Source organism: Empedobacter sp. GD03865 (assembly GCF_029840775.1).
GTDB lineage: Bacteria > Bacteroidota > Bacteroidia > Flavobacteriales > Weeksellaceae > Empedobacter > Empedobacter falsenii_B.
Window position 1 is genome coordinate 1 of the sequence record NZ_JAOCDF010000032.1, and the last position, 43,386, is coordinate 43,386.

At 30.9% G+C, this 43,386-nt stretch carries 31 protein-coding genes and 1 pseudogene; 10 read left to right on the top strand and 22 right to left on the bottom strand.

The window, feature by feature from the left end:
* Nucleotide 1: 1 nt before the first annotated feature.
* From N5D46_RS11660 to N5D46_RS11670, 3 genes and pseudogenes are all read right to left on the bottom strand, one after another.
* Nucleotides 2-880 (bottom strand): annotated as a pseudogene (locus tag N5D46_RS11660) (IS982 family transposase).
* A gap of 525 nt (nucleotides 881-1,405) precedes the next feature.
* Entirely contained in the window at nucleotides 1,406-2,794 is a 1,389-nt protein-coding gene (locus N5D46_RS11665; protein WP_280050038.1) for a DUF5689 domain-containing protein, read from the bottom strand.
* A gap of 30 nt (nucleotides 2,795-2,824) precedes the next feature.
* Entirely contained in the window at nucleotides 2,825-5,560 is a 2,736-nt protein-coding gene (locus N5D46_RS11670; protein WP_280050039.1) for a carboxypeptidase regulatory-like domain-containing protein, read from the bottom strand.
* Nucleotides 5,561-5,651: 91 nt separating this feature from the next.
* Between N5D46_RS11670 and N5D46_RS11675 the strand changes: the two genes are divergently transcribed.
* Both N5D46_RS11675 and trpA read left to right on the top strand, forming a co-directional pair.
* Complete coding sequence (locus N5D46_RS11675) at nucleotides 5,652-6,857, top strand: endonuclease (protein ID WP_280050040.1); 1,206 nt, start codon at nucleotides 5,652-5,654, stop codon at nucleotides 6,855-6,857.
* Between the two features lie 2 nt (nucleotides 6,858-6,859).
* Nucleotides 6,860-7,627 carry a tryptophan synthase subunit alpha gene (gene trpA, locus N5D46_RS11680; protein WP_280037094.1) on the top strand — a complete coding sequence of 256 codons (768 nt, stop codon included), beginning with the start codon at nucleotides 6,860-6,862 and terminating at the stop codon, nucleotides 7,625-7,627.
* 74 nt (nucleotides 7,628-7,701) lie between these two features.
* Here the strand turns inward: trpA and tyrS are convergent, their stop codons facing one another.
* The gene (tyrS, locus tag N5D46_RS11685) at nucleotides 7,702-8,997 is read right to left on the bottom strand and encodes a tyrosine--tRNA ligase (protein ID WP_280050042.1); all 1,296 of its coding nucleotides are present in this window, start codon (nucleotides 8,995-8,997) and stop codon (nucleotides 7,702-7,704) included.
* 129 nt (nucleotides 8,998-9,126) lie between these two features.
* Here tyrS and N5D46_RS11690 point away from each other — a divergent pair, with 129 nt between their 5' ends.
* The 3 genes from N5D46_RS11690 to N5D46_RS11700 are packed head-to-tail and all read left to right on the top strand — an operon-like array spanning nucleotide 9,127 to nucleotide 12,119.
* Nucleotides 9,127-10,029: a CorA family divalent cation transporter gene (locus tag N5D46_RS11690; RefSeq protein WP_280050043.1), complete on the top strand. Its 903-nt coding sequence runs from the start codon at nucleotides 9,127-9,129 to the stop codon at nucleotides 10,027-10,029.
* 6 nt (nucleotides 10,030-10,035) lie between these two features.
* Nucleotides 10,036-11,037, top strand: coding sequence for an NAD-dependent epimerase/dehydratase family protein (locus N5D46_RS11695; RefSeq protein ID WP_280050044.1), 1,002 nt, complete (start codon nucleotides 10,036-10,038; stop codon nucleotides 11,035-11,037).
* 14 nt (nucleotides 11,038-11,051) lie between these two features.
* A complete protein-coding gene (locus N5D46_RS11700) occupies nucleotides 11,052-12,119 on the top strand; it encodes a diphosphomevalonate decarboxylase (protein ID WP_125350010.1) in 1,068 nt (355 codons plus the stop codon).
* 41 nt (nucleotides 12,120-12,160) lie between these two features.
* Here the strand turns inward: N5D46_RS11700 and N5D46_RS11705 are convergent, their stop codons facing one another.
* The 9 genes from N5D46_RS11705 to N5D46_RS11745 form a co-directional block, all read right to left on the bottom strand.
* A complete protein-coding gene (locus tag N5D46_RS11705; RefSeq protein WP_280050045.1) occupies nucleotides 12,161-12,901 on the bottom strand; it encodes a DUF4184 family protein in 741 nt (246 codons plus the stop codon).
* A 39-nt stretch (nucleotides 12,902-12,940) separates the two neighbouring features.
* The gene (locus N5D46_RS11710) at nucleotides 12,941-15,658 is read right to left on the bottom strand and encodes a hypothetical protein (RefSeq protein WP_280050046.1); all 2,718 of its coding nucleotides are present in this window, start codon (nucleotides 15,656-15,658) and stop codon (nucleotides 12,941-12,943) included.
* A 102-nt stretch (nucleotides 15,659-15,760) separates the two neighbouring features.
* Nucleotides 15,761-16,786 (bottom strand): hypothetical protein, encoded by a 1,026-nt coding sequence (locus N5D46_RS11715; protein WP_280050047.1) that lies wholly within the window; start codon nucleotides 16,784-16,786, stop codon nucleotides 15,761-15,763.
* Complete coding sequence (locus N5D46_RS11720; RefSeq protein WP_280050050.1) at nucleotides 16,776-17,582, bottom strand: molecular chaperone; 807 nt, start codon at nucleotides 17,580-17,582, stop codon at nucleotides 16,776-16,778. The genes N5D46_RS11715 and N5D46_RS11720 overlap by 11 nt, the downstream gene beginning before the upstream one ends.
* A gap of 49 nt (nucleotides 17,583-17,631) precedes the next feature.
* Nucleotides 17,632-18,177: a hypothetical protein gene (locus N5D46_RS11725; protein WP_280050052.1), complete on the bottom strand. Its 546-nt coding sequence runs from the start codon at nucleotides 18,175-18,177 to the stop codon at nucleotides 17,632-17,634.
* A gap of 166 nt (nucleotides 18,178-18,343) precedes the next feature.
* Nucleotides 18,344-19,210: an AraC family transcriptional regulator gene (locus N5D46_RS11730; protein ID WP_280050055.1), complete on the bottom strand. Its 867-nt coding sequence runs from the start codon at nucleotides 19,208-19,210 to the stop codon at nucleotides 18,344-18,346.
* Between the two features lie 228 nt (nucleotides 19,211-19,438).
* A complete protein-coding gene (gene deoC / locus N5D46_RS11735; RefSeq protein ID WP_114998760.1) occupies nucleotides 19,439-20,182 on the bottom strand; it encodes a deoxyribose-phosphate aldolase in 744 nt (247 codons plus the stop codon).
* Between the two features lie 9 nt (nucleotides 20,183-20,191).
* A complete protein-coding gene (locus tag N5D46_RS11740; protein ID WP_171623291.1) occupies nucleotides 20,192-20,665 on the bottom strand; it encodes an Lrp/AsnC ligand binding domain-containing protein in 474 nt (157 codons plus the stop codon).
* A 27-nt stretch (nucleotides 20,666-20,692) separates the two neighbouring features.
* Nucleotides 20,693-21,640, bottom strand: a complete 948-nt coding sequence (locus N5D46_RS11745; protein ID WP_280050056.1) for an endonuclease — start codon at nucleotides 21,638-21,640, stop codon at nucleotides 20,693-20,695.
* 352 nt (nucleotides 21,641-21,992) lie between these two features.
* Here N5D46_RS11745 and N5D46_RS11750 point away from each other — a divergent pair, with 352 nt between their 5' ends.
* The 3 genes from N5D46_RS11750 to N5D46_RS11760 all read left to right on the top strand — a co-directional run bounded on the left by N5D46_RS11750 (nucleotide 21,993) and on the right by N5D46_RS11760 (nucleotide 29,279).
* Nucleotides 21,993-24,203, top strand: coding sequence for an NADP-dependent isocitrate dehydrogenase (locus N5D46_RS11750; protein WP_280050058.1), 2,211 nt, complete (start codon nucleotides 21,993-21,995; stop codon nucleotides 24,201-24,203).
* A gap of 228 nt (nucleotides 24,204-24,431) precedes the next feature.
* Nucleotides 24,432-26,786: a hypothetical protein gene (locus N5D46_RS11755; RefSeq protein ID WP_280050060.1), complete on the top strand. Its 2,355-nt coding sequence runs from the start codon at nucleotides 24,432-24,434 to the stop codon at nucleotides 26,784-26,786.
* Nucleotides 26,787-26,915: 129 nt separating this feature from the next.
* Nucleotides 26,916-29,279, top strand: coding sequence for a TonB-dependent receptor (locus N5D46_RS11760; protein ID WP_280050061.1), 2,364 nt, complete (start codon nucleotides 26,916-26,918; stop codon nucleotides 29,277-29,279).
* A 43-nt stretch (nucleotides 29,280-29,322) separates the two neighbouring features.
* Here N5D46_RS11760 and N5D46_RS11765 read toward each other — a convergent pair whose 3' ends face one another.
* The 8 genes from N5D46_RS11765 to N5D46_RS11800 all read right to left on the bottom strand — a co-directional run bounded on the left by N5D46_RS11765 (nucleotide 29,323) and on the right by N5D46_RS11800 (nucleotide 40,052).
* Complete coding sequence (locus tag N5D46_RS11765; RefSeq protein ID WP_280050062.1) at nucleotides 29,323-32,706, bottom strand: hypothetical protein; 3,384 nt, start codon at nucleotides 32,704-32,706, stop codon at nucleotides 29,323-29,325.
* Between the two features lie 93 nt (nucleotides 32,707-32,799).
* Nucleotides 32,800-34,431, bottom strand: a complete 1,632-nt coding sequence (locus N5D46_RS11770; RefSeq protein ID WP_280050063.1) for a glycosyltransferase family 39 protein — start codon at nucleotides 34,429-34,431, stop codon at nucleotides 32,800-32,802.
* Nucleotides 34,415-35,050 carry a lipid-A-disaccharide synthase N-terminal domain-containing protein gene (locus tag N5D46_RS11775; RefSeq protein ID WP_280050064.1) on the bottom strand — a complete coding sequence of 212 codons (636 nt, stop codon included), beginning with the start codon at nucleotides 35,048-35,050 and terminating at the stop codon, nucleotides 34,415-34,417. The genes N5D46_RS11770 and N5D46_RS11775 overlap by 17 nt, the downstream gene beginning before the upstream one ends.
* Nucleotides 35,050-35,763, bottom strand: a complete 714-nt coding sequence (locus tag N5D46_RS11780) for a glycosyltransferase family 2 protein (protein WP_180905753.1) — start codon at nucleotides 35,761-35,763, stop codon at nucleotides 35,050-35,052. Before N5D46_RS11780 ends, N5D46_RS11775 begins: the two co-directional genes overlap by 1 nt.
* Nucleotides 35,764-35,889: 126 nt before the next feature.
* Nucleotides 35,890-36,939, bottom strand: a complete 1,050-nt coding sequence (locus tag N5D46_RS11785) for a glycosyltransferase family 9 protein (protein WP_280050066.1) — start codon at nucleotides 36,937-36,939, stop codon at nucleotides 35,890-35,892.
* 123 nt (nucleotides 36,940-37,062) lie between these two features.
* Nucleotides 37,063-37,767, bottom strand: a complete 705-nt coding sequence (locus tag N5D46_RS11790) for an SDR family oxidoreductase (protein ID WP_038330800.1) — start codon at nucleotides 37,765-37,767, stop codon at nucleotides 37,063-37,065.
* Between the two features lie 13 nt (nucleotides 37,768-37,780).
* The gene (locus N5D46_RS11795) at nucleotides 37,781-38,557 is read right to left on the bottom strand and encodes a hypothetical protein (protein ID WP_125349992.1); all 777 of its coding nucleotides are present in this window, start codon (nucleotides 38,555-38,557) and stop codon (nucleotides 37,781-37,783) included.
* A gap of 67 nt (nucleotides 38,558-38,624) precedes the next feature.
* A complete protein-coding gene (locus N5D46_RS11800; RefSeq protein ID WP_280037151.1) occupies nucleotides 38,625-40,052 on the bottom strand; it encodes an amino acid permease in 1,428 nt (475 codons plus the stop codon).
* Nucleotides 40,053-40,242: 190 nt separating this feature from the next.
* Here N5D46_RS11800 and N5D46_RS11805 point away from each other — a divergent pair, with 190 nt between their 5' ends.
* Together N5D46_RS11805 and N5D46_RS11810 are read left to right on the top strand one after the other, a co-directional pair.
* A complete protein-coding gene (locus N5D46_RS11805; RefSeq protein WP_280050067.1) occupies nucleotides 40,243-41,397 on the top strand; it encodes a hypothetical protein in 1,155 nt (384 codons plus the stop codon).
* A gap of 89 nt (nucleotides 41,398-41,486) precedes the next feature.
* Complete coding sequence (locus N5D46_RS11810; protein ID WP_125349990.1) at nucleotides 41,487-42,389, top strand: ketopantoate reductase family protein; 903 nt, start codon at nucleotides 41,487-41,489, stop codon at nucleotides 42,387-42,389.
* Nucleotides 42,390-42,425: 36 nt separating this feature from the next.
* Here the strand turns inward: N5D46_RS11810 and N5D46_RS11815 are convergent.
* Nucleotides 42,426-43,386: hypothetical protein (locus tag N5D46_RS11815; RefSeq protein ID WP_280050070.1), on the bottom strand; the 961-nt coding region annotated here is incomplete at its 5' end.

Below are 43,386 nucleotides of genomic sequence, written 5' to 3' on the forward strand. Positions count from 1 at the left end.
TTTAAATAATTTGAGTTTTTAGCTTGTTAATATTTCGATTTAAGTGTATTTTAATAATGTACTGATTCAATGTTAGTGCAGTAATTTTAGCTAGAATTCTGGTTTTAAACCCCTCAAAAGTCTTTGCATAATTGCGTCTAATCATAAACTGATCACATAGTTGAGAAAATAAAGTTTCAATTCTTTTTCTATACTTTTTAAATGGATAAAACTGAGGTTTGTAATCTTTTTGATTGGATCTTTTCGGTGTTTCTAATCGAATATGAACTTCATTAAATAAGTCAATTTGAATTGTTTGTGACAAATAACCTTTATCCCCAAGTAGCACTCAATCTGATAGTTGAGATTTTATATCTTTCAAAAAATGAATATCATGAACAGATGCGGGACTGATATCAATACTCTGGAAAACACCATTTAAAGAACAAATAGCATGAAGTTTATAGCTATAAAAAGACATTTGCTGAGAAGCACAAAAACCTCTATTTGGTGCACTATACTGATGTTCTTTGCAAATTTTCGAGCGATTAATTCTTGCTATTTTACACACCTCCAAGGGCATACTATCAACGATAAAACAATTTTCAAATTCATTAAATTCTTTCGCTAATTTAAGTCGAATACTATTAATTTACTCTGATAATCTTCGTTTTCTACGATTGTAAATACTTCGCTGAATTTTACAACTTAGCGCTTTAGGAAGATTTCGAAATAAATGATTTTCACTATCAATACCCATAAATTCAGCTGTTAAAACAAGACTTATGAGTTCTAAATCAAAAAGTTTAGGTTTTCTACGTTGATAAATTAAAAGTGTATCTGTGGATATTTTTCGTAGAACTTCCAATATTCTTTCATAATTAGCAACTAAGTTGTTCATTGTAAATGTTTTGTGGTTAAAGCAATTTACTGATTTTCAATCAAATGAACAACTATATTATTTATTAATCAAAATGCACAACGGGTGTCTTATATCTTTTCTTACTACGGAAGTTTTGTTAGGATATCCAATTCTCCTCATAGTCTTATTTTTATAAAATAGGGTAACAAATCTGAACATTATTTTTTAGAGAAAAAAACGAAATGATATATAATTAACATTTTATCTAAATAAGACATTGTTTACTTTTTTTTATCAATTATCCATTTTTAAATACTTATTAAATGATTAATAAATCTTTTTTTAACTTTTTTTAATAAAATTAAAATTGATTTTATGTTAATTTTTTTTGAATTAAATAAAGTCAATATATATTAATAGTTAATTTTTATTTGAATTTTATACATTTCAGAATGTGAAATCACGTTAAAAAATGAAGAATATTTAGGAATTTATTAACCTAATAAAAACAAAAAAAGGCAACCAATTGGTTGCCTTAATTATTATAGTATTGAAACTGATTAATTAGTCAATTTTGATATTATCGATAACTAAATCATAAGCTTCATCTTTTCCTACTTTTAGTGCAAAAATATTTTCACCAGCAGTTTTTTGAATATCTACTCCTTCAATATTTAGAGTAACTAGAACCCATTCACCTTTTGTATCAATTTTACCTGTATATTGATTTGCATCAATTGGAGATAAAGATACATTTGCATTAGATAAATCTCCTACATTATATACTACGTATTTTTTATCAGATTTATACACATTTAGTGACAATGATTTCCCAGATGTTCCTTTTACATAAAATGTAATTTTCTTTGGTGTTGCAGGAATTGTATTATTTACAATAGTTGTAAATACGTAATCATTTGCTTTTGGTGTTCCTTTTAAAAGTAATGCATTTGTGTTATCTCTACCAACACCAACTCCGCTAGTTGCATAGGTATCTTTCACTAAGCCAAAAGAGTTAATAGAAGATAAAAAGTCAGCCCAAACATTGAAATCAGAACCTTTGAACAATAAATTTGCAGCTTCAGAATTATTTCCTTCACCTGGATTTTGTCCTCCTCCAACGTCAAAACGAGGCTGATCAAATTTCACATCTTTTGTATCGCGGATATAAACTTGGTAAGTTGAATTGTAAATACTAACAACTACAGTAATCTCTCCACTACCTTTAGGTAATTCTTCATTGTACCATTTAGCATATCCAGAATTACGTAAGTCAACTGTTTTACCTGTTTTATCTACTAATACACGATTAACAGTTGTAGCTTCTACTCCATAAGTTTTATCTGTATCTGGATCTTGAAACTGAACATTTTTGATTGTAACTAAGGTATTCAAATTTCCTGCTTTCAAAGCATCTGATAAGCTATTGTATACTTTTGGAGTGATCGTTTTTATTGGATCACATGTTTTAAAAATATATTTTTTCATGTTTGCAGATGGTATACGACCTACAGCATAAGTAGGATCTACAGAACCGATTTTCATAATTCCTCTATCCTTTGCTACAACAAGTCCTTTTAAACTAATTTGAATTCTAGCACCTAAAGGATAATTAGCATATAAATTAGCTCCATCAATTTCAATTTGGATACCTGTTGTTGGATCTTCAATTTTGTCTTGTAAAGAAATTGTTTTATAAAAATTTCCTGTTTCATCACTTGAAATTACATAAGCATCCATTACAAGATCTTCTGCTACTGCTCCATTTGAGTCAAGTTTTAATTGCCCAGAAGTTACTTTAGTTGTTAAATCTGCTATTGTAATATTTGCTGTTAATTTATCAGCACACTCAATTGGAGGTGTTGCATAATCATCATCCTGTACACACGATTGAGTTACAAATAAGCCTAAACTCAAAAGACTTGCTATTGTTAATTTTGATATTGTATTCATTTTTAATTGTATTCGTTGTTAATATTTTATTTAGAATCTGAAATAAACATTTGCAAAATATGTTGTACCCATTCCGTAGAACATTTTTGGCCCAAATAATGTACGATAATTAGGATCAATAGCATTCTCGTAGTTACCAACTCTTAATTGTTCGAAACCTCCAGTAACGTAGTTTTTATTATTCAATACATTATTAATTGTTCCAGAAATTCCTGCAGAATATTTACCTATACGAAATGTTTTACCCATATTAATATTTAACATGAATTCGTTACTCAACTTCTCTTGCTTTAAAGCAGCTTTTAAATCTTGATCATTAATATCATATAACTCTCCATATTCATTCGTAAAGAAATTTACAGTTCTACGAAAAGCTGCAGGATCTATGTAATTATTTGCTAATAAATTTCCAGATACACCAATCCACCAGAATTTAGGATCACGGTACTCTGCACTTAAAGAGAAACCAGATTGTGGTCCGCTTCCTACTTTATAATTATGAAGATAAGCAGTTCCGAAGTTTTGGTAAGGAACTCCAATGTTTCCAGGTTTCACATAATCATCAGAATATAAATTATAACTAGGGTTGTCTTTGTAAACATATTGACCAATAGAAGCTACTGCAGAAACTGTAAGTACTGGTAATACTTGTGCTTCTACCGCCAATTCTGTTCCCAAATATTCTTTTCCAACACCTGTCATAACTTCTGAAACAAAGACTTGGTCATTTGCTCCATCGATATAACCAAATGCTTTCTCGATTTCGTCTTTTGTTCTTGTGTAAAAAGCCGTTGCACGAGCTTTAATACGTGGAGCTCTTAAAATATATGATAAGTCACTTGAGAATATTTTTGCACTTTCTACTCCATCTACGGTTACGTTAGTTACACGAGCATTTGGAAAAATCTCATCAGAAGTTGGTGCTTCTGTTTGATACATTACATTTGCTTGAATAAAGTTACGTCCATCTAATTTTACTAAGAAATTAGATTTCACTCCAAAATCTAAGAAATCGTAAGTTTTACTTTTTCCATAAGAAGTAGTCTGATAAGATTCGTGCATCCATTTACCATCACGATAAAATTTCGTCAAAGCAGCTTTCATTCCAATTGTTACATCTAAAAATTTTCCTTTTATTTTAGATTGAGCGAATAAATCTGCATAATCACGATTAATTTCATAATTATATCCTTGACGCTGCCCTTTTGTTGGCTGATAGTCAGGGTCTAAAATGTTAAATCTAGCATGAGTAAAGTTATCTTTATTCTCAACATATTGTCCACCTAATAAATCTTGTATTTCACGATATAATTGAGATTTCGTATTTTGATAAGAAGCTGCAATTGTCAAATCTATATTAGGCGCTAACTCTGTCTGAAAATTCGTATAAGCAGTTGCTGTTTTATCTTCGTTAACATCTGCAGTCAACCAATAAACAGATCTCCCTGCATTGTTAATATTAGCTTCATATAAACTTGTCCAATCTATTTGAGAAATTTGGCCACTTCTCCATAATTCAGTTTGATTGTTTATAGCACTTTGACTTGCTCCACTATATGCAAAATAAGATGGTAAATTACGATAGTAAACTGGAGAAGGATTATTTCCTGCAAACCAATCTAAACGAGAACTACTTTCTTTACCAAATTGATAAGAAACTGTTGTTGTTAATTTTGATTTATTGTTAATATTCCAATGATGCGTCAACATATTAATAGGCTCGAATGTTTTCTTTACACGCTCATTACGTTTTTCACCATCTTGCCATCCCCAATAAGAATTGTAATAAATCCCCATCATATCCACAACTTCTTGTGTATTAGGTGAACCTGTAGAACGACGAGTTGGCGCACCAAAACTTGTAAAGTTTAAAGTATGTTTTTCATTAAACTTTTTCTCAACTCCTAAGTAGTAAGCGTATGCATCATAAAAAGTACCTTCTATAATACCTTCTTCTGCCCAACGTCTACTTCCAGAAACCATAAACGCCCAACCATTATCCATCAATCCCGTATTATATGTAGCCATTACACGGTTTCTGTATGAACGATTTGTACTAGAATAAGCCAAACTTACTCCCTTACGCATTGTTGAAGGTCGAGTATCAAAATTTGTAACTCCACCTAAATCACCAAAAGCATAATTAGAAGGTTCAATTCCGTATGTTAACTCATCTGGACGACGAGTTACATCATTCAAACCTCCCCAGTTGTTAAAAGTTGCACGACCATTATCCATTTTGTTCATACGAACTCCATTGAATAATACATCATTATATTTGTTGTCTAAACCTCTTGGTTTAAACCAATACGAACCTAATTCGTACGCAGAAACGCGAGCAAAAACATCGCGAGAAGATTGTAAAAGTCCTGAATTTGAAGCTGTCGAACTTTCATCATCAGATAATTCATCATCTGTTAATGTAATAATTCCAACTTCTGCTGTATTTGGATTAAATGTTAATTTAATATCACCTAAGTCAAGCTCTTTTTGCCCTGCTACTGTGATTTCTTTTTCATATGGGTCATAGCCCACGCCATAAACTTGTAATTTGTACGTTCCATCCGGAATATCTACAAACTGAAAATACCCTATACGATCGGTGATAGCAGCATCGCTTACTGCTCCTCCGTCCAAACGTACAGTGAGGTTATAAACCTCCTCACCTGTAGCAGCATTTTTCGCCACCCCAGTAACCTTTGTTTGCGCCTGTGCCATAGCGACAGTTGCAGCAAAGACTGAAAGACTTAACAATAATTTGTTCATTCAAACGAATTTTTATTTATAAATTAGCTATCTATTTCCTTCATCAGAAAAAATAGGACAACAAATTTAATAAATTCATAATTAATAACATATGTTTAAAATTAACAAATCTTTAACTTTATTAATAATTTTTAATTTATTCTTAACGTTAAATGTTAAAGCTCAAAGCAAATATTCAAGTGCAACTGTAGCTTTTTATAATATCGAGAATCTTTTTGACACCATAAAATCAGTTGGATATGTAAATGGAACTTTACCTTTTAATGACAAAAATTACCACATTCAGATTGCTGAATCTGACATTTCGAAGTACGAAACAGAAGAATTCAAACAAAGTTATACGTACGAAAATATAAAAGGAAAGAAAATTATCCGTCCATTAATTCTTCAAGAAGAATTTTTACCAAACGGAAATAAAAGATGGAATACAGAAAAATATTTCCAAAAAGTCAATAATATTTCAAAAGTTATTAGCGAATTAGGCGCAGATGTTACAGGTTCTGCTCCTGTAATCGTTGGTATTTGTGAGATCGAGACAAGAGAAACTTTAGAAGATTTAGCAAAAAGCTCTGCTTTGAAAAAATACGATTATGGTGTTGTTCATTTCAATTCGTTTGATGCTCGTGGAGTTGATACAGGTTTATTGTATCAAAAATCTCGTTTCAAGGTAATTGATGCAAGACCTCATCCAATTTTCAATTATGATGCTGAAGGTAAACGAAAATATACGCGTGATATTCTACAAGTTACAGGTTTATTAGACGGTGAAGAAATCACTTTTTTAGTAAATCACTGGCCTTCTCGTAGTGGAGGAGAAAAAGTTTCGATGCCAGCTCGTATGGAAGCAGCAAAGGTGATGAAAGGAATTTTTGATGAATTAAAATCTAAAAATCCAAATGCAAAAGTAATTGCAATGGGTGATTTTAATGATGATCCTATTTCTCCAAGTATTAAAAATACATTTGATCCAGCTGGAGAAATTGCTAAAGTTTCGGATAACGGATATTACGATCCTATGTTACCTTTATACAAAAAAGGTATTGGTACTTTAGCTTATCGTGATGCTTGGAATCTATTTGATCAATTTATCTCAACTTCATCATTGGTTACAAAAAATAAAGATTATTCAACGTATAAAATCTTCAAAACTGAAATTTACAACAAAGATTATTTGAAAGCGACAGAAGGTGCGTATAAAGGATTCCCTAACCGTATGTGGAGCGGCGATACTTATCGTGCAAACGGTTATTCTGACCACTTTCCAGTCTATACAATCTTATTAAAACAAGCAAAATAAAAATGAACAAATTAGAGCAATTATTTAGTCAAAAAAATAAAAACCTCGTTACAATATACACAACAGCTGGGTATCCGAATTTATCGGATACCCCTATTGTTTTAAAAGAATTAGATCAAAATAATGTTGACATTATCGAAGTCGGCATTCCTTATTCTGATCCTTTAGCTGATGGTCCAACAATACAGGCTACAAGCGAAAAAGCTTTAGCAAATGGAATGACATTAGATATTTTGTTTGAGCAATTAAAATCGGTTCAAAATGAAATTTCTGCACCAATTGTTTTGATGGGTTACTACAATCAAGTGATGACATTTGGATTAGAAAAATTCTTACAAAATTGTCAAGAAAGTGGAGTTTCAGGGTTGATATTACCTGATATGCCGTACGAAATTTACTTGGCACAACACAAAGAATTATTTGAGAAATACGATCAAAAAGTTACTTTTCTAATTACACCTTTAACAACAGAAAAACGCATCAAAGAGATTAATGATGCAACTTCTGGATTTGTTTATATTGTTTCTAGTTCTGCAACTACAGGTGCAACAGAATCTAATTATAATGAAGATTTTTTGTCAAATGTTAAAAATCTAGGCTTAACAAAACCACATCAAATTGGATTTGGGATTTCGACAAAGGCTGATGTAGAAAAAGCTTGGAATTACGCAAATGGAGCAATTATAGGAAGTGCTTTTTTACGCGTTTTAGAAAATTCAACCGGAAATCTTTCAGAAGCCATAAAAAATTATCTTTCAGAATTGAGATAAAAAAATAGTTTTCAAAACAAAAAGCAAGCTTAATTCAGCTTGCTTTCTATTTTGGAAATGTTTTATCTAAAAAATTATTCAACAATTAAGATGAAATAATTCTTTTTACCTTTTTGTAATAAAACATATTTATCAGCAATTAAATTTTCTGTTGTTAATACAAATTCTTCCGCTACTTTTTCTTTGTTTACAGAAATTGCGTTTGCTTTTAATTCACGACGCGCTTCTGAATTTGATTTTAAGAAGCCTGATTTTTCTGCTAAAGCAGTAACAATATCCAATCCCGCTTCGATATCAGTTTTTGCAATAGTTGCTTGAGGCACACCTTCGAAAACTGATAAGAAAGTATCTCCATCTAATTCTTTCAAATCTTCTGAAGTTGATTTTCCGAATAAAACTTGAGATGCTTTTTCTGCTTTGCGTAATTCTTCAACACCATGAACTAAAATTGTAATTTCAGTTGCTAATTTACGTTGTAATTCGCGTAAATGTGGCTCTTGACGATGACGCTCGATTAAATCATCAATCGCTTCTTTTTCTAAGAACGTATAAATTTTGATGTAACGTTCTGCATCAGCATCCGCTTGATTTAACCAAAATTGGTAGAATTTATAAGGAGAAGTACGGTTTTTATCTAGCCAAATATTTTCGCCTCCTTCCGATTTTCCAAATTTAGTTCCGTCCGCTTTAGTTGTTAATGGACAAGTAAAAGCAAAAGCTTCACCTTGTACTGTACGACGAATTAATTCTGTTCCTGTTGTGATATTTCCCCATTGATCAGAACCTCCCATTTGCAATTTTGCACCTAATTCTTTGTACAAATGCAAATAATCATATCCTTGAATCAATTGATATGTAAATTCTGTGAAAGACATTCCGACATTCGATTCAGAAGATAGTCTAGATTTTACAGAATCTTTTGCCATCATATAATTTACAGTAATGTGTTTTCCGACATTACGTGCAAAATCGATGAACGAAAAATCTTTCATCCAATCATAGTTATTCACCAATAAAGCTGAATTTCCATTATTCGTATCAAAATCTAAGAAACGAGACAATTGTGCTTTAATTCCAGCAACATATTTATTCAATGTTTCTTCGTCTAATAAACTTCTCTCTGCTGCTTTACCAGTAGGATCACCGATAAAACCAGTTGCACCACCGACTAAGGCGATTGGACGATGACCGTGACGTTGCAAATGAACCAATAAGAAAATAGGAACCAAACTTCCCACGTGAAGAGAATCTGCTGTAGGATCGAAACCTACATAACCAGAAGTCATTTCTTTATTTAGTTGTTCTTCTGTCCCTGGCATAATATTGTGAACCAGTCCTCTCCAAGTCAATTCTTCAATTAATGGATTCATAGTATTTTAATATATTTTTTATCTAATTTTTACAAGATACAAAGTTATGATTTTTCAGTAGATTATAAATGATCTGTCAAAATAAAACTTATTTGATATATTTATTTAAAATTTGAATAAAAGGAATACATGCAAACACTTTTCGAAAACGAAAAATTCAAATGGATTAATTTACAAAATCCTACAAAAATTGAGTTGAATGAAATTGCTACTAAATATTGTTTTCAGAAATTAACAATTGAGGATAGTTTGGAGCCTGGACATTTACCTAAATATGAATCAGATGATTCAAAAGTTTCGTTTTTGTTAATTCGTTTTTTTGATAAAGAACACCGTATGTTGAAAAACACTGTTCGAGAATTTAGTCACAAAATCAGTATTTACATCGGTGCAGATTTTATTGTGACTGTTCATCAAAAGGAAACGGATATTTTCGAGAAAATTCAGAAAAAATATTTAGCTAATACTGATCCTTCTAAAATCATTATCAAAGGAATTTTGTATCGTATTATTTCCGAAACCATCAAAACGTATGAAGAACCAGCATATCAAATGGACGAAGAAGTTAATCAACTCGAACATTTAATTTTTACGGATGATTTTAGAAAAATTAAACTTCCTACCTTATATAAAATCAAACGAGAAGCCACAGCTTGCAAAAAAATATTAGATTATACACTTGAAGCACTGAAAGAATATCGAGCGGATAACAAAAAGACAAGTTCATCACAGGATTTGTACGAAGAAAACGTAAAAATGTTACACTTGCATTCACAAATTGTAGATGACGTACAAAGTTTGTTAACAATTTATCTTTCCTTAAATGGACAGAAATCTAACGAAATCATGCAAACGCTTACCGTTTTTTCGGCATTTTTCTTACCCTTAACTTTTATCGCTGGAATTTATGGAATGAATTTCGATTTCATGCCTGAATTAAATTACAAATTAGGCTATCCAATTTGTTTACTTGTCATGTTATTAGTGGTAATTTTTATTTACTTTTGGTTCAGGAAAAAAAAATATTTATAATTCAGTATGATTTTCGTAACGGGAGGAACAGGTTTGGTTGGTGCGCATTTGTTGGTAGAATTGGCAAAAAAGCAACAACCTATTCGTGCTTTAAAACGAAAAACATCGAACACAGAAACCATCCAAAATTTCTTTGCGGAACAAAATGCTTCGCAATTTTATCAATTTATTCATTGGATTGATGGTGATTTGTTGGATGTTACTGAACTTCCAAATTTATTAGACGGAATCGAGACAATTTATCACGCTGCGGCTTTTGTTTCATTTGATGAACGTCAAGAAGAAGAAATTTTCAATACGAATATTTTAGGAACTGAGACTTTGGTAAATGAAGCGATTGATTCTGGCGTGAAAGAATTTTTCTTCATCAGCTCTATTGCTTCGATGGATGATTTGAATCCAGCAACTAAAATGATTGACGAACGTTCTGGTTGGAATAATGGCTTGACGCATTCTTCTTATTCTATCTCAAAATTTAGAGCAGAAATGGAAGTTTGGCGTGCTTCACAAGAAGGTATTAAAGTTATTATTATAAATCCTGGTGTAATCATCGGAACTTTGGATACTAAACGTGCAAGCGAAAGTTTGTTTCAACAAAATTCATCAAAAAGCGATTATGCTCCTTCGGGCGGAACAGGATTTGTTGATGTACGCGATGTGGTGAAGATTTTTTTAGAATTAATTAATCAACACGTTTACAATCAAAAATTTGTGGTAATTTCTGAAAATAAAAGTTACCGAGAAGTATTTGATCTTGTTACGATCAATAGCAAACGTTCAGTCAAAAATGTTTCGAATTCAACCTTGAAAATCATTAAAAATCTATCTATTTTTAGTCGAATCTTTGGTGGAAAATATATGACAAAAGCGAATTATTATTCGTTGACAACTTATACCAAATACGACAATTCTAAAGTTAAAAATTTGCTTCAATACGAATTTATTCCAATCAAAGAAGCAATTGATTATCATTATAAACGCTTTCAAAAGCTGAATTCTACAAAATAGTTTACTTTTGTTTTATGGAACAACAATTCATTTCAACACTTTCAACAACTGCTTCGGAATTAAAATCAGGAAGCGTTTCTGCTAAAAGTCCATCAAATATTGCGTTGGTAAAATATTGGGGAAAAAAGAAAAATCAAATTCCAACCAATAGTTCAATTAGTTATACGTTAACCAATAGCTATACAGAAACTGAATTAAAATTTTCGCCAAAAACATCGGATGCTTTCGAAGTTGAAGTTTATTTAGAAGGTGAATTGAAAGAAAGTTTTACTCCAAAAATCATTACTTTTTTCGAAAGAATTACGGCTTACATTCCATTTTTGAATCAATTCAAATTTGAAGTTCACACACATAATTCTTTCCCACATAGTTCTGGAATTGCTTCTTCAGCTTCTGGAATGTCGGCAATGGCATTATGTTTAGTTCAAATTGAGAATATTCTTGGCGCAAATTTATCAGAAGAAGACGCCAAGAAAAAAGCTTCTTTCTTGGCTCGTTTAGGTTCTGGAAGTGCTTGTCGTTCGGTTTACAAAGGTTTGGTTGAATGGGGAGAAAATGATTTTATCGAAGGTAGTTCAGATTTATTTGGAACAAAATATCCAGATGTCGAAATTCATGATGTTTTCAAAACTTTTCATGATACCATTTTATTGATTCACGAAGGTCAAAAATCGGTTTCTTCTACTGTTGGTCACAATTTGATGAACGGACATCCGTATGCAGAACGTCGTTTTGTGGAAGCAAATGAAAACTTAAAAGCTTTATTACCAATTTTAAAATCTGGCGATATCAAAGCGTTTGGAGAATTGGTAGAACATGAAGCTTTGACATTGCACGCCATGATGATGATGTCGAATCCTGCATTTATTTTGATGAAACCAAATACAGTTGCTGCTTTAGAAAAATTGTGGGAGTTCCGTCGTGAAACAGGAAATCATTTGTATTTCACATTAGATGCTGGCGCAAATGTACATTTATTGTATCCTTCGCAAGATGCGGAAGCTATTGAAATTTTCATCGAAAATGAATTGAAACAATTCTGTCAAAACGGAAATTATATAAAAGATAAAGTGAGTTTTTAATCACTTCTAAAATAAAAGGTTGTCAATTATTTGATAACCTTTTATTTTTTTATTAATAGTTTCTCCATTAACCCAAAAATAACCAAACTCAAAAAAATACTCATTCCGATAACAACAATAATATTTCCTAAAGCAATTTCTATTGGGAAGAAAACTAATCGTATTGTGGAAATAATAGTTGTAAATAGAACTACTTTTAACCAAAAAATGTAATCAAATTTAGTTTTTGGAAGAATTTGTTTTGGCATTTTATACATCCAAAAAGCAATAAAAATCGCACCTAAAAATGTGCTAAAATGTTGTAGAAATTTATAACCTTTTACTTCAAAATTATTGAAAGGAATTTGAAACCAAGTTTCCTCTAAAGCTAGAATTAATTTCGCAAAATATCCCCATTCGTGTGTGAAAGCATCCCAAAAAAGATGCGAATAAGCTCCTATTATAATTGAAAGAATCACAATTATCCAATGTTTTTTGAAATAATCAATCCAATCAAAAATTAGGAATTGAGCAAATCGTTCTTTTAAAAAATAAGGTAAATGATGAATTAAAACATTTCGGACAAATAAGTGAAAAACGAAACAATAAATCAACGCAATTGGTAAGTCAAAATACAAAACACCCCAGAACAAATGACTGTGCGTCGCTACAATCTCCATTCGAGAGAAATATTCTAAATCTGGCGACATCGAACCAATGATTAATCCCGTCATCGAAAACCAATTCGATTTTAACTTTTTTAACGGAAGAACAATTGCTGGATGACAAAAAGTTAGTGGCATTTAGAGTTTATTTTGATACAAAGTAAATCAAAATATCCATTAACTCCCAAAACGTTTGATGTTAACTTTTCGCTCCTTAATTTTCAGGATAAGCGGTTCATATTCTGTATTTTGTTCCTTTTCTACCGTTATTTTATTCAAATATGTTTTTGCATAAACATGTTCTGGTAAACTATTTTCAACAAGATGAAACGTATAATTTCCGACAGGTAAAAAAGCTGTATATTCGCCTCTATCATTTGTTTTAACTGTAAATATCTGTCCATTTTCGTGATTAAAAATCAATGTAAATCCGAATAAATTTGCCGAAACCTGATACTCCAAATTTGAAGATAATTCATACTCAACTTTTCCTCTCACAATACCAGTTTGTTGCATTGGAATAGAAATAGAAGTCGTTTTCGCATTAATATTAACCGCGTAATCTTGTGCAAACCATTTTTGTCCAGGAAGTTTGATTAAATAATTACCATATGGAACTTTTTTATACTTTATATTTCCTTCTAAATCTGTAATAAAGTTAGTTTCATTTATCTTCACATTACGACTATCAGCCACTTTATCACCTTCATCAAAAATACCATTTGCATTGTAATCATAAAACACAAACAAATTTAATGTTCCGTCTTTTACATCTGTCACAGTACGTTTCGCAGGCAAATTATATTGTACACCAACTTGCAAATAAGTTTGTTTGCTATTCAATGTTTTCGAATCGTAATGGCTAAAATTCGTTTGTGTACTCACAATAAAATTATCAATTGGTTGATAATCCACAGAAGCTCCAAAAGTTAGGGTATTTCCAAAATTTTTGTCAATATTATAATAAGTAGAAACTGCCGTATTCAATTTTTTCTGAAAAAAGCTTTGACGAAAACTCGCCGAAGTTGTAAAACGTTCTAATTGATGATTTAGATTATTCGTCGAATAAACCTCTGCAATCATCATACTTCCTCGTTGATAAATTGAGTTTAACTGAAAGTTTTTCACATTCCACGTTAATTGTCCATAAACAATTGGATCAACCTTACTCAATTCGTTTAGCTCAGAAAACCCTCCCAAAGCATTCAACACCAACTGATGCACACGTGAATTAGACAACCAAGTAAATGTTCCGTTTAAATAAGTCGATTTAAAATCCATCGGCATGTACGTAAACGTCTCATAATTCAGAATATTTGATTTTTCTATATTGAATTTTGGAGAAATCGAAAGATTAAAATGATTTGCTAATTTGAACGAAATTCCCGTCTCAAAACGCAACGTTTTCGACTCATTTGCTTGCATATAATTAATCAAATACGGATCGATAGATTTCGGATTGTTATTCGTAATCGTTAACGAAGACCACAACGAAAATTTAGAAAACGTTCGTTGAAAACGCTGATTAAGATACAATGCTCCACGTCGCGTTCCAGGATAATATCCTGAGCTGTAATAATTGGAACTATAAAAATCAAATTTACCAATTGTTCCAGAAACATTTGCAGAAACCGATAATGAATTTTCAACATCATTTGTCTCTTTAAATTTTGACAAACCATACCCAAATTTCACTGAATGATTCCACTTGTTTGGTGTAACCCATTTGTAACCATTTGTCAAAATAAAGTTCGTTGTAGAATAAGTTCTATCAAACAAAGCTGTTGTTTCTAATTCGTTTTTATCTTTTATTAAAAATCGTCCATTCGCAAAAGTTGTGTTGCTATTCTTGAAAACATCGTTCGTCAAATCATCTAATAAATTATAATTTTTTTCGACCGTTCCGACTACAATTCGGTTATCATTCTTATCATAATTATTAAACAACATCACTCCTCGTCCGTTAACTGGAATATCAAAATCGTTGTTATTGATTGATCCGATTAAAATTCCCTTGTCTTTTCGTTGATATTTCACCCAAGAATCCGTCAAAACCATGTCTTGATCGTTATTCCAAGTTGTTCCATTAATATTATATGCAAATTCATTCAACCCAACCGAAAATTCTTGATGCGCCATTAAATTATAATTCGCATTAGCAGAATTAATATCGCGAGCAGTTAATCGAACATAATTTGTAGAAAAATTGGTCCAATTCTGATTTAACATTGTTGGATCTCTATATACACGATTGGAACTTGCATTCTGAATGGTAAAAAACACATTTCCTGCAAAATCTTTGGTCGTTGTATAACCCGAAACATTTGCCTGAAAACTTTCAATTTTCATCATATCTCGGTCTACATATTTAGAAAATCGAACAATTTTTTCTTGAAAAGCTTCAACTATAAGTCGTTTGTTATTATAAGTATAACTTCCTCTGAAATCAGGAAGTACATTGGTTAACAAAATTTCTTCGGCTTGATTTCCCATATTCATTACTTTCAATTCATAATGAATAGAATCTCCTTCTTGACGGTAAAAAATATTACTCTGGACAGGAAAAATTTTGATGTTTCTCTTTTGCAAAACAACAACTGAAGTAACAGATTTTCCTATTTCTTTTTTACTTAAAAAATCAATAATACTGAATTCTAAATCTAATTTTCCAGCCATTTGCGATTTACTCACCGTAAATTGCATAGGAATAAAAGCCTTCTTGTTTGGATTGATTTTTATTTGAAGATTATCTTGCGAATACGATTTTATAGCCGAAGGGATTTTAAGTGCCAGACGAGCATTTATCGTATCATTGGTTGTATTTTCTAATTGAAGAATAACAGAAAAGTTGTTGCTATCTTCTAATTTAACTTCTTTTATTGTACTAAATTTCAATCCGTTATTTAATGTTTGAGCACGCAAATTTTGTCCGCTAACAAGCACAAGCAGAATAAAAAATACGCTCCTAAAATAATTAATTGAAAAGAACATATTGTTTTACAAAGGTGTAATCGTGTACAACAAAGAAGTTGAATAATTCCCAGGTTTGCTATTCAAAATTTTATTATCCGACGGAGTTGTATAATAAATAATATTATACTTTTTTGAAGCTGTTTTAGAACTATTCGTCATCAATGATTGATTGTAATTCGAAAGTTTTATAACCTTAGAAAGATTATTTGTTTCGATGTCTTTTATCTGAACATTGATTGAATTTAATTCCAAATTCTGCGCATCACTTGATTGTAAATATTGATTAATCGACGAAACTTGAATATCGTAAGCTGTATCAGAAGAAACAATTAAGCCATTTTGATATTCTTTCTTCACACCATTTTTATAATCTTGTATCGTATTGAAAACCAATTCTCCATTTACAGCAGAACCATCGACCGCAATAGAAAGCGTCGGAACTGGTTCATAATTTCCGTTTGGACTAATTTGCATTTCAATCGAAAAAAGACTTTTTCCAATCACTGTTCCAAATTCATTCAATAAAGAAAACTCGAATTGAATTGGATAATTGTTCCATGATTTTAGAGGATTTAGATATGCTCCTGCATCAATCACAATATCATAATTCAGTACAATTGCACCATATTTTCCTGCTGGTGTTGCAATTGTTAAAGGAGAATTTCGGATAAAATAATTTGGAGAAAAACTCATCGCGATGTTATTCTGAATAACTCCTAATTGATTTATTGTAGGATAATTCTCTGAATAATATTGAGAAGTTGTATAATTATTAAATTTTAGCTTCAGTTTTTCGACAGGAAATTCTTTTTTCTGAGAATTTACAATAGGCGAAACAACACGCGCAACTAAAGACCAATTTTTATAATTTAAAGGACCAGACATGTGCATTTCTACAGCCACAACATTAGTCGCCGTAACTCCACTACTTCCATTTACTTGCACCCAACCATTATTATGAGCATTTAACGTAAACTGAGCAGAAACTGCCATTGTCAACAATAATGTAATTGTTGAAACTATTTTCTGAAACAAATTATTATTTATCATTTGAGAACGTCAATTCAGCAATTTTCAATTGATCATCTTTCTCAAAACTTAAAGTTGAGGTAACAATATACGAACCTTTTGGCAAATCCTTTGGCAATGGTATATATACAATTCTTTTATCATTTGGTAAACTATAAAAAACTGCATCTTGCAATTTTATTTGTTGACCATTTTCTTGATTAATGATTTCATTTCTAATCGTTCCTTCACTCCAAACATTTCCTTCATTCGAAATATTTAGCACCAAACGATTTTCAGTTTTATCGTAAACAAAATTTGTAAACTCTACATTTGTATCACGTGCAATATTTAATCGTTGATAAATTTTGACACCTGTACGAATGGAAATTTTAATATTTTCTCCACTTTTGTTTTGTCCAGCAATCGGATTTGTTTGCGTAATGTACATCATCGTAGTATGTACGCTCTCTGCATTTATCTTTTCTGGAACTTGCATCAGAACTTCTATTTCTTTCGATTCTCTTGGCAAAAGTGTAAATGTATTACTTGGTAAAACTGTGATCCAGTTTGCATTACTTGTTGGTAAAGTATTAGGTTCAGAGACAACATTACCTCCAAACTCATCATACTTCCAATCCTTAAAAGAAACCGATAACTCTAATGTATGTACATCGCTTACATTGGTTACCATAATCTTTTTACGCTCAGACTCACCAGGATTTAACGCAAAATAAGTCCTTGGAGGACTTACAGAAATACCTGATTGTGCACTAATCTTAATTGAAACGATTAATGCTAAAAAAGAAACGATAGTTAAAAAACGAAGAACTTTCATAAGCAAAAACAGAAGTGATATTTTTCAATATCACTTCCTATTTTTTATATTATTGTGCTTCTATTGTGTAAGTTACAGTAGTTGTATACACGTTAGGGTTCTCAACATTATAATATTTGTTTACATAATCGTTGTTTCCTTTTCCGTTATACGCAACATTGAATTTTAAATCTGTACCACCAACTGTACTAGAAATCAAGTTTTTGTCTGATTTATCTAAAACAACTTTACTGAAAGAAGATGAATTTAATACATTTCCAGTACCTAAAGTCGCTTGTAAATTAATTGTATTAGCTGCAATGTTATCTGTTGTAGAACCTTTTGTAAAAACTAAGTTTTCATTTTCAGATTTTACTTTTACAGCAAAACCACCAGTACTATATACAATTAAGTGGTCGTTCATAGTTTTTGTAACACCGTTAGAATAATCTTCTTTTGTTTGATATTCTAAGTTAACTGTATTATCAGTACCAATAAGAATTGTTTGAATTGGGTATAATTTTACATTCAATGTTGCTGAAGCTGTTTTTTGAGCTAAAGCCATTCCAGAAACTAATGCACAGAAAATCGTTAAAATAAATGCTAATTTTTTCATCATTTTATAATTTGTTAAAAATTTATTAAAAAATATTTGTTAAATAATCTGGTAGTTTGTATATTTAAGATTGGTTATTCTCAAATGCGATTGCAAATGTAGAAGTTGTTTTTTATTCTTAAAAGATTAAATCATACCAAAAGATGATGAAAAACGACATTTCTAACTATTTAATTCGGAGTGCTTTGTCTGAATTTAGTCGGAGAAATCCCAGTATTTTTTTGAAAAACGCCGTAAAATTGGTCTCTTGGAGGAAATTGAGTTCCAGCGCAATGTCTTTTATTGACATTTTTGAGTTGACTAATAAAATCTTTGCATTTTTCATCAATTCTTCCACAATCATTTCTTTTGCTGTTTTTCCAAAAACGATTTGAGTTGCTTTATCTAACCTTCTTTTTGTAATAAAAAGTTTATCAATGTAAAAAGATACTTGTTTGTTTTCATTGACATTTTCTTGCAAAAGTTTTTTGAATTTTGTCGCAAGTTCTACATCAAAATCATCTTGTATAAATTGGCTTTGCATATCAAATGTTTCCATTTGACCATTGATAATAATACGTTCCAAAAGATTATGAGCAAGCTTCATATCTAATTCATTTTCGAATGCAGTAAAGAAATATTGCAAATAATTAGCCTCAAAAATTGGAGCAGAACAAATTGTATTCTCAACAATATTTATAATATCTCGCGAAAAAAGTGTAGAATTTTCTAACTTCAAGTTCTCTTCGATTGATTTTGAATAAAATTCTTGTTTAAAAACAATATAATAAGCATCAGTACGAGTAGTTTGTTTCACAAATTCTTGAGAGATATTGGGAGCTATAAAAAGAAAATGGTTTTTAGGAATCGAATATTCTTTTCCATTTATTTTATGAACAAATTTTTTAGAACCAGACCAGATTATTCCAAAATACTCATCAACAGATAACTCTTTTCTCAATTTTTCTGTATGTAGGATATCATTCAATTCAAATGCAGTTATACCTACATCAAAAACCAAATTATTATAAACTTTACGATTATTCAACAACATACGTCTATACTATTTTATCAGTGTTATCAATGCAAAATTACGACCTTTTTTAACCAAATTAATTGATTTAAATAAAGTTATAATTTTAGTACTCCAAAAATAATAAAATACAATATGCCATTTAAGTATTTTAAAAAATTAACTAAAAAAGAAAGCTTATTTTAAATGAATAAAAAAAAGTCTCAATAAATATTGAGACTTTTAAATGTATTATAATGTAGAAATTTTCTAATAACCTTTTGCTCCTTGCTCTCCTTTTACAATCGCTAAAGCAGATGATGTTCCAATTCTTTTCACGCCTAAAGCGATCATTTTTTCAGCTTCTTCTGTCGTGCGAACTCCGCCAGAAGCTTTCACTGGAAGCGAACCTGAATTTTCAAGCATCAATTTAATAACATGCTCGTTTGCTCCATTTGGTTCTCCATTTTCAGTTTTATAAAAACCTGTAGAAGATTTTACAAAAACTTTTGATGCTTTTTCTTCACCTGCTTTTTCTAAAACAGTATCACGAATTAATTGTGTTATAGCAACAATCTGTTCATCTGTTAAAGCAGCAGTTTCGATAATCCATTTTACAACTTTACCTTCACGCAATGCGACTAATGTTGCAGCTTCTACTTCTTCTTTTACTTTATCACTATCACCTTTTTTGAACGCTTCGTAGTTTACTACAAAATCTAATTCATCGGCTCCATCAGCAATTGCTTTTTGCGCTTCTCTCAACTTTTCATTCAAATCGTAAGTCCCTTCAGGAAAACCAATTACAGTTCCCAAAACAACATTCGATTTTTTCTCATCCAATAATTCACGAACTGATCTTACATAATCAGGACGAATCATTACCGCATAGATATCATTATCAATAGCTTCTTGTGCTAACTTATGCACCATCTCTAATGTATCAGAATTCGAAATACCTGCTTGTTCAGGTGTTTTAAGATACGTCGAGTCTAAATATTGATTAATATTCATCTTTGTATATTAAAGTTTTATTTGTCTATCTATTGGTTGCTCCAACGAAATTATAGTTTCTGTACGTGTAACGCCATCAATTTGCTGAATTTTTTTGTTCAACACATTCATTAAATGTAGATTATCACGACTCAAAATTTTAAGGAAAATCCCATAATTTCCTGTTGTAAAATGAGCTTCCACTACTTCTGGAATTTCTTCCAAAGCTTTCACAACTAATTTATAAGAAGAAGGTTTGTCCATAAAAACACCAACAAATGACATCGTTGAATAACCTAAAATTGCTGGATTTACAATTACTTTTGTCGAATCAATCACTCCAGAAGCTTCTAATTTCTTGATACGTTGATGAACTGCCGTATTTGATATACCTAATTCTTTTGCTAATTGCGAAACAGGCATGTTAGCATTGTCCATAAAGGCATTCAGAATCAACTTATCGATTCCGTCAATCTCAACCTGACCATTTTCGTGGATTCTCACCTATTCTTAAATTATACCGCTACAAATTTAATATTTTAAAATGGTATAAACGGGAAAATGATCGCTATATCCACCGAAATATTTTCTACCAAGAAAAGTTCTGAATGGCGAACCTGTAGATTTTCCGCCTGTATTCTTCAAAAAATCAGCATCAAAAATATCTGTTTTTATATATTCTAAATTTGATTGACAAGTAAAAAATCCTTTCGAAAAAATCTGTTGATCGAATAACATCCATTGTTTCTTAAAGATCATCGAACCTCTTTTATACGATTGTAGACTGACCATTGGATTGAATAATTCGTTTCTGTTTATTTCTTCTTGTTTAGAACGAGTATCCAATTCATCAATTAAGTCAGAATTTGTTGGAGCATCATTAAAATCTCCCATCACAACAATTTTTGCCGAATAATTTTCGGTTAACAAATCGTTAATTCTTTTTCGAATCGTTTTAAAAATATGTTGACGTTTTAATTGATTGATTTCTTTATCAATTTTAGAAGGTAAATGAACAATAAAAAGATGAATAATTTCGCCAACTAAATTTCCTTTCACATATAAAATATCTCGTGTATAAGATTTTGTATCATACTGATCTTTAAAGATAAATCTAATTGGTTCGCTTTCTAAAACTTCAAAAAATTGTTGACGATAAATTAATCCAACATTTATTTTTCTTTCGTCTAATGATTCATATAAAAGTGTTTTATAATCGCCATCTTTCAAAAAATCATTTTGAATCAAATCTTCTAAAACTTCTTCATTTTCAACCTCAGCCAAACCAACCAAATATGGCAATTCATTTGTTTCTAATTTACCAATTTTAGAGATGCAAAATGCAATCTTATTCACCTTTGTATCATAACGATTATCTTTCCATTTGATAAAATTACTGGGCAAAAAAGATTCGTCTGAAGATTTAGAATAAAAATTTTCGACATTATAAAATGCGATTGTCGCTAAATTTTGTTTCAAAAGAATTGTTTTCTGCAAAATTAAGAAAGAAACTAAGTTTATAAAAATTGGTTTCTTAAGAAGCATTAAAAAGACGACTTTCTCAAAAGTGAACTTATACATAAAGTTGAAAAAAAAATCAGTCAAAAATTATCAACTTGAACAATTTTCTTTCAATAAATTATCAACTTGACTACCTATCAAAAATCATGTTAAAAATTATACTAAAATTAGTGTAAATGATTGATTTATGGTCAATTTAATCTGCTAAATATTGTATATTTGCAAAGTTTGCAGTTTCTGCATTCAAAATTGAAAAAATGTATTTTTAATTGACTATTATTAAAATAGTCTCAAAAAAATTTAAAACATAATGTCAAAAATTCATTACACACTTACGGATGAAGCTCCGATGTTGGCAACTCACTCATTTTTGCCAATCGTACAAGGATTCACGAAAACAGCTGATATTACAATCGAAGTTCCAGATATTTCTTTAGCTGGACGTATTTTAGCTAACTTCCCAGAATTCTTAAAAGAAGAACAAAGAATTCCTGATGCTTTAGCAGAATTAGGAGCTTTGGCGACTACTCCGGAAGCAAATATCATTAAGTTACCTAATATTTCGGCTTCTGTTCCTCAGTTAGACGAAGCGATTGCAGAATTGCAAGCGAAAGGTTTTGCTGTACCAAATTATCCAGCTGAACCAAAAAATGAAGATGAAAAAGCAATTAAAGCTAGATACGGAAAAGTTTTAGGTTCTGCTGTAAACCCAGTTTTACGTGAAGGAAACTCTGACCGTCGTGCACCAAAAGCTGTTAAAAACTATGCAAAAGCTAATCCTCACAAAATGGGAGCTTGGGCTACAGATAGCAAAACAGAAGTTGCTTATATGAAATCTGGTGATTTTTACGGTACTGAAAATTCTACTACGTTAGAAAACGCAACTGAATATACAATCAAATTTTACGGAGAAGATGGTTCTGTACAAGAATTAAAATCAGCAGCGCCTTTAAAAGCTGGTGAAGTAATTGATTCTTCTGTAATGAACTTAAACTCTTTAAGATCATTTGTTCAAGAAGCTATTCAAGAAGCAAAAGACAAAAACGTATTATTGTCTGCTCACTTAAAAGCAACAATGATGAAAGTTTCTGATCCAGTTATTTTTGGAGCAATCGTTGAAACTTTCTTCAAAGATGTTTTCGTAAAATATGCTGATACTTTCAAAGCATTAGATATTAATCCAAACAATGGTTTAGCAGATTTATTCGAAAAAATCAAAGGTCAACCTCAAGAAGCAGAAATTAAAGCTGCAATTGAAGCTGATTTAGCAAACGGACCACGTGTAGCAATGGTTAATTCTGATAAAGGAATTACGAACTTCCATGTTCCTTCTGATATTATTGTTGACGCATCTATGGCTGCATTGGTAAGAAACGGAGGTAAAATGTGGAACAAAGATGGTGCTGAAGAAGATACTGTAGCGATCATTCCAGACCGTTCTTACGCTGGTTTCTACGAAGCTGTTGTAGACGATATGAAAGCTAACGGAGCTTTAGATCCTACAACAATGGGTTCAGTTCCTAATGTTGGATTAATGGCTCAAAAAGCGGAAGAATATGGTTCTCACGACAAAACTTTCCAAGCTCCTGCAAACGGAACAATCAAAGTTGAAGACGCAAACGGAAACACTTTATTAGAGCAAAAAGTTGAAACTTCTGATATTTTCAGAATGTCTCAAACTAAAGATGCTCCTATTCAAGACTGGGTTAAATTAGCGGTTAACAGATCTCGTTTATCTGCTACTCCAGCAATTTTCTGGTTAGATAAAGGAAGAGCTCACGATCAACAAATCATCAAAAAAGTTGAAAAATACTTAGCTGATCACGATACAACAGGTTTAGATATTCGTATCATGGACGTTAAAGATGCTATGAAAGAAACTTTAAGCCGTGCAAGAGAAGGAAAAGATACTATTTCTGTTTCTGGTAACGTTTTACGTGACTACTTAACAGATTTATTCCCAATTTTAGAATTAGGAACTTCTGCTAAAATGCTATCTATCGTTCCATTAATGAACGGAGGTGGATTATTCGAAACTGGTGCGGGAGGATCTGCTCCAAAACACATCGAACAATTCGTAGAAGAAGGTTACTTACGTTGGGATTCTTTAGGTGAATTCTTAGCATTACAAGCTTCTTTAGAGCACGTTTCTCAAACACAAGGAAATGCAAAAGCTCAAACTTTAGCTGATGCTTTAGATGAAGCAAATGCTAAATTCTTAGCTACAGATAAATCTCCAGGTCGTAAATTAGGAACTATCGATAACCGTGGTTCTCACTTCTATTTAGCAATGTACTGGGCAGAAGCGTTAGCAAATCAAACAAAAGATGCTGATTTAGCTGCTAAATTTGCTCCAGTTGCAAAAGCTATGGAAGAAAACGAAGCAAAAATTAACGAAGAGTTAATTGGTGCACAAGGTAAACCTCAAGATATTGGTGGTTACTACAAAGCAGATTTTGCTAAAACAACTGCTGCAATGCGTCCATCTGCAACATTAAATGCAATTGTTGACGGAATTTAATCTAACAACATTTCTTTATAAATCAAAACCTCGAGAAATTCTCGAGGTTTTTTTTTGTTTAAAGTCTTTTAATTAAATTCATTAACAAAAATTAACATTATTCGAGAAGAAAAATCGTCATTCAATCAAAAGTTATGATAAACTTTAATAAAATATTTGAATGAAAATCATCTAAATAATGATAATTTTAAGAATTCAAATTCATTCTATTAGATTAATCATTCTCGCATGAAATATATTTATTTACTCGCATTATACTTTTGCTCGATTACAACTTTTGCGCAATCAAAATTAGAAACGGCTATAAAAAGTCTGGATACAAATTACGCTCAAGAAAAAGTTTATTTATTATTTGATAAGGAAAATTACATTGCTGGCGACAATATTTGGTTCAAAGCTTATACATTAAATGGCTACAAACCGAGCTTAATTTCTACAAATCTTATTGTTGAATTATACGATAAAGACAAAAAATTAATCGACCGAAAATTGGTTCCGATTGTGAACGGTGAAAGTGATGGAACACTGAATACCAAAAACGAAAACGAGGAAGGAGTTTACTTTGTAAGAGCTTACACAACGTACATGACTTTTTTCTCAGAAGAATTTCAATACATCAATCAAGTTAAAATATTTAATCCAAATTCTAAATTAAAACTTGTTCCAAATCCAAATTTAAAATGGAATGCAAAAGCTTTTGCGGAAGGTGGAAATTTTATTCAAAATCAAACAACTAAATTTGCTGTAAGATTAAAATCGGACGGAGATTTACCAAAAAAATGGAATGGTTTTGTATTCGAGAAAAATAATCCTACCAATAAAATTACAACATTTGATAATCTAGATGAAAACGTTGCGACTTTTGCGTTGAGAGCAGAAGAAGGCAAATCTTATCAAGTACAATTAAATGACGAAAAAGGAAATCAACAAATTATTGATTTACCTGAAGCTAAAAAAGATGGGATTCTGATGAAAGTTGTTCGAAATAGCAAAGACATTGTGATCCAATTAAAAAGCATCAATCAAGAAAATCCTTTATTGAATCATAAAATTATTGGAACAATTAATAATGAACTTGTAATGAGTTCTCAAATTGTAAAAAGTGTGGAATCGGTTTCAACTTATGTTCCAAAAGAGGTTTTAGACAATGATAAAGGTATTTTGAACATTGCCATTTTTGATGCAAATGATATTGAAGTTGCCAATCGTTTGATATTTATCAATCCAAAAGAATCGTACAAAAAACCTGAAATTTCTTTCGAAACAACGGCTAATCCACGAGAATTAAACACAATTAAGGTAAAATATCCTGAAGAAATTAATTTTTCGGCTGTTATCAAAGATCAAAAAAATAATGATGAAGACAATTTAATTTCTGCAATGTTATTGACGCGAGATTTTAGTTCGAAAATTAATCATCCTACACAATATTTTAAAAATAATGAATTCTCAGAAAATCTGGATGCGCTTTTAATAACAGAAAAATGGAAAAGATTTAATTGGGAAGATTTAGTGGTTGGAAATATCGTAAAACCTACTATTGACAACGATCGTAGATATCTTTCCTACAAAGTGAAAGCATATAATAACGGGAGAGAATTGAGCAATGCTTCGTTGAGTATTATTTATAAAATGCAGAATAATGGAAAAGAATTTGCAACGCTTGATACTGATTATGAAGGAAACTTCGAGATGAATAATTTGTTTTATTATGGGCCAATGGCGATGAATTATTTCTTGAATTCGGAAAATGGAAAATCTGCCAACAACGGAACTTTAACTTTATCTGTTGTGCCAAATTATAAAAGTACAAGTTATAAATCCAAATTGCCTGCAACGCCTTATTTATTAGAAGAAATTACGAATAAAGAAGAAGTCGAGAAGCAAAATACGTATAAACAGAACATCAAAATCATCAATGATAAAAGTATTCGTCTGAAAGAAGTTGTTGTAAAAGCGGATAAAAAATCGAAAACTGAGAAGCTGAACAATGAATTAAGTAGCGGAATGTTCAATAACATAAACGAAACTGTGATAGATTTCGTAAACGAATCTCAGCCAATAGAAGGTTATACAAATATTATGGACTTTTTAGCTGGACGAGTTGCAGGATTAACGGTTTCTAACGGAGTTCCAAAAATTAGAAATTCTGAAGTTGCAATTTATTGGAACGAAATGAAAATGACTTCAGATAATTTAACTAGTATTAATCCTAGAGATATTGCGATGGTAAAAATTTTCAAAGGCGCTGGTTTACTTGGTAATGCAATTGCAATTTACTCTAAACGAGGAAGTGATGCGCCAGTTGATAACACGCCTATGTTACCTAATAATTTAATTCAAATTGGTGGTTATAATCAATCCCTTCCATATTTTAACAATGATGATTACGAATCGCTTTACAACGATGTTCCGAATGACATAAGAAGTACTTTATTTTGGAATCCTAATTTGTATACAGCTCCAGGAGAAGACACAGAAATAGAATATTTCAACAACGATAAACCAAAAGATTATCAATTAACTATAATTGGTTTCGATGAAAAAGGAAATCCTGTTTATTATGAAGGAAAAATAAATTAAATCAAAAACCTCAAGAGATTCTCGAGGTTTTTGGTTTTAATCAAATTCGTCGATAATATAGTAGGGTTTGTCGATTTTAAAGTTCAAAAAGAATCGATTTGGAGAATATTTGTTTAAAATTAATTCAACATGAAAACATTTATTCAACTTATCATTTTATTTAGCGCTAGTTTTCTATTTGCTCAAAACTATACACTAACAGGCGAAGTTATGGAGCAAAATAAAGCGCTTCCTTATGTTGACATTACCTTATCTAATCAAGACACAATTATCAATTTAACAACAGATGAACTTGGAAAATTCGCTATTGAAGCAAAGAAAAATACGTACAAATTTGAAATCAACTATTTTGAAGAAATTGTTTTTCAGAAAGATATTCAATTGAATAATTCTATCGATTTAGGAAAGATTGAAATTAAAACATCTACAAACTTGAAAGAAGTTGTCGTTGGAGCAGAAAAGAAAATCATGGAACGAAAAATCGATCGGTTTGTTTTCAATGTAGAAAATTCTACTTCAGCTGCTGGCGGAACTGCAATGGATGTTTTACGCGTCACTCCTGGTTTGAATGTAACAAATGACAATATTGCGGTTTCTGGAAAAAATTCTGTAATGGTTTTGATTGATGACAAACCAACTTATATGTCGCAAACGGATTTGGTTAATTATTTGGAAAGTATGAGCGCTTCTGATATTTCAAAAATTGAAGTCATTACGACTCCACCTGCAAAATATGAGGCAGAAGGAAATAGTGGAATTGTAAATATTGTAACAAAAAAAATAAAAAATAATAGCTGGAATTCCACTGTTGGCGCATCATATACGCGAAGCAAAAGAAACACAGAGCGCTACAATGCGGCTTATAATTTACAAAAAGATAAATGGACAATTCAGACTTCATTGAATGCTGGAGATAGAAGATTTCTAAGAACATGGAACAACGAATTATTTTTCTCTGATGCGCGCAGACATAACATTTCTTACACAGATTATATCAACAAATATCTTGGAGGACGATTCTCTGTTGATTATAAATTAACCGATAAATGGACAATTGGCTCTAAATTTTCGTTCAACAATTCGAAATATAATTCAGAAAATCCACAACAAATGTTTTTCAAGAATTTAGCGAACGAAATTTATCAAACAAATAAAGGAAATTCATTCGAAAATGGTAAAACAAATCAATCTTTGGTCAATCTTTATTCAGAATTTGCACTTGATTCATTAGGTAAAAAGATTTCATTTGATGCCGATTACGCCAATTACTCATCTCCCATGAATAGAACTTATGCAACCAATTCTTACAAAAATAATCAGTTAATAGAAGATTCTTTTTTTGGTGGAAAAAGTAATTTAAACAATCGAATTGAGAATTTTTCGTCAAAAATTGATGTAGAACTTCCTTTAACAAATTTCAATTGGAGTATTGGGGCTAAATTTTCGCAATCAAAATCAAATAATTTGGTTGAAGCATATAAAGCAGACGAAAATTACAACTATACATTTGATGAAAATTTGTCGAATCTTTTCAAATACAAAGAAAATAACGAAGCAATTTATTTGAACGGAAGTAAAAAGTTTGGAGAAAAATGGCAGATGCAAGCTGGTTTGAGATTAGAAGCAACACAAACAGAAGGTTTTTCGAGAGAAAATAATCAAACGAATAAAACAGATTATATCAAACTGTTTCCGTCATTTTATTTGTTGCATACTTTTGATAAAAGTAAAAGTTTAGGAATTAATTATTCGCGTCGTATCAATCGTCCAAATTACGAAAGTTTAAATCCTTTTCGAATGATACAAAACGAATATGTTTACAACGAAGGAAATCCTTTTTTGAAACCAGCTTTTACACACAATTTAGAACTTACTTTTACTTACAAAAAATTTGATACTCGACTTTATTATTCAAGTTTGAGAGATGGTGTCAATCAAGCTTCAATCATTGATGAGAACACAAAACATAATACTTTTGTTTGGATGAATTTTGTAGATTCGGATAGCTTTGGTTTGAGCCAAAATATGACGATAAATCCTACAAAATGGTGGTCAAGCGTTACTACTTTTGAAGTTTCTTATTCGAGCGCAAATGTTGCAATTTCTTCTAAGCGATTCAAAGGTTGGTCGAGTTCATTATTTTCGACAAATGATTTTACGCTTAATCAACAAAAAACGATGTTTATTAACTTGATTTATTTTCAAAATTTTGGAGAAACTTTCCAAAATTATAAACTAAAACCTTATGCTCGTTTCAATCTTTCGTTCAAATATTTGATGTTAGATAAAAAATTAGAATTGAGTTTGAATGCAACAGATATTTTCAAAGCGCAAGAATATTTATCACAAAATAACAATGGAATCGTACAAACTTTTGCGAATGTATGGGATACTCAAAGCATAAGAATTGGATTGAATTATAAATTCGGAAGTAATAAATTATCAGTAAAAAATCGCGAAACTGGAAATCAAGATGAAGTAAATAGAATGTAAAAATAATAAAAAAAGACGATTTTATAAAATCGTCTTTTTTTATTTAAAACCTCGCTTGCACTTGCACACTTCCCGTATGTATTGGCTTATTTTCTTCGGTTTTTCGTCCATCATACGAAATATTCAATTGCAAAAAACTTGTGATTTGCCGTTGGATTTGCAACTGCCAAACAAAATTATTTCCAGCGCGCAAACCTTCCATCATTTGATTTCCAACAACAGATTCTTGGTTTCCGATAAATTTATTGTTGATAAAACTAAAACTTCCCAACAAACTCATTTTATCCGAACCGTTCCATTGAATTTCTGTTCCCAAATCCGACTGATTTAATTGCTCTTCACCCGAAACATTCTTCTTATTTTGATAATTATAAAACAACGACGCAACAAGATTTTTTTCTGTTTGATACGTAATTTTTGGTGATAAACGAAGATTATTTAACTTATATCGTCTACTCAAAAATAATTCAGAATCGCTGTTAATCACCATATATTCAGTATCGAAACTTGCGATTAGATCTTGCAAAATCTTATAACGCGCTTGCAACAAATAACTGTCTGAATCACGGTATTCAGAACCTGTGTAAACATACGTTTGGGATTGTTGTTGATTGTAAATAAAATTTGACGACCATTTATATTGTGTTCCTTGATTAAAGAAAATCGACGAACGAATACTTCTTGTTTTACCTAAAATTTGAGCCGAATTCGTAAAAGGATTCCATTCTAACGTCGTTCCTTCTTTGCGCAACGAGTTACTTGCCGAGATATTTTGCTGAAACATCCAACGATTCCAGAATTCATTTTCGGTATTAAAAACTTGTTTTGGACGAAAACGCAACGTAAAATTGAATTGATTTTTATTCGTTTTCAAATACTCGATTGTATTCGTATACACGCGAATATAATTTGCTTGGTCGATAAATTCTGCCACTTCAAACTCGTCAATTTGCTCAATTCCATCGCCGTTATAATCCGTCCATTTGTAAATTCCCATTCCATCCGAAACTTTTACATACTGAAATTCACGCTGCGGTTCCACACCGCTTCCCACTTCATAATCTACATTTAATTGTAAACCTTGATTGAAAAAAGCTTTGTACCATTTTACGCTTCCTGTCATAAAATCTTCGTTCGGCGCATCTAAAAATTGATAATTAACTCGTCGATAATGGAAATTTAAATTTAATTGATGATTTTGTTTTTGTATTAATGTTGAATTAAAAATAGCTCCTTTACTTTGTTGAATATTTTGCCAAGTCCCTAAACGAACCGAATCGTCTTGACGTTGATAAACCGTCAAATCGATTTTATGACCAAGCGAATCTGCAAAACCTCCTTTCAACTGAAATTCATTCCATTTAAAACTTAAATCTGATTTTTGATTTTTTGTCAAATCATCCATGTCATTATTCTCGCCCCAAACTCTCGCTCCAACCCAAAATTTATTTCCAATTTTTCGTTTTCCATCTACCATATAACGCGCAAAATTGGTATTTTGAAGCGTTGCTTTTGTTGATAAAATATTTGCTTGCGCAACGATTTCGTCTTTTTCAGTTTTATAATTTGCATCAAGTTGATTTCTCAAACCTTTGTACAAACCAGTATTTTCAAGATAATCGAATTTATATTGTGCATTAAATTTTTCTTTCCAAGATGAATTGATTTTTGCTGTGATAAAATTCTGATTTACGCCACTTAATTCTTGTTCCAAATTAAAATCTCGTGCAAATTCAACAGCTCGTAAACGCTCTGCACTTTTATAATTTTTATTAATAAAATTCCATTCCGCATAAGGTGTAATTTTCCAATTTTTGAAAGAAAATGTTTTTTCACCATAAACACGAGTTGCTAAACCAGAATTGTTTTGATCATCAATCGATGAAAATAAATTTTGATCATAATTACTCAAACCTAAATTAAAACCAACATTTCCATTATTTCTCAATTGATATTGTCCATTCAACGTATAAATCTGCAACTTTTTAGGCGAAATTAATTGCTTTATTGGTTCATAATCACCTTGTAAAACTCCAGCAATTGCTTCGTTATATTGAAAGACTTTCCCATTTTGATTCGCATTTATTTGTCGATAATTTCCTTGATTAGCGCCAACATACGTGAAAGCCACTTGATACAATTCATCGTTTGGATCCGTCGAATATTCAAAAATATCTAATCCATTTTGATTTACTTTTCGATACAAGATTTTATTCGAATCATACGTCGTTTTCTCTGCAGAAATGGTGTACATTTTATCTGGATCATTCCCTGCATTTGCCAAAATTTGCTTTTCAGCATCTGTCAAATCATTTCCAAGTGAATTATTCTTCGAATCTCCTTGAGAAAAGAAAAAACCTGACAATTTCAATCGTTCCGATTCGTATTCAGCTCCACCATAAAGTAAAACTTGTGAATAATTTCGAGAATTGTACAAATACTCCACATTAATACGCGTATTTGCGGTAATCAACCGGTTTGAAGTGAAAGAAATTTCTCCTGTATTGTAATTAATTACATAATCATTTTGCTCGCCACGCTCCAACAAAACACCATCAATATATACTTTTTCACTTCCCGAAATAATAATCACATACAATTCATTATTCTTTCCAGAAAGCCTGTAAGGACCTTGATTTCCGTCTTGTCCAACAAAATTAACACGCATAAATTCACCTCGTGTAATGCTTCCAGAAGCAAAAATATTGGTCGACGATTTTTCGCTTTTTAACTGAGTTGACAATTGTAAACCTGTTACTTTTTGATTAAATGGATTGAAAAAATCTCGTTCTTGATTGGTATTAATATCAATATGTCCAGCTCTAATTTTCGAATTTTTACTGGCTAATTCGATGTAAACTTTATCAAATTCTTGCAAATTTTGCGTGTATCCATCCGATTCTATTGGCACATTATTATCCGCAATCGCCGCATTTACTGTAATATCATCCGATAATTTTCCAGACAATTCCAAATCCAACGAAGATTGCACAGACGCACTTTGATTATTCCCGAAACGAATTCCACGAACCATTGATCCTTTGCTATTCAAACCATCAAAAACATCTTTGTTCGCTTGTTTTGAATTCGGTTCTATTCGATGAAAAATATCAACTGGTTTTGCATCATTAACAATGATATTCGGATTTTTGGCATAAAAAACAGATTCGGCTAATTTTGGATTAACAAAATACTGAATTTTCACCATTTGTTTGGCGATTGAAGAATTGAAATAAACTTCGTTTCGTTCGAAATTTATCGTATAAAATTCTTTTGAAATTGGATTTCCTATTGAATCTAAAATTTGAAATTTTTCTGACAAAATTCCTTTATTTTGCAGCTTTATCGTATCAGAAAGTTGAACAGAATCTTGTCTAAAATTAGGATTTTTCCACCCAAAATGTTGAGCAAAAACAAAACTGTTCACTAACCAAAAACATAGAAAAAATAGAATCCGAAACTGCAAAAGATTTTATTAGAATAACGAAAATTTAAGCTAAAAATTTTACTCGAAATTTAATCACTTTTTTTGAATCAAATAATAGTTTCTTTGGATACGATCGTTATAATTTTTTTGATTTTTTGAAGAATGATTCAAATCGACCACACCAATTTTTTTGATTGAATAATTATTGAAATGATCCGCAAAAAAAGTAGAATCTGACGGACTTGCTAACATTCCAAATTTCTCTTCTTTCGGAAAGATAGTTTTCTTTCCATCGTTAATTGCAGGAATTGAAGTCCCATAATCCAACACTATTTCAGGAACAAAACTTTGCCATTCGTATGTTTTGATTTGATTTTGTTGTTCTAATTTTTTCAGATTTTTAGCAGAAGCATACAACTCTTCAGAAAAAGTTAATTTAGAAAGTGGAAATCCAAATGCTACAACCGAGCACATCAATAAAATAGTTGAGTAAAATATCTGTTCAAATGATTTTATCTTCAATCCTTTAAAAATTGAGATTCCTAAAATTAATCCAACAACAGCAAAAGGAATCGACCAAATTAAAAATTCTGACAAACGATCTTTTGTATAAATAAAAACACCAACTGAAATCGCAATTCCTATTATTCCGTATAAACCAAACGTAAAATTGGTAAAATATCGTTCGGTTTTATTTGATAAATTTTTGAATTCTAATCGTAAATATTCGATGTAAAAGCCAATATTCATCGCTAATGGAATTAAAACTGGTAATAAATATCTTGATTTTTTTTCTGGAATTACAGATAATAAAACCACCGATAAAATTGTCCATAACCAAGCAAATTGATAAGCTTTTTTGTTTGCAACTTTATTTTTTAGATAAGGATAAATCAAGCTAACCAAAGCTGGAATTGTCCATAAACCCGATTGCGTAAAGAAACTCCAATAATAATAAATTGGGCGAGTGTTGTAACTGTGCCAATTGTTTACTTCTTTTTGAGAAGCTGCTAAAAAATGTTCTGCATCAAAGTATTTGACATACATCATCCATGCAAATCCTACGACACAACCTAATATTATCGTTAAAATTGTGATGCCTAAATTTCTTCCTAATTTGTATCTATAAACAATAAAATAAGCAATTAAAAACGGTAAAAATAACGCATACAACGAAACTGGACCTTTGCTCATTATCGAACATCCTAACAAGAAAAATGCAGCAATAAAGTTGAATAAATTAAATTTTGATGATTGAAATTCTTTTACCAAAAACAATATCGCTCCCATCACAAAACTATGCGTGTACATGTCCCAATTGTTGTCTCTTCCAGAGAAAAACACGTAAAATGAAGTAATTAAAACCAATGAAGAATTAACAACTTGGTGTTTTGTTAAATCGAAATGCGTTAATGTTTTATAGAACCAAACGACCAATAAAATGGTAATTAGAACAACTGGAATACGTAACCAAAAAAAGTTTTCGAAACCAAAAATACTTCCAAAAACGGCCGTAATCCAAGTTGGCAAAGGTGGTTTTTCATAACGTGGCAAACCGTTAAGCGTGGTAAAAATCCAATTTCCATCGTGGACCATTTCTCGCGCCGAAATAATATTTCGAGCTTCCATAATGTTAGTTTGTAAAACACCAAGATTGACAAACAACATCAAAATTGTTACGATGATTAAAAATAAAACTGAATTTTGCTTAATCCACTGAACCATTTTTTTCTTTTCGTTTGATTAATATATTTCGAGTATAAACGATAAATCCCATAAAATGACCAACAAATAAAACGGGATCTTTTCGAATAATCGCGTAAGTTAAAATTAACAATGATCCTGTTAAACTAATTGCCCAAAATCCCATTGGTAATTGCGATTCGTGTTTTCGTTCGGAATAAATCCATTGATAGACGAAACGAAATGTGAAAAGTACCTGAGATACGACTCCTAAAGATAAAAGCCACATCGGAATTTTTTCGTTTTTGAATAATAAATCTACATCAAAAATTCCGTTATTGAAACCATATAAAACAATTAATGCAGGAAAAACATACAAGAAAATGCGTACTATTTTCGGAAATTCTTTCCAATGATTTTGAAGTTGAATATTTCTGATATAGATATAATACGTCAATGTTTGTCCCAACATAATCGAAAAATCATGACGCAAATAACCATATAAAAATAGCAAAACAGATGCAAACAAGCTAACTTCCCAAAATAATTTTGGTGTAAGAACTTTCTTATTCTTTTCAGAAACAACCCATTGTAAAATAAGACGACTCGAAAAAAGTGCTTGTGCAAGAAAACCAATACTGATGATAACCCAATTTGGCATTACGCTCTTTCTTGAATTTTATAATTGATGTATTTTTTCTTCATCCAAACAAATGCAAAACAATCCATTAACGGTCCTAATAAACGGTTCCATAAATTGAATTTTGATTCGCCCGCGATACGAGGAAAATGTTTGACAGGAACTTGAGTAACCGTTCCATTTTGTAATAAAATCATAGCTGGTAAAAAACGGTGCAATCCTTTGAACATCGGAATTTTCTTCGCTTTTTCAGCATCTATAACTTTTAATGGACAACCCGTATCATCCATTCCGTCATTAGTAAATGCTCTACGAATAGAATTGGCAATTTTAGATGACATGTTTTTCACGAAAGAATCTTTGCGATCTGCACGAACTCCAGTCACCAAATCATATTGATCTGCTAACGCTAATAATTTATTGAAATCTTCTGGATCAGTCTGTAAATCCGCATCGATATAACCAACCCATTTTGATTCCACTGTATCAAAACCAGCTTTTATAGCTGCAGATAAACCATAATTTTTGTCAAAAGAAATATAATGAAAAGCTTGATTTCTATTACAAATCTCTTTGATAAGAGCCAAACTTTTGTCTTTAGAACCATCATTAATCAATAAAATTTCAGTCCGTTTTATTGACTTTGACAGATATTGATTCATTGTTTCTTCCAATCTTATCAAGTTATCTTCCTCATTATAAATTGGGATGATAATTGTAAACTCTGTTGACATTTTTAAATTATTTCAGAGGACAAAGCTATGAAATAATCAAACGAAATTAAAATATTTTTGTTGAAGCTAATTTATTTCATATCAAATCGAAACGAACTTTGTTTGATGATAAAAAACAGTTTTTTTTTAAACCAATAATTTATCCATTTCTTGAACAAGAATACCCTTATCTTCATTATTAATCAAGACTACAGCATTTCCTATTCCATAAGGTTTATAACGCTCTAAGAAGCTTTGATCTTTAAACAAACCAATTGTTTTTGTAGGCGCTGCACAACTCAAATGCATCATACCAGAATCGGCTGCAATCACAAATTCGCAACTTTTCATCACAGCTGCAATTTCTCTCACATCTTTACTATAATAAGTAGGCAATCTATGATTTAACATCGAAATATTTTCGACAGGTAAAATTTCAATTAGATTATATTCTTGCGAATATTTTGGATAAAATAAATTATAAAATTCTATCCACCATTCCTCATCATAACATTTTACACCTGTTGCATACGTAAAAAACGCCAACGTTCTCTTTGAAGGATCTTGAATCAATTCATTTAACATTTCTATTCCTTTTGTAGACTCTTGCTCTGTTAACTGAATATTTAGAGTTGGATTATCTAAATTTCCTTCTTTATTTTTAAATAATTCTATGAATTTTCTAAACAGATAAACTGGATATTGCGCTTGATGAATATGAATTTCTTGATTCGAATTCATTTCAAATTCATTTCCAAAAATTTTATACTTAGAATTCGCAAAAGAAGTTGAAAGTCGTCCTGAAGATGAATTTTTATCAACATTAATGACTAAATCGTAATTCTTTTTTTTGATTTTTAGCCAAACTTTAGCGTATTGAATCAATTCTTTGAAAGGTTTTTTAGGTAATTCAATAATTTGATCAACTTGAGGATAGTTCTCAAAAATAATCGGAGCGACCTTACCTTTTACAAATAAGTCAATTTTAACACCAGGATTATATCGGATAATTTCCTGAATCAAAGGTGTAATCAATAGAATATTTCCTAAACGCTGATTGGGTCTGTTTATCAGTACTCTATTAAGTTCAAGAGGTTTTTCTTTGTCTATCTTTGGCAAATTACCATCACCTATTCCTCCTGTTAATCGACGCATAATTGTACGACGAAAATGATTGACTGATTTTTTAAAATTCATTAAAAAGTGCTCGTTAAAAAAATACCTTTATTGTATTCTTATTTTTCCACGAAACTATGTAAACTATTGGTAATTACGAAATATTTTTTTCATAAAAAAAGATCTCTTATCGAGATCTTTAAATTATTTTGTTTTCGTAGGACGAACTTCTATTTTACTTGGCAAAACATTTGGATTCATTTTCAATAAATCAACTACCATTTGTCCTAAATCTTCGGGCTGAATTTTCCATCCATCCTCCGAATTTGGCACATGATCATTAAAGTTTGAAGTCACAGAACCAGGCATAATCGTTGTACATTTGATATCATAATTTCTCAAATCTAACATCGCTGCTTGGGTAAAACCGACAACGCCAAATTTCGAAGCATTGTAACCCGCTCCATTCGCAAAGAAATTTGTTCCCGCCAAAGAAGCAATCGAAATATAATATCCTTTCGAAACTTTTAGTGCTTCAACAGACGCTTTTATTGTATGAAAAACTCCTGTCAGGTTAGTATCAATCATCGCATTCCAATCTTCTAAAGAAAGTTCATCAACTGGCGCAAATTTTCCTAAACCAGCATTTGCAATCACAATATCCAAACGTCCAAACGCAGAAATAATTTGCTCAATTGCATTTTGTTCATCTTCGAAATGTCTCACATCCGACTGAATAGCCAATACATTTTGATTTCCTAAATAATGACGAGCTTTTTCAACATCATCAATGTTTCGTCCAGAAATTGCCACTTTCAAACCATTTTCTACCAATGATTTTGCAATTCCTAATCCAATTCCTTTTGTTCCCCCCGTTATATAAGCTACTTTACCTTCTATATTTTGCATAATTATTTTAGTTTTATTTTTGGTTCAGCCAATTCCATTTACCATCTTTTCGGTAAATAAATCCGCCTTCTTTTGCGTTATCTTGATGCACATAAATCGCATCATAATCTAAAGTTACGATTTCATTTTTAGAAACTCCATTTAAATTTCGTTTCACTCCATCTTTATAATTCGAATAAAGTGGCGTTCCTTTTGGAATCATCATCAACGTTCCGAAATCATAATTTGTAATTTTGAACGGATCTTTTGCTCCTCCCAAACCATAAATTTGACTTCCTTTTTTCATATTATTCACAATAAATAAACGGATATTTCCTTTTGTATCAATCATTCTATATAAATAATCCACCACACCGTCACCAAAAAAGTCGCCTTTAATTGCGAAGCATTTGTAAGCTGTTGCTAAATAAAATTCGCTAAAAGCTGGGTGCGTAGAAATTTCTGTTTCGAATTGATTGACAAAATTTTGTTGTGTGATTAAATAACCACTAAACGCATACAAATCGCCTTGAGCAGAAGAATCATTAACTCCTTCATCCAAAATTAATTTAGACGAGCTAACATCTAATTTCACCCAGTTTCCACTTTTTGCTTTCCCATTATCTTTAATTGCAAACGCTTCACCTTTTTCTGAAATTTTAACAGGATATCCATACGGAATTTTACCAATTCGTTTTCCATTCGGACTTGTTCTAACTGTCAATCCTTCTTGCGCTATAACTTGATAAATTTCTTGTGAAAACACAATAGAACTCATCATCAAAATGAATCCAACAACTATTTTTTTCATGATGTAAAATTAAAAAGCTTCAAGTAATCTTGAAGCTTTTATATGAACTATTTTAAATTAAAATTTATCAAGAATTCTTAGTCTTTTTATTTTCTTTTACAATTCGATAAGCGATGTAAAGGAAGATCAACCAAACTGGAATTAATTCTACTGAAATTTTAAGTCCTGTAAACCACATAATCACTAAAATTCCAAATAAGAAAATTAGACAAATATAATTACTGATAGGATACAAGAAAGATGGAAATAATGTTTTTGTATTCTCCAAATTCTTTTGTTTTCGGTATTTAAGATGTGTTATCGAAATCATAATCCAGTTAATTACCAACGAAGAAACCACTAAAGACATCAATACATGAAATGCATCTTCTGGAATTATTTTATTAATTAAAATACAAATTGCTGCGAAAAAAGATGAAACTAAAATCGCCATAACAGGGACGTGATTTTTATTTAATTTTTTTAAGAATTTAGGCGCATTTCCTTGTTCTGCCAAACCATATAACATTCTACTATTACTGTAAACAGAGCTATTGTAAACTGATAAAGCAGCCGTCAAAACAATAATGTTTAGTGCATTGGCAATTAATCTTGAAAAATCAATTGTGTTACCAAAAATATTTAGTTTCAAATGATTCAAATTCTCAAAAACCATTACAAAAGGACTACTTTTATCCGTAATCGTTTCCCAAGGAGCTAACGAAAATAAGATAATTAATGCTCCAACATAGAAGATTAAAATTCTATAAATTACTTGATTGGTTGCTTTTGGAATTGTTTTTTCTGGATTTTTAGCTTCAGCAGCTGTGATGCCAATCAATTCTAAACCTCCAAAAGAAAACATAATAAGAGCCATTGCGGCGAATAATCCACTAAAACCGCCTTCGCTATTACCAGATAACCAACCTTTTGGAAAAAAACCTCCGTTGTTCCAAAGATTTTGTATTGTTGCTTGTTCACCTCCAGTTCCGCTTATTAATAAGTAAGCTCCGAAGATTATCATAGCAATAATGGCAATTACTTTGATGATAGAAAACCAAAATTCAGCTTCACCAAACATTTTTACTGAGCCTAAATTCAATGCATTAATCACGATAAAAAAGAACAAACTCGACGCCCATAATGGGATTTCTGGCCACCAAAATTGCACATAAATTCCAATCGCAGTCAGCTCGGACATACTTACCAAAACATAAAGAATCCAATAATTCCAACCAGACGCAAATCCAGCAAAAGATCCCCAATATTTATACGCAAAATGACTAAAACTTCCAGAAACAGGCTCGTTAACAACCATTTCTCCTAATTGACGCATGATGAAGAAGGCTATGATTCCTGCAATTGCATAACCTAAAATAACAGATGGCCCAGCTAAAACAGCAGCGGGTCCAATTCCTAAAAACAAACCAGTTCCAATCGCGCCACCTAAAGCAATCAATTGAATATGTCGGTTTGTAAGACCTCTTTGCAATTCTTTTTCCTCGGTATTTTTTATTTGACTCACGTGTGATGTATTAATTTGTTAAATATATGTAAAAACTATTTTTAAAAAGAACAATTTGAAGAATTGTCTTGTTTGAATTAATATTAAGAAAATGATTTCTAACGCTTTTTTATTCATGTTAAATCATCTAAAACTTGAAAAAATATTCAATAAAATTTCTAATTTTATAAAAATCAACCTTATGAAAAAACTACTTTTTACTTTTCTATTGACTCTATTTACCTCTGTTCAACTTTTTGCAGATGGTCCTTTTTTATATTCTTTGCCTTTTGGTTCGAGGGCTTATCCTGATGATACGATTTTAGAAAAAACGAAAGAAAAAGGAATTGATTATTCTACTTTCGAAAAATATTTGTTGGATAATAATATCGAATTAGGTAAGAAAGTTGGACTTCTTTCTGAACTCGAAGTTTATTTTGTGTTGAATGATAATCAAAAATCATATTTTGTTGATTATAAAGAGAAATTAAAAAAATCTGTTGGAAAGAAATTTGGAACGAAAACTCCACTTAACGAACGATTTTTAATTGCGTTAATGGATGATTACGATACAGAATCTCCTAAAGTAGAAGTATATCAAAAATTTGTTGATGAAAATCCGCAAAGTAAAACGATGCAATTTGTGAATGTTTTTGCCTATAATTTTAATCTTATTTGGGATGATGATAAAAAAGATTATTCTTCTATGAATGATTTTAAAGAGAAATACCAAGATAATTGTTTGCAAAATTTTGAGAGTTTCAATAATGATACTTCTGCCGATATTTTTTCTGAACTTGAGGAGATAATCACGTTAGGATATAATTGCGATTATGTTTTGAAATGTCTTGCTCCAGCAAATAATCGATTGGATGTTTTGAATCAAAAAACAGAATTTATTTTAAATAAAATTGCAAATGCAGAACCAATTCCAAGAATGGTTGTGACGCCAAATGCTTCTCAAATTGGATTGTCGGCTTATGAATGGTTGGGTGAGGAAATGAAGTTAATTTCGAGCTTGAAAATTTCGGATGAAGAGAAAATTCTTCTGAATTATTTTGCTGTAAACGAAACATACAATTATATCAATCATGTCAACAATCTATATGTTTTATTTGAAGCGATTCAGAAAATGCCCTCACAATTAGCGAAATCTGCGAATAATAAATCTGTTGAAAAAATTGCTGCAAAAGATAATTGGAAGAAAATAAATCAATTGTATGATGTATTGAAAAAGAATTTTCAAAAAGAGAATGAAATAGCTGTAGATTCTAGCTCAAACCTTGATGATTTGCGTAATTTGATTTATTATTTGTATCTCAATCCAAAAGAATTGTCAAAAGTTTATCAAAACTAATTATAACCGAAATATTAAATTTTTTCAAAGACTTTAATTCGTAAATGTTGTAGATTTTATTTTAAATTTATCTTCTAAATAACAAAAAAATGAAATCAATTTATTTTCTTGGATTGGGAGCTTTAGGAGCAAAATATGCAGCGAGTTTTTATGAATATAATCCAGAAATTGTAAGTGTAATTGTAGATGAGGAGCGAAAAAATCGATACGAAAAATCGCAAATTTTTGTGAATGATAAAGCGTATGATTTTAATTATGTCACAAAAATCGAGGAGAATAATTATCCAGATTATATATTTTTAGTCGTTAAAAGTTCACATTTACAGCAAGCGATAGAAGATATGAAGCCTTTTGTTGGTGAAAACACAATGATTGTAAGTTTGATGAACGGAATTTCTTCTGAACGTGTTTTGGCAGATCATTTTGGATGGGATCGTGTGGTGAATGCAGTTGCATATATGGATGCTGTAAAAGTTGATAATCGCGTGACGTTTTCGAGTATAGGAAAAATTATTTTTGGGAAAATGGATTCAATTAATCATGATAAATTAGTCGATTTACATGAATTGATGAATGTTGCTGAAATTCCAAATCAATTATCGGATGATATTCAGAAAGCGCAGTGGGCGAAATATTTGGTAAATGTTGTCGGAAATCAATTGACGTTTTTGTTGGAGTTTCCATATGGACAATTTCGTACCAATCAACATCTCGAGGTTTTAATGGATATGATTTCTAATGAAGTTCTTGCAGTTGGGAATGCACATGGAGTTGCAATTGGTCAAGAAGAAGTGGATCGAATGAAATCTACGATGAAAATTGTGGATGAATTTGGTAAAACTTCGATGTTACAAGATCGCGAAGCAAAACGATATTCGGAAGTGGATGAATTTGCAGGCGAAATTATCAGTTTAGGAAAACAATATAATATTCCGACACCTTACAACGAGTTCATTTATAATATGGTAAAATCAATCGAAGAAACATATTAAAATAGTCATAAAGTCATTCAATTTTGGATGACTTTTTTATTTGAAATCAATCGCTTTTGGATAAGCAACTTTCTGAATAATATAAATCGATAGCATAAAAAATATACTCATGATTAATGTTGCAACAGGTAAATATTTTATCGAGTCAGAAGGTAAAATCATTGGTAAAATAACCATTGCAAAAGCAGGAGGTAAGCGTAAATCTGTTAATTTCAAAATAAACATTACGATAATCAAATCGATCAAGCCAATGATTAACCAATTATCAAGATAATGCATTGTTAAACAACCAGCCATTGTAGCCATGAACATTACAAGAATACGTTTTAGACGTACGGTTAATTTTAATGTTGGATTATTTAAAGATTCAAAAGAAATTACGATAATAGGTGGAATAGCAGAGAAATGTGCAAAACCGCTAAAATAAAAAGCTGTAAACCAAACTACACATAATCCGATTAACCATCTGTTATGGCTTGTATAAATCATTGGAACCGCATTTTCAGTTGGTTTTAGTTTGAATATTTTTATTGATAGAAAAAGTAAAAAGACAAATAGAAATATCGCATATAGAAATACAAAAGATTCTGTATTTGTAACAATTGGTAATAATCCCGTAGCTAATGCTGGCGCAAGTTGACTTTTAAAAATTTTCAAGACAATTAACATTGCAACCAATACCAATGCTAATTTGAATGATAATATAATCGGTAAAAAATTAATCCCAAATCCTAAAATAGCAGTTATGGATGGAAGTAAAAAAATATGAAATGGTCGTTGTAGCCATTTATTTTCTCGAAACGTTAAAATTCCGACAGATAATGCAGCAACTTCTGGTAAAATAATTTCTTTATCATCATAAATCATTGCTGTTCCAATCATGATTAAAATAAATAGAAAAGCGACAGAGTATGAGACAAAAGATTCTTTATTACCTAAGATAGATTTCATGAAATAAATGTATAAAAAAAACCTTTGCAAATATACAAAGGTTTTT

Coding starts and splice junctions, on each gene's coding strand:
- N5D46_RS11780 (WP_180905753.1), bottom strand. CDS start 35,763: ATGTCAACAGAGTTTACAATTATCATCCCAATTTATAATGAGGAAGAT.
- N5D46_RS11770 (WP_280050063.1), bottom strand. CDS start 34,431: ATGGTTCAGTGGATTAAGCAAAATTCAGTTTTATTTTTAATCATCGTA.
- trpA (WP_280037094.1), top strand. CDS start 6,860: ATGAACAAATTAGAGCAATTATTTAGTCAAAAAAATAAAAACCTCGTT.
- N5D46_RS11720 (WP_280050050.1), bottom strand. CDS start 17,582: ATGAAAGTTCTTCGTTTTTTAACTATCGTTTCTTTTTTAGCATTAATC.
- N5D46_RS11760 (WP_280050061.1), top strand. CDS start 26,916: ATGAAAACATTTATTCAACTTATCATTTTATTTAGCGCTAGTTTTCTA.
- N5D46_RS11810 (WP_125349990.1), top strand. CDS start 41,487: ATGAAATCAATTTATTTTCTTGGATTGGGAGCTTTAGGAGCAAAATAT.
- N5D46_RS11785 (WP_280050066.1), bottom strand. CDS start 36,939: ATGAATTTTAAAAAATCAGTCAATCATTTTCGTCGTACAATTATGCGT.
- N5D46_RS11790 (WP_038330800.1), bottom strand. CDS start 37,767: ATGCAAAATATAGAAGGTAAAGTAGCTTATATAACGGGGGGAACAAAA.
- N5D46_RS11705 (WP_280050045.1), bottom strand. CDS start 12,901: ATGCCACTAACTTTTTGTCATCCAGCAATTGTTCTTCCGTTAAAAAAG.
- N5D46_RS11730 (WP_280050055.1), bottom strand. CDS start 19,210: ATGTTGTTGAATAATCGTAAAGTTTATAATAATTTGGTTTTTGATGTA.
- tyrS (WP_280050042.1), bottom strand. CDS start 8,997: ATGAATCCATTAATTGAAGAATTGACTTGGAGAGGACTGGTTCACAAT.
- N5D46_RS11755 (WP_280050060.1), top strand. CDS start 24,432: ATGAAATATATTTATTTACTCGCATTATACTTTTGCTCGATTACAACT.
- N5D46_RS11715 (WP_280050047.1), bottom strand. CDS start 16,786: ATGATAAATAATAATTTGTTTCAGAAAATAGTTTCAACAATTACATTA.
- N5D46_RS11670 (WP_280050039.1), bottom strand. CDS start 5,560: ATGAACAAATTATTGTTAAGTCTTTCAGTCTTTGCTGCAACTGTCGCT.
- N5D46_RS11795 (WP_125349992.1), bottom strand. CDS start 38,557: ATGAAAAAAATAGTTGTTGGATTCATTTTGATGATGAGTTCTATTGTG.
- deoC (WP_114998760.1), bottom strand. CDS start 20,182: ATGAATATTAATCAATATTTAGACTCGACGTATCTTAAAACACCTGAA.
- N5D46_RS11695 (WP_280050044.1), top strand. CDS start 10,036: ATGATTTTCGTAACGGGAGGAACAGGTTTGGTTGGTGCGCATTTGTTG.
- N5D46_RS11700 (WP_125350010.1), top strand. CDS start 11,052: ATGGAACAACAATTCATTTCAACACTTTCAACAACTGCTTCGGAATTA.
- N5D46_RS11665 (WP_280050038.1), bottom strand. CDS start 2,794: ATGAATACAATATCAAAATTAACAATAGCAAGTCTTTTGAGTTTAGGC.
- N5D46_RS11690 (WP_280050043.1), top strand. CDS start 9,127: ATGCAAACACTTTTCGAAAACGAAAAATTCAAATGGATTAATTTACAA.
- N5D46_RS11805 (WP_280050067.1), top strand. CDS start 40,243: ATGAAAAAACTACTTTTTACTTTTCTATTGACTCTATTTACCTCTGTT.
- N5D46_RS11725 (WP_280050052.1), bottom strand. CDS start 18,177: ATGAAAAAATTAGCATTTATTTTAACGATTTTCTGTGCATTAGTTTCT.
- N5D46_RS11750 (WP_280050058.1), top strand. CDS start 21,993: ATGTCAAAAATTCATTACACACTTACGGATGAAGCTCCGATGTTGGCA.
- N5D46_RS11775 (WP_280050064.1), bottom strand. CDS start 35,050: ATGCCAAATTGGGTTATCATCAGTATTGGTTTTCTTGCACAAGCACTT.
- N5D46_RS11675 (WP_280050040.1), top strand. CDS start 5,652: ATGTTTAAAATTAACAAATCTTTAACTTTATTAATAATTTTTAATTTA.